We start from the raw sequence: 57,671 nt of genomic DNA, 5'->3' as shown, positions 1-57,671 counted from the left end.
CAAGGTTTTGATTCTAGATGAACCCACCGCAGGACTCGATCCTCAAGGTCGCTTGGAAATGATGACGTTATTTAATCGGCTCCATCAGGAACAGGGCCTCACTATCATCCTGGTGACACACCAGATGGAGGACGTGGCCACCTATGCCGATGAAGTGGCTGTGATGCAGGCTGGCAAGTTGCTGACCTGTGCGACCCCTCAGGAGGTCTTCAGTGACCCCGCCTGGGTTCAGAGCAGTGACATTGCGGTTCCTCGAGCGGCGAAGTTTGCCCAACGTCTCGGTGAACGAGGCGTGAAGTGGGACCAGCTTCCGCTAACCGCCGATCAGTTGGCGGATCAATTGGTTCGACAGTGGCCGGGAACGGGGGCCAAACATGACTAATTTTATCTTTGGGCGTTACTTACCCCTAAATTCCATTGTCCATCGCCTGGATCCCCGATCAAAGCTCCTATTGAGCTTTTGTTATCTCATCGTGGTGTTCTTAGCCAACTCATGGTTGAGCTATGCCATTCTGGTTGGGTTTACCCTAGCGGCCATCTTGTCGTCTAAGATCAGTTTGGGGTTCTTTCTCAAAGGACTCCGGCCCATGCTGTGGCTGATTGCCTTCACCGTAGTGGTGCAGCTACTGTTCAGTCCGGCTGGGGGGCACGTTTATTTTCACTGGACTATTCTTAATATTACGCAAGCCGGTCTAGTGAATTCAGGTGTGATTTTCATTCGTTTCTTATTAATTATCATGATGTCCACGTTGTTGACCCTGTCAACACAGCCCCTGGATATTGCGACGGGGTTGTCCTCATTGATGAAGCCATTGCGTTGGGTTCGTATTCCGGTGGATACATTGGCGATGATGTTGGCAATTGCTTTACGATTTGTCCCCACGTTAATGGATGAAGCCACGAAGATTATGAATGCGCAGCGGGCCCGGGGCGTGGATTTCGGGGAAGGTGGTCTGATCAAACAGGCCAAGTCCTTTATCCCCTTAATGGTGCCCTTATTTATGAGTGCTTTTAATCGCGCAGAAGATTTATCGACAGCCATGGAGGCTCGCGGGTACCGTGACAGTGAGCATCGCAGTCAATATCGTATTTTAACTTGGCAACGGCGGGATACGATGACCTGGCTTGTTTTTCTCATGGTCGTAGCGGCCATGTTAGCAACACGTCGTTGGTAGGAGGAAACATGCCACGTTATAAAATTACTTTGATGTATGATGGAACAAATTTTGCCGGATTTCAACGGCAACCAGATCGACGAACGGTTGAGAGTGTCTTGACTCAGGTCATTAACAAGATGGCCAAGAATCCCGACCCCAAGATCCTCGTCTACGGGTCGGGGAGGACGGATGCTGGCGTCCACGCCTTAGCTCAGGTCGTGCACTTTGACTTTCCCTTTACCATTCCAGAAGAGAGCATGCGTAAGGGCCTCAATAGCATGTTACCAATGGATATGGAAGTTCGACGCGTCGAGATTGTCCCAGCGACTTTTCATGCGCGTTATGATGTGTCCGGTAAACGCTATTTATATCGCATGGACATGGGAGAATTTCGAAACCCCTTTAAACGCAATTATACGGGGCACTGGAAGTTCCCAGTCGATTTAGATAAGATTAATCAGGCCTTGAGTGATCTCGTCGGAGAGCATGATTTTACCAGCTTTGTGGCCTCAGGGGCGCAGACACGAACCTTCGTGCGGACTATCTATGAAGCAACCTGCCACATTGATGAGGCGAACCACGAGCTAGTCTTCGAATTCTATGGGAATGGCTTTATGTATAATCAGGTTCGGATCATGGTGGGGGTATTGGTTGAAATTGGTTCCGGTACTCGGCCGGTTCACGATATCCGTCGTCTTTATCAAGTTAAGGATCGCAAGCAGGCGCGGCGAACCGTACCCGCGGCAGGCCTCTACTTAAAACATGTGTATTATCAAGGAGAAGACCCAAAACATCCGACAAAATTGCCGCAAAGACAGCGTTAATTTTGCTGAGGGCATAAACAATCATTGACTTTAGGGCGAAAACTTTGTATTATGGTTGTTGGTATTGTTTGCCCCACGATAAGCCCCGGAAAGTTTACTTGGTGTCAGACAAACTCAGATTTATGGAGGAATATAACGTGCGTACAACTTATATGGCAAAACCCAACGATATTAACCGCAAATGGTACATCGTTGATGCAACCGACGTTAGTTTAGGACGTCTTGCTTCAGTCGTTGCTTCAGTATTACGTGGTAAGAACAAGCCAACGTTCACCCCTAACGTGGACACTGGTGACAACGTAATCGTTATCAACGCAAGCAAGATTGCTTTGACTGGCCGTAAGGCAGCTGGCAAGATTTACTATCACCACACTGGTTTCCCAGGTGGCTTGAAGTCTCGCACTGCCGGTAACTTCCGGGCTCAAAACCCAGAAAAATTGATCGAAACTTCTGTCCAAGGTATGCTTCCTAAGAACTCCTTAGGTCATCAGATGGCATTGAAGCTTCATGTGTACGCTGGTGAAGACCACAAGCACGAAGCCCAAAAGCCGGAAGTATTAGACATCACTAACCTAATCTAAGGAGGAAACCAACATGGCACAAGTTCAATATCGCGGCACTGGCCGTCGTAAAAACTCCTCTGCTCGGGTGCGTTTAGTACCAGGCTCAGGTAAGATTGTTATGAACAAGAAGGCAATTGAGGATTACATCCCATTTGCTAGCATTCGTGAAGTTGTTTTACAACCATTCAACGTTACGGAAACGCTTGGTAACTATGATGCATTAGTTACTGTTCACGGTGGCGGTTTCTCCGGTCAAGCCGGTGCAACTCGTCATGGGATCGCTCGGGCATTGCTCGAAGTTGACCCAGACTTCCGTGGTCCGCTGAAGCGTGCGGGTCTTTTGACTCGTGACCCACGGATGAAGGAACGGAAGAAGCCAGGTCTCAAGAAGGCCCGGAAAGCTTCCCAATTCTCAAAGCGTTAATATTTCGATATTATCTATTTGGGAAAGCTCTCACCATTATGGTGGGGGCTTTTTTTGTACAACGGCAGACTGTTGCGCATACTAGGTCATAAAAAAACAGGCTGGTCTTCTGATAGAGGACAGCCTGTTACATTGGTCTATGCTTTGTCGATAATCTCGTTGGCGCGCTCAATTAAGGCCACGAACTGTAAGACACTTTCGACTTGTTCGTCGGTCAATCCGCCAAGACTAAAGGGTAAATCATCGGTTCGGCCAAGCAAATAATCTGATGATGTGTCTAAGACATCACAGATCTTGGTCAGTGTTTCAATTGAGGGATAGGACAAGCCTTGTTCATAGGCTGAAATCGTTCCCTTGCTGACCTCAAGCCTTTGAGATAGTTCTAGTTGCGTTAAACGCTTGTGCTTGCGGACGGCTTTTAACCGCTCGCCAAAGAATTGTACAGTCATGAGTTTTCACCCTCCATTTAGGGTAGCAAAAACTTGTAACTAAATTACATGTATTAGGTACATGTAATATTGATTTTTCCGTGATTTATTGATAATATTAAACATATGAAGTATCAGTTTAAGATATATTTTTGGACAGCAAACATTTTGATGAATTAAGGAGTCAAAATGGTCGATCGCTGTTTCCTTTCTTTAAGGGGGTGTGTTCGATTAAGGGGTGAAGTTCTTTGGCGATAAACGTGCTAAGGGTTGGAATTTAGCACGTGGTGAGGGGTCAAGGAAGCCGTTCAACCTAATTCGTGAGTGAGTCCCGAACGCTTGGTGGAACCCAGTTCACAACTACAGAAAGCAAAGTGATAGAGGCATTAACTATTTCGTGACAGGTATCGCTAGTTTTGATTCATTTAACGTAAATGGAGGGTATCACGGATGAAAGCGAAAAAGATGATGATTTCGGCACTCACGGTTCTCAGTGTAACTGCCATGGGGTTCACCACGATAACGACCGGATCGGACACGGCCTTTGCCAAGTCTAAAGCGGCAAAGGTTTTGAAATCAACCACTTATAAATCGAAGAAAAAGGTTCACGTCACTGGGAGTTGGATGTATTCAAACACGAAGTTGACACGGAAGAATCACCACATGACCAAGTACTTATATACGAAGTTCTACGCGACGAAGAAAGTTAAGATTCGTCAGGCCAATGGCAAGAAGGTTACCTACAATTACTTAAAGTCCAAAAATGGCAAGACGAAGGGTTACGTCGCGACAAAGTATGTTTATAATCAGTGGGTTTATGGTAAGTATAGTGTGAAAGCCTACCGGCGAAACGCTGTGAAGGAACTCAATAAATTTCGGGCCGAGAATGGCGTTGCACCGCTGAAGGAAGATGCCAAGCTGGATAAGATTGCCCAGAAGAATGTGGATCGGATGCGCAAAGAAGGCAAGTCCTTTAAGGGCAATGTCGAAAACACGCCCCATGCTGGGTGGATTTACGATGGCTATATTGCGCCTAGATCGGTGCCAATTATTGCCTATGAAAATGGATCGCAGTGGGGGCAAGGAACAATTCTTTCATGGATGCGGATTACCGACAGATGGCGTGACATTGGCGCCATCCCGCATTTGATGAATCCCAAGCAAACCAAGGTTGGTTTTGGTGGGATGCAGCACGGCCAAGAGCTTTATGAATTTGCGATCCTGTCCCATAAAGACTAATTTCAACAATGATGTTAACTAACTGGATGGTGACATCCGAAGCACCGCTAATTCTATAACTGAATTAGCGGTGCTTTTTTGGTATCAACGCTAACCCTAGAATTCTCCGGTAAGGGTGTTGTGTTCCCTCTAGGGATGTTTTAGACTTAAGAATAAGTATAGTTAGACGGGATAAGGGCGTTTATGGACAAAATACAACATTCAAAACTTTATTCGATTTTCTTTGATACGTTATCGAAGAAAATGGTGGCGGGGTTCCTACTGATTATTTTAATTGGAACGGTGCTTCTGAGCTTACCGATCGCGACCCGTAGTGGGCAGGGGACGTCATTTATCGACGTCCTCTTTACGGCGACCTCGGCAACTTGTATCACGGGCCTGACGGTGGTGAATACGGCAGCCAACTGGACCACGTTCGGTCAGGTGGTCATCATGGTTATCGCGGAAATTGGGGCGTTGGGCTACATGACCTTCGCGGTACTGCTGTTTAACGTGATGCGCCGTAACCTGAATCTCTCCACCCAGCTCATGGTTAAGGAATCCTTGAACCTGGAGAACCTTCACGATACGAAGAGTGTGATGCGCTATGTGATCGGATTGTCCGCGTTATTTCAGCTGCTGGGGATGGGGCTCTTTGCTCTCGATCTGGTTCCAAGATTCGGTTGGGGCCGAGGGTTGTACGTTTCTGGTTACCACGCGGTGATGTCCTTTTGTAATGCTGGTTTCGATGTCTTTGGGAACAGTCTCATGAGTTTCCGAAATGATTCTTACTTGCTCCTGGTCACGACGATTTTGATTATCGCTGGGGGACTAGGATTTCTGGTCTGGCGAGACCTCTTACTCTATCACGAACGCCATCGCTTGACACTGAACTCCAAATTGACGTTAACAACGACTATTTCTCTCTTCATCGTGGGTTTCTTGATGCTGTTGGTGACGGAACGTAATCTGCATTGGTTACCGGCAGGAACGTCCTGGGTTAACCGCACCGTGAACACTCTCTTTCTAAGTGTGACGCCCCGAACGGCTGGCCTGATTTCACTGCCAACCGACAGTCTGCATGCCGGGAGTATCTTCCTGATTATGATTTTGATGTTTATTGGGGGGACGCCTGGGTCGACTGCCGGGGGAATTAAGACCACGACTTTTGGGGTTTTGATGATCCAAAGTATCGCGCAACTTCGGGGCAAAAAGGACGCGGAGTTTGCCCACCGGCGTTTCAGTCAATCTAACGTGAGTCGAGCCCTCCTATTGATTTTCATGGCGAGTGTCGTCATTGCCCTAGCGACGTTGATTCTCACGCAAACGGAGAAAATTCCGTCTCGCTACGGTTTGGAGTACATTGTGTTTGAGGTGTTGTCGGCTTTTGGAACTGTGGGCCTTAGTTTAGGGCTGACGCCCCATCTCACGCTCATTGGTAAAGTGGTCATTATGCTACTGATGTTTATTGGTCGAGTCGGGATCTTTACCACCTTGTACTCTCTGTCCAAGCGACAAGTTAAACAGAACCTGATTCGCTATCCGGAAGAAAATATTCTAATTGGTTAAGGAGTCGAAACGATGAAGAAGAGTTTTGCAGTGTTGGGCCTCGGACGATTTGGCCAGAGCGTGGTTGAAACGTTGGCGGAGACTAATCAAGACGTGTTGGCCGTCGATGTTCGCGAGGAACCAGTCAATGAAGTGATGGAGATTGCCACTCAGACGCTGATTGCGGATACCCGTGATGAGGACGTTCTGCGGGGCCTCAACATCGACACCTTTGACTACGTCATCGTGGGAATTGGGAATAATATGGAAGCCAGTATTCTGACCACCATGCTGACCAAGGAACTCGGCGCTAAAAAGGTGATTGCCAAGGCCGAAACCAATGACCACGGCCGCGTCTTAAAGCGAGTTGGGGCCGACCAGGTTGTCTTTCCAGAACGTGACATGGGCCACGGTATTGTCCGTAAGCTCCTGTCAAATCACATTCTGAATTTTATCGATTTGAGTGACAAGTATACGCTGGCCGAGCTGGTGATTACCGATCCAACCTTCGTCGACCAGGATCTGATCAAGCTAAACCTGCGGCAACGTTTTGACTTGACGGTGATTGCCATTCAACACGGGCAAGACATCAATATTTCTCCCCAGCCGACCGATGTTGTGCGACTACACGACGTTCTAACGGTAGTGGGGCCAATCGACAGTGTCGAAGAACTCGACGCCACACTCAAAAAATAAGAAGGTTCACCCGAAGGGGCCTGGCACTGCTGGGCCTCTTTTAATGTGGCCGCGATCGGCTGGTGGCAAATTTCTATTGACATTTGGGCCAAAAAAAATTACACTATTACAATTGGCTTCATCGAAATCTCATCATTTACTCATAAAAGGAGGCTGCGCCCGTGCACCTATTTATCAAGAAACAGGTTCAGACGGATCTGTACAAGAAAACAGGATTAGAGAAGACGCTGACGGCGTTTAGTCTGACAACAATGGGGATTGGCGCCATCGTGGGTTCTGGGATCTTCATTACCCCTGGACTGATTGCCGCCAACTATACGGGACCGGGTGTCATGCTTTCCTACCTAATTGCTGTCATTGTCTGTGCCATGGCCGCCCTGTGTTACTCTGAATTTTCATCAACGATTCCTTTAGCCGGAAGTGCCTACACTTATGTCTACGCCGTTTTTGGCGAGTTTCTGGCCTGGATCCTCGGGTGGGCGTTGATTTCCGAATACCTTTTTGCAGTTTCTTCGGTTGCTGTTAGTTGGTCGTCGTACTTTCAGAATCTTATAGGGGGCTTCGGTCTGACCCTGCCGCCATACTTACAGGCGGCCGCTGGAACTGCCGGTGTGAGGGGTGGCGGCATCGATATTGTGGCCTTGGCGATCACTTTACTAGTGGCTTGGCTTCTCTCGAAGGGGATTCGGGAGTCTGCCCGTATTAATAACATCATGGTCATTGTTAAAATTCTCGTGATTCTGTTATTTATCGGCATTGCGGTCTTCTACGTTAAACCAGCCAACTACCGGCCGTTCTTGCCATTTGGAGTCCATGGGGTCTTCAAAGGAGCTGCGGTGGCATTTTATGCCTACATTGGCTTCGATGCCGTCTCCACAGCCAGTGAAGAAGTGAAGAATCCCAAACGGAACATGCCAATTGGGATTATCTCATCGTTACTGGTGGCTGCGGTGCTCTACATCAGCCTCTCAGCCGTCTTGGTAGGAGTCGTTCACTATAGCAAATTAGGCGTGGCCGATCCCGTAGCCTTAGCCCTCAGCCTCATTCACCAGAATTGGGCGGCCGGCGTTATCTCATTTGGAGCGATCGTGGGGATGACCACGGTGCTCATTGTCATGTCTTACGGGGGAACGCGATTACTCTTTGCGATCAGTCGCGATGGCCTGTTGCCACAATCGTTGCGCAAGCTGAACCCTAAGACGCATGTCCCCGTGACCAATACCTGGATTTTCGGGATTATCGCAAGTGTCTTTGCCGCATTTATCCCAATTGATAAGATCGCCGAACTGGTTAATATCGGGACATTGTCAGCTTTTGCCATGGTTTCACTGGGAATCGTCTTTCTCCGCCATGACGAACGGTTTAAGGGCTTTGACGCGTCGTTTAAGGTGCCTGGTTATCCGGTTCTACCCATTGTGTCATTTCTAGCTTGCGTGTACCTCATGACGCAGCTACAGCCCTTCACGTGGCAGGCATTTGGTATTTGGGTAGCCATCGGGCTCGTCGTCTATGCGGCCTATGGGTATCATCATAGTGAAGTTCGATCGCAATTAGATCAAAATCCACCAGCGTAAATCAAGATTAAACAGCAAGGGACTTACTGCTTAGCCGGTAACCCCTTGCTTTTTGGTAAAGATTGGGGCGTCCTTAGGAAGTGTTAAGCAAAGCTCCTTATAATAGTTAAGTCGATTAATACGAGAACAAATTAACCCCATCTAGTAAATGAGTAGGTGGATGAAAGGTGGTTTAACGAATACCATGCAGAAACGACAACGACCGATGAAAAAACATCATCCCATTCGAAATATCATTTTAACCGTGATCCTCGCGCTCTTAGTGGGAGGAACAGCTTACGGCATGCATCGCTATCGGAGCTTAAAAGAAACTGTTAAGAGTTCCTACAAACCTTCTGGCGTGACTAAACTCCGGAATGTTGATGAACAATTGAAGACTAAGAAACCGATTTCGATTCTTTTGATGGGGACCGATACCGGCGCGCTTGGTCGAACCTTTGCCGGGCGAACCGATAGTATGATGGTCGTCACGATTAATCCGAAGACCGATAAGACAACGATTACCAGTATCCCACGGGATACGGCGGTGACCATTCCTGGCTACGAAAGTTATGGTCTTTCCAAGATTAATTCGGCCTACGCTTACGGAAAGTCTAAGACGGCCATTACCACTGTGCAACAGATGTTGAATGTGCCCATTGATTTCTATGCCATTATCAACATGGGTGGCATGAAAAAGATTATTGATGAAGTTGGCGGGGTGACTCTGACGCCAACGTTGAGCTTTAGTTATGGTGGTTACACCTTTGAGAAGGGTGTGCAGACCCACATGAACGGAAAGAAAGCCTTGGCTTACTCTCGGATGCGTGACGACGATCCGCAAGGGGATTACGGCCGTCAGACGCGGCAACGTAAAGTCATCATGGCTTTACTTCGCAAGTCCGGGTCTATTTCTACCTTGTTGAACCAGAGTTTTGTGAGTTCGTTGACCGAGCAGACCCAGACCGACTTAACCTTTAACGATCTGACGGCGTTGGCCAAGGACTACCTGTCGGCAACGAAGGACATCAAGACCACTCACTTGCAGGGGACTGGTGAAACCTTAGACGGTCAGAGTATGGAAGTGATGACGAAGACCGAACTTCAGCGGGTGACGGACTACATTCGGGCTGGCTTGAGTTTGAGTCATAAGTCAACGGGGACGATTGCCCAGATTGATTCGACGACGGGGACGACCAGTACGGCCACGGAGTCTACCGGTAGTGCGAACACTGGTAGTAGCAATACCGGTGGTTCAGGTAACGGGTACTAGAAACAACGGGTTGGTTTAAATACCGTCAAAGAAGCTGCTACGATAGGCCTCACCATTGGCCTTAACGACATTTACTGAAGCATTTAGCCAGCTGCTTGCCAAGTCGTCAGATGATCCGCTAGTGCTGTGCTTAAGCCGCCAGTTCTATGAGTGACAGAGGGTCTAGAGAACGAACTGAAAAGCGCCTCCTCCACCAATTGGTGAAGGGGGCGCTTATTTTAGTTGCTAATGTTTTTAGTAGCCTTGGGTGGGGTCGGTGACGTTGACGGTTAACTTACCCTCATTCAGCCAGCCTTGCAGGTTCGTCATGAACATGTCGAAGATTGGTTTTTCGTCATCCTTGGCGAATCCGGTTTGATGCGGCGTGATCAAGACGTTGGGGTAGTCCCAGAGACGAGATTCTTTTGGTAGAGGTTCCGTCTCGAAGACGTCTAAGGCGACGTGAAGGACGTTTTGATAAAGCAACGCATTCATTAAGGCCTTTTCATCCACGGACTTACCACGGCCCACGTTGACGAAGATCCGGAGACCGTCGAGTTGCTTGAAGAAGCTTTCGTTGAAGTAGCCCACGGTCTTGGTGGTTGCGGGCATCGCATTGATGATAATATCAGCATCTTTAATGACCGAGCTATCATCAGCTAAGGCGACGGCCGACTGGAATCCTAGTACGTCATGACCAGTCCGGTTAACCCCAATTGGTTGATTGCCAAAGCCATTCAGGAGCTTAGCAATCGCTTGACCGATGCTACCGGTTCCATAAATAACGATGGTTTGACTACCAATCATGGCCAAGTCACTTCGCAGTGGCCGTTGCCAGAAATGGCCTGCTTGGTTCTTAACGGCTTCGTTAAAGCCACGTAAGAAGTAAAGCAGATAACCGAGAGTCGATTCAGCGATGGCCGGTGAAAAGGCCCCGCTGGCATTGGTGACGGCAATGTCATGTGCGCGAATCCAATCAAGTGGTAAATAATCTATCCCAGCGCTGGTAGTTTGAATCCAGCGAACTTGGTTGTTGGGTGCCATCAGTGCGGCAGGGCCCACTTCTGGGTCCCAACCAAAGATAATTGAGATGGGTTCGGCGGACTTCCAGTCGGCGGCGTCAATAATATCGACGTTCGTCTTGGCTAGCCGGTCCCGTTGTTCAGTGGTTAATGGTTGTAAGGCAAGAATTCGTTCTGTCATAGTGAAAAACCTCCTCATACCTTGTACTTACTTTCATTCTAGCACGAGATCCCCTGGTTTTTGAACATAATTTCACGAACCGCTAATAAAAATCTGGCAACGAATAGCACAGATCCTCCAAAGTGTTACGAAAGTTAACGAACAATCCACAGACTTATTTCGAGTATTAGCCATTAACTTTCAGTATATTGATGGTCAATCATTGAAAGTTGACTTATCACTCGATATAATGAAACCAGGATAGCAATTATTTATTCACACCAAAAACGTTTGGGGAGGTTGGAAAAATGCTAAATCTAGGTCTGGATATCCTGGGCCTCGCGCGATTTCAATTTGGAATGACCACTGTCTTTCACTTCTTCTTCGTTCCATTTTCAATCGGGTTGGCCTTTGTCGTCGCGGTCATGGAAACCATGTATGCGATCAAGGGTGACCAGGATTACAAACGCATGGCACAGTTCTGGGGCAAAATGTTCCTGTATAGTTTTGCCGTTGGGGTTGTGACCGGGATTATTCAAGAATTCCAATTCGGGATGAATTGGTCGGAATACTCACGGTTTATGGGGGACATCTTCGGTGCACCACTGGCCATTGAAGCCCTTGCAGCGTTCTTTATCGAATCAACATTCATCGGTGTTTGGATGTTCACCTGGGGTCGCTTTAACAAGTGGATCCACACACTCTTTATTTGGTTAGTCATGTTCGGGTCTTCACTTTCCGCTCTATGGATTCTGGCGGCCAACAGCTTTATGCAAAACCCATTGGGTTACATCATTAACAAGCAGACGGGTCACGTTCAGATGGTCAGCTTTTCAAAGGTGTTAGGTAACCCACAACTGTGGAACGAATTTCCTCACGTGATCTTCGGGGCCTTCGTGACCGCAGCCTTCGTTATTGCCGGCTGTTCAGCATGGCGATTACTCAAGCGTGACCACGTGACCTTCTACCGGAAGTCACTCAATGTTGCCTTGATTATTGGGCTTATCTTCTCCCTGGGTTCCATTGCCAGTGGGGACTTACAGACCCGTTACTTAATTAACAACCATCCTATGACATTCGCTGCTATGGAAGGGTTGTACAAGGATTCCACGAACAAAGGGGAATGGACGGCCGTTGGAGGCTTTGATACTAAGAATCATAAGTCTACCTGGTCAGTCGATGTTCCTTATGTCTTGAACTTATTGAGTTACCACAAGACGACTGGGACCGTCAAAGGCATGAATAAAGTCAATAAAGAATTACATGCCAAGTATGATAAGAAATTTGGTAATGACATGAACTATTACGTGCCAACCAAGACCTTGTTCTGGAGCTTCCGGATCATGGCTGGAGCGGGGGCCTTATTTGCCCTGTTGGCCGTCGTTGGTTTAATTATGAACCGTAAGAAGTCACAAGCCATTATGAAACAACGCTGGTTCCTGTACATCTTGGGGCTGTGTCTGTGGTTACCATTCGTGGTCAACACCGCGGGTTGGTTTGTCACCGAATTTGGTCGTTACCCATGGGTTGTTTATGGGCTGTTAACGATCGCGGATGCCGTCTCACCAAACGTTTCAGTGGCCTCGCTACTGACGTCTAATATTGTTTACTTCCTGATGTTTGCCGGTATGGGACTTGTCATGGTTGTTCTGTGTCACCGAACGTTGAAGGCGGGTCCTGATGCCGCTAATACCGACGGTTATGCAGCAGGTGACAAGGAGATTGACCCATATTCGAAGGGGGCGTTCAACCATGACTAACTTACAATTACTCTGGTTTATCCTCATTGGAGTGCTTTTCAGTGGGTTCTTCTTCCTTGAAGGTTTTGACTTCGGTGTGGGAATGCTGATTAAGAGCTTTGCGCGTAACGATGCTGAAGAGGACGTGGTCATTCGGACCATTGGACCTCACTGGGATGGTAACGAAGTTTGGTTAATTACGGCTGGTGGGGCGATGTTCGCCTCATTCCCAATGTGGTATGCCACATTATTCTCAGGCTACTATTTGATTCTGTTTTTCATCCTAGCCGCTTTGATTTTCCGGGGGGTCTCGTTTGAATTCCGGGCCAACATGGAAACCGCTAAATGGCGGAACTTCTGGGGCTGGGCTGGGACCATCGGGAGTCTCTGTGCGGCTTTCCTCTTCGGGTTACTCTTTACCTCAATGATTGCGGGGATGCCCATCGACAAGAATGGTGACATGACCGCGCACTTCTTGGATTACGTCAACCTATTCTCCGTGGTTGGTGGGGTGGCTGTGACGGTCCTCTGCCTGGTTCACGGGTTAAACTTCATTCGGTTGAAGACAGCTGGCGAGTTACGAGAACGGGCTTTATCTTGGAATAAGATTCTGTATCCTGTTCTATTTGCCGGTGAAGTAGTCTTTGCCATCTTGCTGTTCTTCTCCACGGACTTCTTTGACAAGAAGCCATTGACCACGACGGCGATTGTGGTGGCCTTAGTGGTCTTCACTGTCCTGGCTTACTGGGGCGTGTTAGGAAACCACGAATGGCTATCATTTATCGGCAGTGGGCTGTCATTGATTAGTGTTGTAGTGCTCATCTTCAATGGCTTGTTCCCACGGGTCATGATTGCCAACAACTCGGCCTTCTCATTACTCATTAAGAACTCGTCAAGTTCGCCGTACACGTTAAAATTGATGACGATTTTAGCCTTTAGTATTTTGCCGATTGTCCTGGTTTACTTCATTTGGAGTTACTGGGTCTTCTACAAGCGGTTGGCTTCACCAAAGCAAAGTGCTTAAGGTTATCGGTTAAGTTAAGGAGATGTGATTTCGGTCACATCTCTTTTGTTGTCTCTAGGTGCATCTTGGCGAAACGTGTGTCAGAGGGCAAGTGGCTGAGATAAGCCGTACCACCGAAATGCCTGCTGGCGCACTCTAACTCGATAAATATCGGTGAAAGCTGTATCATGACAGTAAGAGTTATCACTTGTTACGAGGGGGCGTTTGTTTTGATTGATCAACGGGTGTTTAAGTTTCCTGGAGTAAAGCCAGCCGCACTGATTATGGCGGTTTTGACTCTGATTCAGGCAGGGATGATTATCCTGCAGGCCAAGTATTTATCACAAGCCATCGTCAATCTCTGGCAGTTAAAGGGGATTCGAACAATTGTGATGCCGCTGGCCCTTTTTGGTGTCGTTTTTTTAGCCCGACACTTGTTAACGCTATCAAAAAATTGGCTACTGTATCCATTCGTGGAAACGACCACGAAAACTTTACGCCAGCAATTTATGGCAAAACTGTTTGATCTGGGACCGAGTGTCGTCGCAGAGAAGGGAACCGGGAACGTGGTGACCATGGGGTTGGAAGGGATCGACAAGATTCAAACCTATCTCATGATGATTATCGGCAAGGTTCTGGATCTGGGGATTACGCCGTGGTTAATTTTGATTTATATTGCTTTTATCAAGTGGGAAGAAGCACTGTTCCTTTTAGCGATCTATCCCTTAATTATCTTCTTCATGATTATCTTGGGTTTAGCGGCCCAGGCAAAGGCCGACCGGCAGTATGCCGGTTATCAACGGTTATCCAATCACTTTGTGGATACCCTACGCGGCCTGCCAACCCTGAAACAGCTGGGCTTGAATAGGGCTTATGCGGATAACGTCTATCAGGTCAGTGAAGACTATCGGAAGAAAACCATGGCAACGCTGACGATTGCGATGACCTCAACCTTTGCCTTGGATTTCTTTACCACCTTGTCAATTGCCATTATTGCGGTATTTCTAGGATTTGGTTTGATGAATGGGACGATTCAACTGTTGCCAGCCTTAATTATTTTGACCCTTGCGCCAGATTACTTTGCGCCAATTCGCAATTTTGCCAACGACTATCACGCTACCTTAAACGGGAAGAATGCTTTAACGGCAGTTCTGGATATCTTACAACGGGCGACACCTAAGGATCGTGACTTGTTACCACTACGCGACCCGGTTTGGGAAGATCAGGACACCTTAACTTTCGATCACGTGAACGTTAAGTATGGTGATTCGCAACAGGCCACCCTCCAAGATATTAATTTTGAGATTAAGGGATTTCAGAAGGTCGGCATCATTGGGGCATCTGGTTCGGGGAAGTCGACGCTGATTAACACCCTAGGTGGCTTTCTCAGCCCCCAGGACGGCCAAATTACGGTCCGGGGGATTGCGGTACCTCATTTGGACCAACAGGCCTGGCAGCGGAGTTTTGTGTACATTCCGCAGGCGCCTTATTTGTTTCACGCCAGCCTCCGAGAAAACATTACTTTTTATGATCCCGAAGCCAGTGAAGTGGCTGTTCAATCGGCCGTGGCCAAGGCTGGTCTGAGCGATTGGGTTGCGACGCTTCCTGCCGGACTTGAGACGGCGATTGGTGAGGGTTCACGGGGCGTCAGTGGTGGTCAGGCACAACGAATTGCGTTGGCCCGAGCCTTTCTGGACGACTCGCGGCGGGTGTTGTTGCTTGATGAACCCACGGCGCACTTGGATATTGAGACCGAAGTGGGTTTGAAGCAAACAATGATGCCGGTCTTTGACCACCATCTGGTCTTCTTCGCGACCCACCGTCTACATTGGATGAATGAAATGGATTATATTCTGGTCATGGATCACGGCCGGGTTGTTGAACAGGGGACACCCGCGGAATTGCAGGAGAAAAACGGGGCCTATGTCAGATTACGGTCAGAGATGGAAGGGGCGACGGTGAAATGAAAGGCTTCTTTGCAACATTTAAGCACGATCACTGGGTTATGCCGTATCTACGCCGCTATCGTAAGCTATTGGCTTTGGTGCTTTTCTTAGGGTTCATGACGTTCTTCTGTGGTGGGGCGCTGATGTTTAACTCGGGCTATTTGATTAGCCGGGCGGCAACCCATCCCTATAATATTTTGATGATTTACGTTCCGATTGTTTTGGCACGCGCCTTTGGGATCGGGCGGCCAGCCTTCCGTTACGCGGAGCGGTTGACTAGTCATAACTGGGTCTTACGGATCGTTTCAGACTTTCGTAAGCGACTGTACCAGGCCGTGGAAAAGCAAGCGGTCGCCATTCGCCAGACGCATCAAACGGGGGATGTCCTGAGCATTCTGGCCGAAGACATCAATCATATTGAGAATCTCTATCTACGAACCGTCTTTCCATTAGTGATTGGTTGGTTGCTGTACCTGTTTGTCGTTATCGGCATCGGCTACTTCAACTGGGCGTTTGGCCTGCTAATGTTAGTCTTGCTGGGGGTTATTGTTATGGTCATGCCTCTAATGTCGGTCGCAGTAAACGGTCGGCGAGAATTCCAAGCCCGGCAGATTCAACGGGGCTTCTACACGCAATTGACCGACTCCGTTTTAGGATTAGGGGACTGGTTAATTTCCGGTCGACGGCAGGACTTTCTGGATCAACAAGAAGCTCCGATCGACCAGATTGCGGCGTTACGGCGGCATGATCATCACTTTCAATGGTGGCGTAACTTTGCGATTCAGGTGATCTTCGGGACGGCGGTCATCCTCATCGTCTGGTGGGCTGGACTGACATTTACCGGTAGTCAGGCGCAGGCCAACTGGGTCGCTGCCTTTGGGTTAGCCCTCTTTCCAACGGTGGAACCCTTTGCCGATATGAGCCAGGGGGTCAGTGAGTGGCCGGTCTATCGGGATTCCATTCAACGGGTGAATGCGTTGGATGAGTCTGAACCGAAGCAGATTTCTCAGAAGACCATCGCTGGCTTTGAGACGTTAGCCATTGATCACGTTGACTTCCAGTATGCCGAAGCCAAGCGTCAGGTTCTCCGTGATTTGTCACTGACAGTTCACACTGGTGAAAAGTTAGCCTTGCTGGGGCCCAGTGGCACCGGGAAGAGCACGTTGTTGAAATTAATTCTGGGGGATGAAGCCCCAACGCGAGGAACGGTCCAGCTCAATGGGGTCCCAGTGGCGGCCTTACAGCAGCAACGGGCGCAACTCTTTGGCGTTCTGGACCAACAGCCATACCTCTTCAATACGACCGTCATGAACAACGTTCGCTTGGGGAACTTGAATGCAACTGACGAACAGGTCCGAGCGGCCATCAAGGCCGTGGAGTTGGATGACCTGATCTCTCGGTTGCCCATGGGATACGAGACCCAAGTGCAAGAGGCCGGTAGCCGATTCTCCGGTGGGGAGCGACAACGTTTATCACTGGCTCGTATCTTGCTACAAGATGCTCCTATCATCATCTTAGATGAACCGACCGTCAGCCTAGATCCAATCACGGAACAGCATTTATTGGATACGGTTTTCGACGTGCTCAAGGACAAGACAATTATCTGGGTTACCCACCATTTGGCTGGGATTAATCACGTCGATCAGGTTCGCTTCATCGAAGATGGTAAGTTCGATATGCAAGGGACGCCCGCGGAACTTTATCGCGACAACGCCCGTTTCCGGTCCCTCTACGACTTGGACCGGGGCCATCATGATTAAATAAAAAATCCCTCTTGGTTTAACCAGAAATGGTTAGATCAAGAGGGATTTTTAGATTGATCGATGATTTTTAACAAACCTATTTCAGCCTGTTCAAACTTAGATATGACTGGCCGCAATTTGTCGTTTTGATTCAGTAACGGCCGCTCAAAGTCGTAGGTGGCCAACAGGATCTAGCCTGATTACAAAGCAATTTTAATGGTCACGTTGCAACAACAGTGTTGTCAATTTGGCGAGATCATCGCGGGCCGTTCCAACCGGCAACGCCTGAATGGCAGCGAGCGCTTGTTCCGTGAACTGGGTTGCCAAAGCCTTAGCGGCCGTGACGCCACCGTGCTGGGTGACCAGTTGTTGAACTGCGACAATATCTGCTTCGGTCATCTCGTGGCGCTTTTTCAATAGCCGATGAAAATCTTTTGGAGCCTGAGACATCGCTAAGATTAACGGAAGTGAATAAACCCCGGAGCGGAGATCCTCAAGGACCGGCTTACGCGTCTTCTTCGGATCACCGGTGTAATCGAGAATATCATCTAAAATTTGGTAGGCACTGCCAATGGCAAGCCCAATCTCACGGGCGTGTGAACGGACCACTTGAGGCGCGTGGCTTAAGGCGGCCCCCTGGTAACAACTCAGCGCGAAGAGTTCGGCTGTCTTCCCCGCAATCTCTTTCAAATAGCTCGCTTGGCTGATATCTTCGCGGTAGTTCAGATCCATTTGATGAAGTTCCCCTTGCAGGATACGGTGCATCGAATCAACGTGGTCTTGGACCAGCGTTCGGTCGCTAGTGGATTTCAAGACCTGGTTAAAGTAAACCGTGAACATGAAGTCCCCGGCATAAATTGCATTACGTTGACCGTATTTCATTTGAATGGTCCGGACACCACGACGGGTAGGGGATTCGTCGATCACGTCATCGTGAATCAGGGTTCCAACGTGGAGAATCTCGAGGGCTGCTGCGCCGGCTTGAAGCGCGTGCGAATCCACGGGTTGGCCGAAGGCGGCAAATAAGTAAAAATATCCGGGGCGGAGAAGCTTGCCACCGGATGTTAACAGACTGATAATCTTGTGATGAATTGGTTGATTGTCGAGTTGAATGGCAGCCAGTAAGTAGGCCTGCAAGTCATTTAACTGCGGCGCCACTGAAGGGAATCGCCGCCAAAGTTGTTGATCCATACTGCACCTCACTATGTACCCATTAAAATTTATCTTACCGACAAGTGGAAACGTTGTCAAATAAAGGTTATCATCGAATTTAGAAAAGACATTCGGGGGGATTTGTGTGACTGTCAAAAACTTTTTAGAATTAGTCGAGATTAAAGCTAAAATTGCGTCGGTTTGGCCGTTTTTGTTAGGGTTAATCTTCGTCGCTTTTAACTTTAATCACGTTAATTGGGATGTGACCGGGGTTTTCTTTGTGGCGATGTTTCTCTTTAACATGGCTGTTGATATCAATGATAACTACCAGGATTACCGTCATGCCGGGACTCAGGCCGAACGGTGGAAACGTGAGACAAATATCATTGGCGTTCAACACCTGCGAATGGCGCGGGTCTTCGGTCTGATGGCAACCTTTGTCGTCATCGCTGGGGTACTGGGCCTTTGGCTGGTCTGGATCACCGGGTGGCCTCTCCTAGTCATGGGGGTTGGGTGTTTCTTAGTTGGGTATCTTTACGCTGGGGGACCCCGACCATTATCCGGCACGCCAACTGGGGAATTTTTTGCCGGCTTTACCATGGGCTATCTGATCACGCTGATTACGGTCTACCTCAACGTCTATCAGCGTGGGGGACTGTCTTGGTCACTCGCTGGCCGCGTTTTGTTGGCTTCTGGCATTGCGGTGACCGCGATTGCGGCCTTGCTTCTGGCAAACAACATTTGTGATGCGAAAGAAGACCTCGCCTTGAAGCGACGAACCATTGTTTACTATTTGGGTAAGCGTGGGTCACTCATCTTATTTGCGGCCTTTTATGTCGTGGGTTATCTGGCGTTCGTGGGGGCGGTGGCTGTCGGTGATTTACCTAGATGGTCGTTGTTAGCCTTACTGAGTATTCCCTTAGTTTATCGTAATGTTCGCGACTTCTTTGCCGTTCAGGTTAAGAAACAAACCTTTATTCTGGCCGTTCGAAACTTGGCAATTCTGGCGGGATCGACGGTGCTTGCCGAAGTGATTGGATTATTTTTCGGTTAAGCCTGCTAAAATGTGGCGTGCCATCGTTGTTTTTTTAAGGTTCAATCGGGTAGAATGTAAACAAAACAACTGATGGAGGCCGCAAAAAAATGAAAATTCTAGAAGATCGAATTCGACGTGACGGCACGGTGTTGCCAGGTGACGTTCTCAAGGTGGATAATTTCTTAAATCATCAGATTGACCCACAACTCATGAATGAACTGGGGGTGGAGTTTGCCCGTCGGTTCGCCGATGCTGGGATTACCAAAATTCTGACGGTTGAGTCTTCTGGAATTGCGCCGGCAGTGATGGCGGGGCTACACCTCAACGTGCCCGTTATCTTTGCCCGGAAGCATAAGAGTCTCACACTGACGGACCATCTCTACACGGCCAAGGTTTATTCCTATACCAAGCGTGTGAACAACGACATTTCAATCGATCGGCGGTTCTTGAAGGCGACGGATCGGGTCCTCATTATTGATGATTTTTTGGCAAATGGTCAGGCGGTCCAAGGGCTCTTGGATATTGCCGAGACGGCTCAGATTTCGGTGGCCGGTGTCGGTGTCGTGATTGAGAAGCGTTTCCAGAAGGGGCATCAGTTAGTTGTGGATGCTGGCATTCAGTTGGAAGCACTGGCTAGCATCGCTTCATTTGAACATAACGAGGTCCAATTTGCCCAAGATTAATGGTGGGTACTTGTGTAATTGGTAAGCAAACTTTAAACTTATAGTGAAGGACTGAACACGAGACCACACGCTGGTATCGTGATTTAGTCACAGTGATCATTGTTTAGATAATATTAAGTCAGAAAGTAGGGAGCAAATTGGCGAACACGGTCTTATATCCGGGAGATACAATTGGTGTGATTGGAAATAGCGCCAACGCAGCAATGTTGGTGACAACGGCGCGAAAGATGGGGTTACGCGTGGGGGCTTACGGTCCCGATGAAACCAGTGAGGCGCTACAACTGGCCGATTTTAAGGCAGTGGGGACGCGCAAGGATCACGATAAACTCCAGCACTTTGCCGAGAGTTGTGCGGCCATCGTTTATGATTCCGAACAGGTCAGCACCGATGTTGTGAAGTTCTTGGCCCAGTTTACGCGGATTCCTCAGGGAACGGATATGCTGGAAATGATGCAAGACCGGTTGCTTGAACGAGCCTTCTTCGAACAACTCAATGTAAACATCGCGCCATATGCCACGATCATCAACCTGGATGACGTTTACCAATCCGTCAATTCCATTGGGTATCCCTGTGTGTTGAAGCCTATTCAAAAGGAATGGTCACACGGCAGAGAACTTGTGATTAAGACACAAACGGACATTGCAAAAGCCGCCGGTCTCTTGGACTGGGGGACTTACATCCTGGAATCTCAAATCGCCTATGATCGGGAATACTCGATCGTGGTGGCCCGGGATCAAGACGGCAATCAGCAGGACTTTCCAATTACAGAAACGGCCTCTGTGTCCGACCGACCGGTGAAGACTTGGGTACCTGCCCAGGTTGACGACGCAGTTGCGAGTGAAATTCACCGGATTGCCAATGAGGTAGCCAAGCACGTGAGCTACGTCGGGGTCTTTGAGGTCTCCTTTTACCTAACGAGCAGTGGCGCTATTTACGTCAAGAAGATTGTGCCAGCCCCAAGTGAGACGGGCTACATCTTTGACGCGTCCGCTACCGTAAATGAGTTCGAACAGCACCTGCGGGCAATCGCTGGCTTACCACTGGCTACCCCAGAGATTCTGACACCGGCGGTCACGGCGGCCTTTACTAACGATCAGCTTTCGGCTATTCGTACGCAGTGGCAGTTAAAGTCTAACTGGCACTTCACCTTCTATCACCTGAAGAAGCAGGCGTCAGATGAGGCCATGGGTCACATCTCGGTTCAGGGTGAATCCGTCAAAACGATATTAGATCAATTGGATGATACCGGAATCTGGAACACGCCGGCTGAATCTTAATTTAGAACTTCTTTAAGGGTTGTCGAATGACCCGAATAAGAGGGGGGTCGAGGCAGCGGTCTCGACCCTTTTTCATGGGCAAAAACGACCTGGTAAACTAAGGGGGTTCACCTCGCAGAACGTATGTTTTTTTGCTATAATGGTCAAGACTAATTACAGAGAGGATTGTGTTCACGGTGGCAGGAGAAGAATTGTTAACTGGCATGAATGATAAGCAGACGGAGGCCGTTCTCCAGACGGAGGGACCCCTGTTGGTATTGGCGGGTGCCGGTAGTGGCAAGACCCGAGTATTGACGCACCGAGTGGCATATCTCATTGAACACAATAATGTGATGCCTTGGCGGATTCTGGCGATTACCTTTACGAATAAAGCCGCTAAGGAAATGCGTGAACGGGTGGCTAAGCTCCTAGGCCCCGACGGTCGTGACGTGTGGGTCTCCACTTTCCATGCGTTGTGTGTCCGGATCTTGCGCCGCGATGCCGATAAGCTTGGGTATAACCGCGCCTTCACGATCGCCGATCCCGGCGAGCAGCGGACCCTAGTTAAGCGGGTCTTACAAGAGTTGAATTTGGATGTGAAAAAGTTCGATCCCCGCTCTGTCTTAGGGGCGATTTCGAACGCTAAGAATGCGTTACAGACGCCGGCGATGATGCGGGCGGCCGCGGGTAATCCCTTCGAGGAAACCGTCTCGAATGTTTATGAGAACTACCAACGGGAACTAAAGGCCAACCAAGCCATGGACTTCGATGATCTGATCATGTTGACTATCAAGCTGTTTAAGGAAAGTGCTGACGTCTTAGGGTATTACCAAGAAAAGTTCCAGTACATCCACGTCGATGAATACCAAGATACCAACGATGCACAGTACACGCTGGTGAACATGCTGGCTAAGAAGCACGGCAATCTCTGTGTCGTCGGGGATGGGGACCAAAGTATCTATGGTTGGCGGGGAGCCAACATGGAAAATATCCTGAACTTTGAACATGACTACCCCAGCGCCCACGTAACGTTGTTGGAGCAGAACTATCGGTCAACCAAGACCATCTTACAGGCCGCTAACGACGTGATTCAGAAGAACGTTAACCGAAAGAAGAAGGATCTGTGGACCGAGAATCCCGAGGGCGATAAAATCTCCTACTATCGGGGACAAAATGAAAATGACGAAGCACACTATGTGGTCTCTAAGATTCAAGAGGAGCGTAACCAGAATCATCATGATTACGGGGACTTTGCCATCCTGTACCGGACCAACGCGCAATCCCGAGTGATCGAAGAAACACTGGTTAAGGCTAACATTCCTTACACCATGGTCGGGGGCCACAAGTTCTACGACCGTAAGGAAATCAGAGACGTCTTGGCTTACCTAACGTTGGTTGCCAATCCGGCCGACTCCATGAGTCTCGAACGAATCATCAACGAGCCCAAGCGGGGGATCGGGGCAACGAGTCTGACCAAGCTACGAGAGTTCGCCGAGTTCAATGATTGGACGGAGCTCGAAGCCACGCAGAATATCAGTCTCGCCAACAACCTCGGGACACGTATCCGTAATTCAATGGAAAAGTTTGGATTGACCATCAAGGCCATTCAAGCGGCTGCCATTACCAGCAGGGTTTCGGATATTACCAGTCAAATTTTAGACGAGACAGGCTACATGAAGGCCCTGAAGGCCTCCAAGTCTTTGGAAGCCGAAACGCGCATCGAAAACATTGAGGAATTCTTATCCGTCACGCAAAAGTTTGATACGGATTGGGACAACGCCGATCACGACGAGGATGAAGACCGTTTGGTTGAGTTCCTAGCCGATCTGGCGCTGGTCTCCGCGCAAGACGATGTGGAGGAAGAACCCGCCGAAGTCACGTTGATGACCTTACACGCCGCCAAGGGATTGGAATTCCCAGTAATCTTTCTGATGGGACTGGAAGAGGGGATCTTCCCGTTGTCTAGAGCGATGCTCGAAGACGACGAACTTGAAGAAGAACGTCGGCTGGCTTACGTGGGGATCACACGAGCGCAGACGAAACTCTATTTGACGAACGCTTACTCCAGAATGCTATACGGTCGGCGACAGACGAATCCGCAATCTCGCTTTATTACCGAAATCGAACCAGAACTACTCCACCTGGATTACAGCGAAACGAAGTCCGGCTTGACGCCCAGTCGCCGGGACCTGCCGTTTGAACGGCGAACGGCCAGTGCCGTTGCTAATCCCTATCATGGCAAGACCGGTCGGGTCAGTGAATCTGGTGGGACCGGTGCCGGTAAGGTAACCTGGGGTGTCGGTGACAAGGCCAGCCACAAGAAGTGGGGTATCGGAACGGTGGTTAAGGTTAACGGCACCGGTGAAGATGCCGAACTCGATATTGCCTTTCCAGAACAGGGTGTCAAGCGGCTCTTAGCAGCGTTTGCCCCGATCAAACGTGTGGATGACTAGAAGTTAACGTGGGAGGAAAATAATGACTGACAAACCTACTAATACTTTAACGGAAGAACAGGCCGCCACCGAGGCTGCTAAGCTCCGTCCTCAGCTCTTAGCCTGGGGGAAACAATACTATGATGCCGATGCACCCTCGGTGGAGGATGCCACTTATGACCGCGCTTATGCTCGATTAGTGGCGCTGGAAGAAGCCTTTCCCGCCATTGTGACGCCGGAATCACCAACCCAACGTGTCGGGGGAACCACGCGTGGTGACCTACCTAAGGTGGCGCACACCATCCCCATGCTCTCACTGGGAGACGTGTTCTCACTGGCAGAGCTGGGCGAGTTCAATGATCGCTTGCGCGCCAACGTGGACGAGGACTTTGACTATAATTGTGAATTGAAGATTGACGGGTTAGCTATCTCGCTACGCTACGAGAATGGCAAATTTGTTCAGGGGTCTACGCGTGGCAATGGGCAAATTGGGGAAGACATTACGGCCAACCTCAAGACAGTTACATCCATCCCACAGACCCTGAGTCGGCCGCTGACCATCGATGTGCGGGGGGAGTGCTATATGCCTAAGGCAGCCTTTCTCGCGCTGAATGAGCGTCGTGAGGCCGCAGGGAAGGCCCCCTTTGCCAATCCGCGGAATGCCGCGGCTGGGTCCCTGCGCCAACTGGATACTCAGGTGACGGCGGATCGCCAATTAGCCACCTTTATGTACAATATCGCTGATTACGAACCGCTGAATACGCGGACGCAGAGTGGGTTACTCGATGAACTAGCAGAGCTGGGATTCACGACCAACCCAACTTATCAAGTCGCTCACAACATGGAAGAAGTAGGGGCCTATATCGACACTTACCAGGCCCAACGTTCTGATCTGCCTTATGGTATTGATGGGATCGTCATTAAGGCCAACTCCTTGCCGCTCCAACGGGCTATCGGGGCGACGGTCAAGGTACCTCGCTGGGCGATTGCGTATAAATTTCCACCCGAAGAGGTCCAAACGGTTGTCAAAGATATTGAATGGACGGTTGGCCGAACCGGGATTGTGACACCCACCGCGGTGATGGATCCTGTGGTGTTAGCCGGAAGTACGGTGGCTAGAGCCTCCTTGCACAACCCAGATTATTTACAAGCTAAGGATATTCGACTGGGAGATACCGTGTTGCTGCATAAAGCCGGCGATATTATTCCAGAGATCTCACAGGTCGTGGCTGATAAACGACCAGCTACTGCCGAGGTCTATCCGATTCCGACGCACTGTCCCTCCTGTGGCGCCGAGTTGGTCCACTTAGACGAGGAAGTTGCTTTACGTTGTATCAATCCAAATTGTCCGGCGCAACTGGCCGAAGGTATGAATCACTTTGCCTCTCGGAATGCCATGAATATCGCGGGCTTAGGTCCTCAGATCGTGGCCCAGTTATTTGATCGTCAACTTGTAACCAACGTCGCCAGTCTTTATCGGCTAACGGCGGACCAATTATTAACTTTAGATAAATTTGGGGAGAAGTCGGCCCAAAACCTCTTGACAGCCATTGATAATAGTCGCAATAATTCATTAGAACGTTTGCTATTTGGGTTAGGGATTCGGCACGTGGGGGCCAAGGCGGCGCGGTCATTAGCCGCAGACTTTGGCGACCTCGCGAGCCTAATGGCCGCCGATAGCGAAACGATCGCTGCGATTGACACGATTGGCGGTATCATCGCCGATAGTGTTGTGACCTATTTCAGTAGTGAGCCAGTTCAAGATCTCATGCGTGAGCTTGCGGCGGTGGGGGTTAATCTCACTTACACCAGTGGCCCGAATGAACCAGTCGATCCAACGGGCACCTTCGCTAACCAACGGGTCGTTCTGACGGGTAAGCTCAATGAGCTGACGCGGCCGGAAGCCACGGCCTGGTTGGAACAGCACGGCGCGACCGTGACCGGCAGTGTCTCCAAGAAGACTGACCTGCTGATTGCGGGTGAAGCCGCCGGGAGCAAGCTCACGAAGGCACAGAGTCTGGAAATTCCCATTTGGGATGAGGCCCAGTTGTTAGCAGCGATGAATGAAAACAAATGAAGACCTTTAGGAGGAAACAAGTCGTGAAACGGTTACGAATCTTGATCGCGTTAGCCACGGTACCGTTATTTTTGGCCGCGTGTGGTAATTTAAGTAGTTCCAGCATGTCTTCTGGTTCGGGTTCCAACAAGACGGGGAGTACCCAACTGACGGGCCAGTCGACGGATGGCGATTACGAAGGGGTTATTAAGAGTGGCCACTACCAGACCAGTAAGTCTCGAGGGGTCACGAACAGCCAAGACGCCGGCAATACCTATAACTTAAAGAGCTTCGAAACGGGGATGTTGAATGTCTCCAAGAAGGTTTTCTCAACCAAGAAGTACGTCTTCCAGGAAGGCCAATACCTGAGTTCATCGACGGTTCAGAATTGGTTGGACCGTAAGTCCAAGTCAAACGACACGGGTTTGAACCCGGAAGATAACGGGTCGAAGGCCCCTAATAAGCGGAACCCAGTCTATATTCAGGCTCTTGAAGAGCAGGATTACATGACGCAAAAGGACAATAAACTGTCACTCAGTGGGGTTACCGTGGGGATTGCCGTGAATTCCGTGGACTACTACAAGAAGGAACAATACGGGGCAACCTTTGAGACCAAGATCAGTAAGGCAGCCGGCTTGGCCTATGCCAAGAAGGCCGCTAATACGGTACTGCAACGGATGCGTCAGAAGTCGGCCTTGAAGAATGTGCCGATCGTCATTGCCATTTACCGGCAGGCCTCTAACGATAGTCTGGTCGGGGGAACCTTCATGGCCTACTCCCAGAATAAGGCCGGGGCAACGACGGTTAAAGATTGGACGGCTTTAGGCCAGAAGAACGTGGTCTTCCCAGTTGAAAGTGGGGAGAGCGCACCTAACAGTAACGATGCCAGCTCCTTTACTAACTTCAAGTCGCAGGTCGAGAACTTCTTCCCGAACTTGAGTGGGGTGACCGCTCAGGCTCAGTACAACGGAGATACGTTACAAGGGATGCACGTTAACATCAACACGCAGTTCTACAGTCAAACGGAAATCATTAGTTTTACCCAGTATCTCCAGACGGCGGCCCAGAAGTATCTGCCAACGGGGGTTCCGATCGACATCAAGGTTTCCTCAACTGATGGCGTTCAGAGTTACCTGTCACGGGCAAGTGGCGAAAAGAAATTCACGAGTCACGTCTTTAATAGTTATTAAACAGATTGCGAGTCGGTGGCCGTCAGTTGAACGGTTACCGATTTTTTGTCATTATCCTTTGTCTGACGTGGATATATGGTAAAATGGCAATGTATGTTTATCTTTGGATTTTAGAAGGTAAATGGTGAATGCGGATAAATTAGAAAGAGGGATAATTGATGGCTAATCGAATTACTCGAGAACAAGTTCAACACGTTGCCGGATTGGCAAAACTTGAATTTACGGATGCCCAGTTGGACGCGTTTACGCCCCAACTCGACGACATTATTGGCCTGTTTGAGACACTGAGTGAAGTCGATACGACCGGTGTCGAAGCAACCAGTAGTGTTTCTGACCAATTAAATGTGATGCGTGAAGATGTCGCCGATAACTGGGGACAAAGTGAGGCGCTGTTAAAGAACGCGCCGGACGCTGCCCGCGGCTTCATCAAGGTACCAGCCATCATCGATGAAAGCGAGGATAATGAATAGATGAACTACTTTAACCAAGATCTCGCTAGCCTCCACGCCGACCTGGTTGCCAAAAAGGTCAGTGCTAAGGAATTAACCCAAGCGACACTCGACAATATCAAGGACACGGATACCAAGATTGACGCCTTCTTAAACCTCAATGAAGACGCCGCCTTGGCTCAGGCCGCTAAGATTGATGAGGCCGGTATCAGTGATGACCAGCCATTGGCCGGAATTCCCGTGGCTTTAAAAGATAATATTGTTACCAAGGGATTAACGACGACCGCTGCCTCCAAGATGTTGGGAGACTTCAACCCCGTCTACGATGCTACGGTGACTGAAAAATTAGCCGCTGCACAAATGATTACGGTCGGGAAGACCAACCTGGATGAGTTTGCCATGGGTGGCTCGACTGAAAACTCAGCTTTCAAGCCAACCAAGAACGCCTGGGATCAAACCAAGGTTCCCGGTGGATCTTCCGGTGGCTCGGCGGCTGCCGTTGCTTCTGGTCAAGTGCCAGTCGCATTGGGTTCCGATACCGGTGGTTCGATTCGGCAACCCGCTTCATTTAACGGCATCGTTGGTATCAAGCCAACGTATGGTCGGGTGTCTCGTTGGGGCCTGATTGCCTTTGGGTCAAGTTTGGACCAAATTGGCCCCTTGACTCATGGGGTTAAAGACAATGCTACGGTATTGAGTGCCATTGCCGGCCATGATGACCACGATCTAACCAGTTCAACGCAAGCTGTTCCTGATTTTGCCGCCGATTTAAACGATGCGACTAGTGTCAACGGCTTGCGGATTGGCTTGCCTAAGGAATACTTGGCCGATGGGGTCAGTGATGACGTCAAGACGGCTATTCTGGCTGCCGCTGACACCTACCGCAAGTTAGGGGCCACGGTTGACGAAGTTTCCTTACCACACAATAAGTACGGGGTTGCAGCCTACTACATCATTGCGTCCTCTGAAGCCTCTTCTAACCTGCAACGGTTCGATGGGATTCGTTATGGGTACCGCGCACAGGATGTTCAGAACTTGGAAGATGTTTACGTGAAGTCTCGTTCCGAAGGGTTTGGCGACGAAGTTAAGCGCCGGATTATGTTGGGGACGTTCTCACTGTCCGCTGGGTTCTACGATGCCTACTTCTTGAAGGCCGCCAAGGTTCGGACGGTGATCATGAATGACTTCAAGGCTATCTTGAAGGATCATGACTTCATTATGGGTCCCGTTGCCCCAACACCAGCCTTTGGTTTGGGTGACGAAATCAAGGATCCAATCACCATGTACATGAATGACGTCTTGACGATTCCCGTTAACTTAGCCGGATTGCCAGGACTTTCCTTGCCAGCCGGATTCAGCAATGGCTTACCTGTCGGGATGCAATTGATCGGCCGGCCATTTGACGAAAGCACGCTTTACCGGGCCGGATACGCGTTCGAACAGAGCACGGACTTCCACACCCAATTGCCAACGTTAGGAGGTCAAAACTAATGAACTTTGAAACGACTATTGGACTTGAAGTCCACATTGAGTTAAAGACTCATTCAAAGATCTTTAGCCCATCACCAGTTGCCTACGGGGCCGATCCTAACGCCAACACCAACGTCATCGATTGGGGATACCCTGGGGTATTACCAACGACTAACAAGGGTGTTGTTGCCGATGGGATTATCGCCGCTTTGGCGCTCCATGCGACCGTGGAACAGCACACTCACTTCGACCGGAAGAATTACTTTTATCCGGATAACCCGAAGGCCTACCAAATTACGCAATCCGACAAGCCCATCGGTCACGATGGCTGGGTTGAAGTTGACGTGGACGGAGTGAAGAAAAAGATCGGGATCTCCGAGATGCATATCGAAGAAGATGCCGGGAAGAACACCCACGAACGCGATCATTCTTATGTCGATTTGAACCGGCAGGGGACGCCTTTGATTGAAATTGTTTCCAAGCCGGACATTGCTTCACCAGCTGAAGCCTATGCCTACCTGGAAGCTTTGCGTCAACGGATCCAATTTACCGGGATTTCCGACGTGAAGATGGAAGAAGGGTCCATGCGGGTTGACGTTAACATTTCCGTCCGTCCCGTGGGCCAAGAAAAGTTTGGGACCAAGACCGAACTAAAGAACTTGAACTCCTTCAACTATGTCCAACGGGGGCTGGAGTACGAAGAAAAGCGGCAGCAGCAGGTCTTGATGGCCGGTGGTGCTGTACAACAGGAAACTCGGCGGTTCGACGAAAAGACCGGTGAGACGATCCTGATGCGGGTCAAGGCCGGTGCCGATGATTACCGGTACTTCCCAGAACCCGATCTGCCAGCACTGAACATCAGTGATGACTGGATCAAGGAACTCGGGGATGCCATGCCAGAAATGCCAACCAAGCGGCGGGAACGTTACGTTAACGAACTTGGCTTGACGGATTATGACGCCATGGTTATCACCCAAACCAAGGAAATGTCAGACTTCTTCGACGCAACTGTGGCGCTGAAGGCTGACCCTAAGATGGCCGCTAACTATCTGCAAGGGGACGTTAACGCCTTCCTGAACGACAATCACGTTGACTTACAAGCCACGAAGCTGACCCCAGCTAACCTGGCTGGCATGATCAATCTGATTTCAGATGGGACCATTTCCAGCAAGATGGCCAAGAAGGTCTTCAAGGCCATTACGGCCGGTGAAGAACCTAAGGCTTACGTCGAAGCCCACGGTCTGGTTCAATTGTCTGATCCAGCTAAGTTACAACCGATTATTGATGACGTCTTGGACGCTAACCCACAATCGATTGAAGACTTTAACAACGGGAAGAAACGGGCCGTTGGCTACCTGGTCGGTCAAATCATGAAACAAACCCACGGACAAGCTAACCCGCAGGTTGTTAATCAGTTACTGATGACAGCCTTAAAGCAATAAGAACAATGGAGGCACAGCATGCGTAAACGGGCAAGGGTGATCTACAATCCAACCTCAGGACGTGAGGCATTAAAAAAAGATCTGATTGATATTCTGGCGGTGTTTGAACAGGCCGGTTATGAGACCAGTGCATACGCAACAACTGCCGCCCCGGATTCGGCACAGAGTGAGGCAACGCGCGCCGCTAAGGCCGGGTTTGAACTCATTGTGGCCGCCGGTGGTGATGGGACCATCAACCAGGTTGTGAACGGGATTGCTGGGTTACCCCATCGTCCGAAGATGGCCATCATTCCGGCCGGAACCACCAATGACTACGCCCGAGCCCTACACATTCCACGTGAGGACCCGTTGGCCGCAGCCAAGGTCGTTTTGAAGAACCAAACCATCAAGATGGACATCGGTCAAGCGGGCGAAACCTACTTTATTAACATCGCAGGTGGGGGTCTATTGACCGAGCTAACCTACGACGTGCCGTCCAACCTCAAGTCGATCTTCGGCTACCTGGCCTATCTGTTGAAGGGGGCCGAGTTGTTGCCCCGGATCAAGCCGATTGATATGGACTTGACCTATGACGATGGTCACTTCCGGGGGAAGGCGTCGATGTTTCTTTTGGCGCTGACCAACTCCATCGGAGGCTTCGAGCAGATTGTGCCCGACGCCGCCTTGGATGATGGTAAATTCACGATGATTATCGTGAAGACGGCCAGCATGCCGGAAATTCTGCGGTTGATGGGTCTCGTCTTAAACGGCGGGAAGCACATCAACGATCCCCACATTATTTATAAGAAGACCAGCAAGGTCATCGCGCGGCCGGTAGAAGACCGCATGATGATTAACCTGGACGGTGAATATGGTGGCGATGCTCCCATGAAGTTCACTAACCTGGCCCAACACATCGAAATGTACGCCAATCTCGACGATATTCCGGATGCAGCGGTTACCAGTGAATCACCGGAGGTCCTTGAGGCCGAAGAAAAATTTGTCAAGCAAGTGGAAAGCTTGCCTGACGGATCAACGACACCAACGGAAGATTAAGATACTGAAGGGATTTTGCACGGCATTTTCAGGGCAAGATCCCTTTCTCATTAAGGAGAACGAATGAAAACTAAAGCACCCGTAACAAAGAACGAACGCCTCGACGTCACCATTGCTGATTTAACTTATCAGGGGATGGGTGTCGCCAAGGTTGATGATTTCCCTCTGTTTATCGAAAACGCCTTACCAGGTGAAGAACTCACGATTCAAGTAACGAAGGTTCAGAGCCACTATGGTTTTGCCCGCGCCGTGACTTGGAAGACGGAATCTCCTGACCGGGTGAAGGATGTCGACAAGACGTACCGCCAGACTGGGATTGCGCCATTGCAACACCTGGCTTACCCCGCCCAACTGACGTTCAAGCAACACCAGATTGCGGAACTCTTCAGCAAGGCCCACGTTGAGGTGGAAGTTGCCCCAACGCTGGGGATGGCTAACCCAACCCAATACCGGAACAAGGCTCAAGTGCCGGTTCGCAAGGTTAAGGGACAATTGGAGACCGGCTTCTACCGGCAACACAGCCATGACCTCATTCCATTGACGGACTTCTACATTCAAGACCCAGCCATCGACGCGGCCATCGTCAAGGTCCGCGACTTGCTTCGTCAGTTTGAGATTCCCGCTTACGATGAAATCAGTGACAAGGGTGTCTTACGAACGATCATGGTTCGTCGAGGTTACTACAGTCACGAAATGATGATTGTGCTGGTTAGCCGGACACAGAAGATTCCAAGTCAGGCCCAATTGGTCGATCAGATTCACAAGGCTTTGCCAGAAGTGACTAGCATCGTCCTGAACGTTAATGCCAAGAAGACGAATGTCATCATGGGTAACGTGACGCGGACGCTGTACGGCAAGCCAACCATTGAGGACAGCCTGTTAGGATTGACCTTCGCCATTTCAGCGCGGTCATTCTATCAAGTCAATCCCCAACAGACTGAAAAGCTGTACCAAATGGCCATCGACAAGGCCGGTTTGACGGGTGAAGAAACCGTAATCGATGCCTATTGTGGAATCGGGACGATTTCATTAGCACTGGCTAAGCACGCCAAGCAAGTCTACGGAGTTGATGTGGTGCCAGAAGCCATTGAAGATGCCAAGGTTAACGCTCAGAAGAACCACCTGAGCAATGTGACCTTCGAAGTTGCTAAGGCCGAGTCACAAATGGCGAAGTGGCAAGAAGACGGCATCAAGCCCGACGTTGTGGTGGTTGATCCTCCACGTAAGGGTCTGGCCGAAAGCCTGATCGATTCCACCGCTAAGATGGGTCCTAAGAAGGTTGTCTATGTCAGCTGTAACCCTGCTACGTTGGTTCGTGACGTGGTCCGGTTCCAAGAACTCGGCTATGATATCGACGGGGCAATCCAGCCAGTCGACCAATTCCCACAAACGCCACACGTGGAAAGTGTCACGGTTTTAGTTAAGAAGTAAGTTTTAAAGTTATCACCGGGTGTCTGGACGTGGGTTCAGACACCTTTTTGGTATCTGATTTAATGGTTAGTGTGATTTACAAAAATTTAATGAATAAAAGGGAACAATATCAGTGACAGCGCCGCCATTTTTGTTTACACTTTAGTAAACCAAGTCTAAGGTCAGGGGATGTTACCGCCATGTTAGAAAATCTATTAGCGGTTATTCGTGAAGAAAATTTAGCAGAACAGTTGTATCACAGTTTAATCGGTGTGGAAGTTGAAGAACAACGAATCGATCCGCATGGTCGGCTGAGTCGTCGTCCCCATCCCAGTGCCTTAGGTTCTCGGACCTTCCACCCTTATTTTCAAACGGACTTTACTGAAAGCCAACTCGAAATCATTACGGACCCTAATCCCAATATTGGAGGGACGCTAGACCAGTTAGATACCTTGCAAACGGTGGCTTACCGCTCCTTAGAAGGGGACGATCGCATCTGGCCGTTTAGTACGCCCCCCAAGATGGATGAGACTGACTGGCAGTTTCTAGCCGATCATTTTGATCGACCGGCTATTCGGCCGTACCGGTCCTATCTCGTGAAGAAGTATGGCCTACAACATGGGAGTCTGACTGGCGTGCATGTGAATTACAGCCTGCCAGATCCAGTTTTGCATCGGTTATTCAGCCACTACACCCAGGAATTTACGTCTATTGTGGCTTTTAAGAATGCCCTGTACTTCCGGTTAGCGCAGAACTTTGTGCGCTACCAGTGGTTATTGACCTACTTATTTGGGGCCAGTCCCGTGGCTGAACAGGGGTTCTTTGACCCCATGCCAGCAGAATTAGCCCAACCGGTGCGGAGTATTCGCAACAGTCGTTTCGGTTTTGTGAACCGCCCAGATGAGCAGGTGACGTATACGTCCTTAGAAGCGCATCTAAACCAGCTTCAGCGCTTGATAGACAATGGTACCTATTTCTCTGCGCACGAGTTCTACGGGCCTGTACGGCTCAGAGGACAGGCAAATCAGCGAGACTACCTCGCCGGTGGTATTCGTTACCTGGAATTACGGGACTTTGATAACACGCCGTTTACCCCCAATGGGGTTAGTCGGCATGCCCTGTACTTCTTAAAGGTCTTCATGATTTATCTCTTAACGCAACCGTTGCCAACGCAAGATCTGGAGCAGCAACTTAGCGAGGCCTTGACGCGAAATCAGCGGGTGGCTTTGGAAAATCCGTTGGCACCGACGCAATACCAGACCGATGGGGAACGTGTCTTCCAGGAATTGCGAGAGATGACCGATCAACTCCAGATTCATGCAGAACAGTCATCGGTCATTGACGATCTCGAAGAAGTGTTGACTCATCCCGAGTTAACGCCGGCTGCCAAGATGGTCGCTCACCTACAAGATGGGAGTCTCATGGCTTATGGCCGGCAGATTGCGGCCGATTGGCACCGTCAACGGATTGCGGCCAAGCCACTATTGCCTCGTTTGAAGCAGGTCAGTGATCAGACCCAGCGATTTGTCATGACGGCTTTGCAACTCGGTGTGAAGTTCTTTCAAGTTCGCGATGAGGAGGGTGACGATTTACTAATGTTTACATTTAATGGCGTCACCCAGGTTCTTCAGGAACGAGACACTCAGGATGCTAATCCAGAGATCAAGTTACGGCATCTATTCCCTGATCTACCGGCGTTGCCAGCACCTTTACACTATTAAAATAGTATTAGAATGATTAGAACGCGCATCCCAGGGATGCGCGTTTTTTTTTGAAAAACTTATGAATTTTTATTGAAAGCGCTTTTCTTTTGTGGTATCTTAGGTCTTGTAGAAATAATGTAAACGGTTTTACGAACGGTTTCTCGATTCATGCCGCGTGATGTAGTGGCGTAGGTAAAACCATTTACCTTATGTAGAATCTGCAAGTGTTCTGAAAGGTGGATAAGGCAGGAATGAAGAAGACAACAGTTATTAATTCTGATTTGTCACGGGTCATCTCCCAAATGGGACACTTCGACACGTTGGCTATCGGTGATGCCGGAATGCCAGTTCCGAAGGGAACCGAAAAGATTGATTTAGCAGTGACTAAGCAACTTCCAAGTTTCTTAGACGTACTAAAGAATGTCTTAGCTGAGTTACAGGTACAACGCATTTATTTGGCAGAAGAGATGAAGACCGAAAATCCGGACCAATTATCAGCGGTTCAGCAATTATTACCGGATGTCGATGTTAAGTTCATCCCACATGATCAAATGAAGCAGGACTTGAGTAAGTGCCACGCATTCGTCCGTACAGGCGAAATGACACCGTTCTCAAACATTATATTGGAAAGCGGCGTAACGTTTTAAGCTGCGACTTGCAAAAGGAGGTTTGGCGTAAATGCAAATTGATATGCAGCATATCTCAAAATCATTCGGTTCTAACGAAGTTTTAAAAGATGTCAATTTCTCCGTGAAGGGCGGCGAGGTTCACGCGCTCATGGGCGAAAATGGTGCTGGTAAGTCGACGATGATGAACATTCTTACCGGGTTGCTGGAACCAAATAGCGGGACTATTTTGGTTGATGGCAAGGAAACCCACTTCGACAACGCGTTGGAAGCTGAACATCACGGAATCGCATTCATTCACCAAGAAATGAACAACTTTGGTGAAATGCCAGTTCTGGATAACATGTTCTTGAACAAGGAAATCAAAAAAGGTTTTGGCTTGATTGATAATGCCAAAATGAAAACGATTGCACAAAAGGCCTTGGATCAATTGGACATGAAGGTTGACTTCTCACAGCCGATTGGTGAATTGTCAGTTGGGCAACAACAAATGATTGAAATCGCCAAGTCATTGATGACCGATGCCAAAATCATCATCATGGACGAACCAACGGCGGCTTTGACGCAAGATGAAATTCAAAAGTTATTCGTTGTTATCCGTAAGCTTCGTGACCAAGGTGTTGGTTTGATTTACATCTCTCACCGAATGGAAGAATTGTTTGAAATTGCCGACCGCGTTACCGTAATGCGTGATGGTTTAACCATTAACACGTACAACACGGCCGATACCAACGTTAAGCAAATCGTCCATGACATGGTTGGTCGGGACATGGGAGACTTCTATCCAGAACGTCATCCTAAGTTTGGTAAGACCATGTTGGAAGTTTCTGGTTTGACGAATGACAAGTTTAAAGATGTCAGTTTCTCAGTTCGTTCCGGTGAAGTTCTGGCCTTCTCAGGCTTGATGGGTGCCGGCCGTACTGAAATTATGCGGGCCATCTTCGGGATTGACAAGTTGGATGCCGGGACCATCAAGGTTGACGGTAAGGAACTGACCATTAAGAATCCTAACGATGCTATCAGTCATAACGTTGGGTTCTTAACTGAAGACCGGAAGACGGAAGGTTTAATCCTCGATGCAACGCTAGCTGACAACATTGACTTGCCAAGTATCGATGGGTTCTCCAAGCACGGTTTAATCGACGAAAAGGCCGACAAAGACTTCGTTGACATGTTACTGAAACGCCTGAATGTTAAGGCTAACGGTCGTGATGATGAAGCAGGTAGCCTCTCTGGTGGTAACCAACAGAAGGTTGTCTTGGCTAAGTGGGTTGGATCTGGTTCGCAAGTCCTGATTTTGGATGAACCAACTCGTGGTGTCGACGTTGGTGCCAAGCGTGAAATCTATGACCTCATGAACGAATTAACCGATCGTGGAACAGCTATTATTATGGTTTCGAGTGACTTGGATGAAGTGCTTGGTTTCTCTGACAAGATTGCGGTGGTCTACGAAGGTCACCTGATGGATGTCGTCGATACTAAGGATGCTACGCAAGAAAGTATTATGACGTTAGCAACAGGAGGGAAAAACGAATGAGTAATCAAACAGAAGTAGAGGCAAAGAAAAAATTTAGTTTTGGCGACTTCTATAAAAAACTAGGACCAATGGTCGCCTTAATCGTATTGATTGTTTTAGTTTCGGTACTTAACTTCTCGTTCTTGGATCCGTTAAACTTACTGAACTTATTACGTCAAGTTTCAGTTAACGCTTTAATTGCCTTCGGGATGGAATTTGTTATCTTAACCGGTGGGATTGATTTATCCGTTGGGGCCATCGTTGCCTTGAGTGGTGCCTTCACCGCTCAACTGGTATTAGCCGGTGTACCAACGATCTTGTCTCTCTTAATCGGGATGTTAACTGGTGCCATCTTCGGTGCCATTAACGGTGTTATCATCGCTTATGGGAAAGCCGCACCATTCATCGCCACTTTGGCAACGCAAACCATTTTGCGGGGTGCTACTTACGTCTTCACTAAAGGTAACCCAATCACTGGGACTAAGATGAGTAACAACTTCGGTTTCCAATTCTTTGGTCAAGGTTACTTATTCGGAATTCCATTCCCAGTTTACATTATGGCTATCTTCTACATCTGTGCTTTCATTCTGTTGCACCGGACCACGTTTGGTCGTAAGACTTATGCTTTAGGTGGTAACCCTAAGGCTGCCTTCGTTGCTGGTGTTAAGAACAACAAGATGATTATCTTAATTTACACGATCGCTGGTTTCTTATCAGCCGTTGCCGGTGCTATCTTGACTTCACGTTTAGCTTCCGCACAACCTGATGCCGGGAATGCTTACGAAATGGATGCCATCGCCGCCGTTGTTTTAGGTGGGACTAGTCTTGCCGGTGGGAAAGGTCGTATGTTTGGGACTTTAATTGGTGCTTTGATTATTGGTGTCTTGAACAACGGGATGAACTTACTGGGTATCTCCAGTTTCTACCAACAAATCGTAAAAGGTATCGTGATCTTAGTTGCCGTCTTACTCGATAGAAAACAAGCTAAAGCTTAGGGGGAAGGTTCCTTATGAAAGGGAAAAAATATTTAGTCGTACTACTGACCGTATTTGCTGGCTTCTCAATGTTCCTTGCCGGATGTAAAGCCGTCTCCTTGACGCCACCATCCTTCGGGACGAACAAGACTGTCAAGAAGAGTGAAAAGAACTTAAAGATTGGGGTTTCATTGTCAACCTTAAGTAACCCATTCTTCGTTTCCGTACGTGACGGGATTACGAAGGTTGCTAAGGAAAACGGGAGCTCAACTCAAATTTTCGATGCTCAAAATGACAGTGCCAAGCAATCTAACGACGTTGAAGATTTAATTCAAAAGAAGGTTGACGTTATTATCATCAACCCTGTTGACTCTGACGCCATTGCTACTGCTGTTAAGGATGCTAACAACGCTGGTATTCCAGTTATCGCCTGTGACCGTGGGTCTAACGGTGGGAAGTTGTTAACGACTGTTGCTTCTGATAACGTCTTGGCCGGGAAGATGGCTGGTAAGTTTATGATGAGCCAGTTAAGCAAGAACGACCAGATCGCTGAACTTGAAGGTACGCCAGGTGCCGATGCCGCTATCCAACGTGGGAAAGGTTTCAACAGCACTGTTAAGGGTACTTTAGACATCGTTACGAAGCAAACTGCCAACTTTGACCGTGCGCAAGGGATGTCTACTACTGAAAACATCTTACAAGCTCACCCTAAGATTAAGGGTGTCTTCGCTCAAAACGATGAAATGGCTTTAGGTGCTATCAAGGCTATCAATGACCCAGATATGGTTGTTGTCTCCATCGATGGTGGGGAACAAGGACTCAAGGCCGTTAAGTCTGGTAAGATTACCGGTATCATTGCCCAATCACCAAAGGTTGAAGGGGAATTAGCTGTTAAGGCTGCTTACAAGCACTTTAAGGGCGAAAAGGTTGAAAAGGCCACGCCTTCACCAATTCACTTGGTTACTAAGAAGAACGTTGCTAAGTTTGAATAGTCTCTAGTGAACGATAAAAAAATCTCCGGATAACGTATCCGGAGATTTTTTTTGCGTTTATTGTCGATGTCTTTGGTGCCAGAAGTAGACTGGCAGACCGATAAGTGTTAGCCCTAGTCCAGTGACTGCCAATCCGGTTTCGGTAATTAAGGTCGTTACCAAAATGAAGATGCCGCCAATCAAGGCTACGATGGGAATGATTGGGAACCAAGGGACCCGGTACGGTCGGTTGAGTTCAGGCTCTGTTCGTCGTAGCCGAAATACGGCTAGGAAGATCAGACAGTTGAAGACCCACATGACGAAGACTAGCATGTCCGTTAGGATGTCGAAGCTACCCATGAACATCATGAGAAGCGCAATTAAGAATTGAATCGTTCCGGCAAAGTAAGGGACGTAGGTCTTACGTGAGAGCTGACGGAAACGCTTCGAGAAGGGTAGGCTGTCTTCCTCGGCCATGGCGAAGGGCACACGCATCCCAGTTAAGGTATAGCCGTTAATGGCGCCATAGACTGAGATGAGGATACCGATGGTGACCAATTTGCCCCCAAACTGACCGAATAGCCGCATAGAGGCATCAGCCGCGGCGTTTTGATTACCGGCAATCAGGTCAATTGGCAAAGTCTTGAGAAAGACTAGGTTGACCAGGGTGTAGATGATGGTGATGAGTGCCAACCCTAACACGATTGCTCGAGGCAGATCTCGTTCAGGGTGTTTCATCTCCCCCGCAATATTACCGATGCTAATCCAGCCGTCATAGGCAAACATTGTTGCTAGTAGGCTAGAAGCAAAGGCTTTACCCCAGTTTAAGTGATCGCCGGTGGTGATCGGCCAGAATTGCAGGACCGTATGAGCCGGGTCCATCAGACCAAAGACAACGATGACAGCGATAGGGATGAGCTTAAAGACTAGGGCAATCGATTGAACAGATCCTCCAACGCGGGCCCCGAGAAAGTTCAATAGTGTGATACTGAGACCACATAGGATGGCCACCGGTAGCTGCCAGTGACTCTCTAGGTGAAAGAGTGCGGCGAACTGAACGCCGAAGATAATCGATAGCGCGGCGATGTTTGCCGGGTAGTAGACGAGCATCTGGGCCCACCCCATGAGGAAGCCCACGGGCTTACCATAGGCGTATTCCAGGTAGCGCATGGCCCCACCGGTTCGAGGGATGGCCGCTGCCAGTTCTGCACTGGTTAACCCGGCACAAATGGTCAGAAGTCCTCCCAGAATCCAAGCGACCAGCGTCATATTTGCGGAATGGTTGGCGGCCACAACACTGGCCGTCTTGAAGAATACCCCACCACCGATCACGGTTCCCATGACGGTGGCTAGAGCAGTGAATGTGCCGATTTCACGGCGTAACTCCTTTGCCAATATCAAAACTCCTTTACACTCTCGAATGACTGATTTTTCCATTATAGCACGTTGCTCTTTTGTTGATGGTTAGAAATGTCTGAGAGGAGAGCAGAAGACAATAAAAAACACCGCCGAGACTAGTCTCAGCGGTGCTTTCATTAAGATTAAGTTTAGTGGAAAGCCATGTTCAGAAGCAGAACAATTGCTAACCCGACGATGGCGATCACGGTTTCCAAGACGGTCCAAATACTCAAAGTTTGCTTAACAGTCAAATCGAAGTATTCACGGAACATCCAGAACCCGGCATCGTTCACGTGAGAAGCAGCTAAGGAACCAGCACCGATGGCCAGAACCATCAGGGCAGGGTCAACACCGGCTTGGGCCATCAATGGGGCCACAATTCCGGCGGCAGTCAAGGAAGCCACGGTAGCGGATCCTAAGGCAACACGCAGAACCACAGCGACTAACCAACCTAAGACCAGTGGGGACATGTTGGAATCGATAAAGATCTTGGCAACTTCTTTACCAACACCACCATCGATGAGGACTTGTTTGAAGGCCCCACCACCACCGATAACTAACAGTAACATGGCAATTGACTTAACGGCATTTTCCAACGTTGCCATGATGTCGGCAGTCTTACGCTTCCGACCCCAGCCCATCGTGAACATTGCCACGATCAGGGAGATTAACATCGCAATCGCAGGGTCACCAATCAAGGCCACGATTTGGTCCAACATGCTGGCGTTCTTGGTTGGTGTTGCACCACCGTCAATAGTCATCTTGTAGATAGTCGTGATGGCCATCAAGATAACTGGGAAGAGGGAAGTCAGAACGGATAAACCAAAGCTAGGAGCTTCTGAAGGCTTGAACGTCTTAACTTCACCCAATGAAGAAAGGTTACCCTTCTGTTCAAAGGCTGTCGGCGCGTAACGCTGGGCGAGCTTGGTGAACAGAGGACCGGCGATGATTGCGGCAGGAATTGCGACAACCAAACCGAAGAGTAAGACTTTCCCATCATTGGCACCTAACACTGCAGAAATAGCAACTGGTGCTGGGTGAGGTGGCAGGAATCCGTGGGTAACTGATAAGGCAGCAGCCATGGAAATCCCTAAGTAGAGAATTGGTACATCGGCTTCAACCGCAATGGCGAAGACGATAGGAATTAAGAGGACCATCCCAACTTCGAAGAAGAGGGCAATCCCTAAAATAAATGAAGCAAGCATGATAGCAAGTTGCAGGCGTTTCTTACCGAAACGATCAATTAAGGTCGTGGCAATCATGTAAGCACCACCGGCATCGGCAACTAACCGACCCAGCATAGCTCCGAAACCGAAGACTAAGGAAAGTTCACCAAGTTGGCTCCCAATCCCGGATTCGATGGTTGCGGCGATTTTGGTTAAGTCCATCCCCAGTAACATGGCTGTCAGGACGGAGGTCAGAATCAGGGAAACGAACGTATTGATCTTGAAACGAATAATGAGGACCAATAGAAAGATAACCCCGATGACTAAAGCTAAAAGTTCCATTTGGAAGTAAGCCCTTTCATCTAATAAATTTTGAAAGGCCGCTGTGAAAACACCGACCAATCAATATAGTAAACACATTTTACCCGATAGAATCCTTTTTGTATAGGATAAATTTTATCGACTGATAAAATTCCCACCCAATTCTAACGGTGTTTCAGAAAAGATAAGTGGGTAACTTATTTCTTCTTGAGATCTGTCACATGAGTCCGTTGGTATTCCGCAATATTCTTGTATTCGGATTGCAACTGACGGCTCAAGCGGATGTAGATTGGAACCAAGGCCCGGTAAGCATCGTAGGTTTCTGGGTTAGGGTGGTGAACATTCGTGACACCCACGAAGTTCTTAACGGCTGAAAGGTCGTCAATCATCCCTAAAGCATACATTCCTAGCGTTGCGGCACCTAAGGCCGTTCCTTCTGGACTTTCTGGAATCGTGACGTCTTGTTCAAAGATGTCAGCTAACATTTGACGCCAGAGAGCAGAGCGGGCGAAACCACCGGTAGCTTGGATGCTGGATGGTTTGCCAACGACTTCTTCCAGGGCCAACATGACCGTGTAGAGGTTGTAAACAATCCCTTCCAGAGCGGCACGAACCATGTGCGCCCGTGAGTGTGTCCGCGTCAAACCGAAGAAAGATCCACGAGCGTTGGCGTCCCAGATTGGGGCCCGTTCGCCACCTAAGAATGGGTGGAAGATCAGACCATCGGAACCGGCTGGAATCTTAGAAGCAATTTCCGTCAAGAGGTCGTAAGAATCGACATGCATCTGTTCGGCAGTCAACTTTTCTGGGGCGAAGAGTTGATCACGAACCCAACGGAAGACAATCCCACCGTTGTTGACGGGACCACCAACGACCCAATGATCCTTGGATAAGTAGTAACAGAATACACGGCCCTTAGGGTCAATCTTTGGCTTGTCGGTGACCACCCGTACGGCACCGGAAGTTCCGATGGTCACGGCAACGACACCCGGGTTAATGGCGTTAACACCCAAGTTAGCCAGGGGACCATCTGAGGCACCCATGATGAATGGCGTTTGTGGGTCGATACCGATAACACCGGCGTAGTCGGCCTTCATGCCAGTCACTTGATCCGTAGTATCGACTAGCTTTGGTAATTGATCACGCGTGATACCTGCAACCTCTAAGGCTTGGTCGTCCCAGTCCATCTTAAAGATGTTGAAGAGACCTGTTGCGTTAGCGATTGAGTAGTCTTCTTGCATGACACCGAAGAGTTTGTAGAGCACATACTCTTTAATGCCGACGAACCAACGCGCCTTTTTGAAGAGGTCTGGTTGTTCGTTACGAATCCAGATCAACTTGCTCAATGGGGTCATTGGGTGAATAGGTGTCCCGGTCTTTTCGTACAGTTGCTTGCCAACGCCGTTTTCACGGAGTTCGTCAGCGTATTTAACGGCCCGGTTATCCGCCCAGGTGATGGCACGGGTCAAAGGTTTGTGATCGCTGTCTAACAGAATTAGGCTGTGCATGGCGGCGGAGAAAGAAACGCCGTGAAGCTGGCCGTTCTTAAGGTCTGCTTTTCGCAGAACCGTCGTTAACCCATCAATGATCGCGGAGAAGATTTCTTCTGGATCTTCTTCGGCCATGTCAGGCACATCCTGATAGAGGGGATAGAGGTTGTTAGAATAGCCCTGCATCTTACCCGTTGTATCATACAATACGGTCTTGACACTGGTCGTTCCAATATCGACCCCAATCATGTAGTCCATAGTGCTCGTCCTTTCGTGGTGCGATTATCGTGAAAAAAAGAAGGTCATCACCCTGAACCATAACGTATCGTTTGAAAAAACGCAATGAATACGTCGTGGATAAGGTAGCGGTTACACAAACCGCGACTATCAAATGAGTTCTAATTTTCTCTACTCAACACATTATATGAAAAGAAGTTTCACATTTCAAGTGAAATGCTGTAAAATGTTTACAAAAGTAAAATTTGATTTTCCAGAAAGGGGGCTGCGATTATCGCACGCTCAACGATTGGCAAGATTCGCGGGACTTATGATCAATTGTCCCGGACTGAAAAAAAAGTGGCACAATTAGCCCTAGATAATCCTGCAGTGGTTAGTGAAATGACAATTAAGGAGTTGGCGGCGGCATCCAATGTTTCTACGGCGACTATTTCTCGTTTCGTCAAACGGATGGACTACGCCAACTATCGTGAATTTACGATGGCCTTGGCCCACACCGCAGCGGCTATGACACCACAACAGAGCTCCTTCCCGGAATTAGCCGAAGGAGATTCCCTGGCCACTATCGCCAACAAGACATTCCGTTTCTCCGTGAATTCGCTGCGGGCGACCAATGATGCCTTAAATGAAGACGACTTAGCTCGGGCTGTTTTGAAGATTATCAATGCCAAGACCCTGGCCTTCTTTGGGTTAGGGGGATCTTCGATTGCCGCTCTAGATGGGTATCACAAGTTTCTCAGAACCTCACTGAATGTGGTCTACCATCCCGACTACGACATCCAGTTGATGCAGGCGGCAAAGATGACCGCTGATGACTGTGCTATTGTGATTTCACACTCTGGTCGAAACCACGAAACCTTACAGATTGTACGGGAGCTCACGCGTAATGGGGTCGCTATCATCGTGATCACCAGTTACAGTGGCTCCGAGTTGGCGCAGGCCGCCGCCGTAACTTTCCTCTCCTTAACGGATGAAGTGAAGTATCGGTCTGAAGGGATGTACTCCTTAATTTCACAATTGACGATTCTCGACAGTCTTTTTATGATGACGGTCTTGCGCATTTCTTCACGGACCCAACCGGTCTTGACCCGTGTCCGCGATGTGATTGAACACACACGAGATGAATCCTAACCAACATGGTATAATAGTAGTTAAATTCTAGTTGGTGAGGAAGAGTGGTGATTGACGGTGAAACGAAAAGACTATCAACCTATTTATGACAACACTTTTCGTCACCCTCATCGACGTCGGCGACGCTGGTTAATCGGTTTATTAATTCTGGTGATCCTTGTAGCCGGGGGCTTTGGCTGGGATCAGTGGCAGCGTCATCAACGGGAGCAGCTGGCCACGTATCCGATTCGCGGCGTTACCGTAAATCAGGACAGTGGCTACGTGGATTTTCAGCAATTGTCGCAGAAGTCGGCATTTGTCTACCTGCAGGCGACTTCGGGGGCGACGTATACCGACGATGACTTCAGTGATAACTATTCACGGTGCCAGGGCGCTGACATTCAGGTAGGGGTAGCACACACCTTCAGTTTTACCTCGACGGCAGCCAAACAGTATGCGCACTTCAAGGATACCGTGGGTCAGGACACGGGGACGTTGCCGATTCGGGTGTCGGTTGCCTATTATGATCAATATAACAATAACAATTCCGGGATGGCGAACCAGGGTCAGAAGTTAAAGAAATTGGTGAGCCTGCTCAGTAGTAGTTACCAGCAGGGGGTTATTATCTTTGCCAATCACACGGTGATGACCCAGTTCGTGGATCCGGTTCTACCTAACCAGGCAAAATGGTCTGCGGGCGGCAAGCTCAAGAGTCACGGCCATGAGGTTAAGTTCATCGAGTACAATGCCGATGGGTCGCTGTCACAGAGTAATCAGAGCCAGCCAGTCTCACGTTCCGTGTTTAACGGGAGTAAGCAGGATTGGGAAAGTTTTGGTAAATAGAAAAAACGTCGTTAGTTCAGCGGGCGTCAGGGCCTGACTGATTAACGGCGTTTTTATTGTCTAATCTGCTATTCTGTTGGTTTTTGCAATGGTTGCATCGCATAAGTACAGTCGTCGGCTTCATCGAAAAATGAAATGGGTTGGCGTTCGTTGGCGTGGATGGTCAGATGGTAACCAAATTTATCCTGGAAGGTGAGCTGATGTTCATCCAGGTCCTTGACCCGAACCTTAAGGGGATGATTATCGATCTGCACGTCAAGATTAGGACTGATTTCCAACCGGTGGTGGCGATGATTATGGGGATCAACAAACTGCCACGTTCCGACGTAAAATAATGGCGATTCACTCGGTTGGTTCTTGTTCTTACGATGTAGTGAAAATCCACCGGTCAAACCAGCCACAAGTGAAACGCCGAATAGTGCGATATCCCGACCCTTCACCAGTAATCCCTCCCTTGAATAAGTAATTAACTTCAATATAACATTTTTAACTAGAAAACTCGTCATAATTCCCTTGGATTTTAAGAAAATTAATGATGGCGCTATGCTTGCCTCGCTGTGACTGTTAAAATGAAGCTAATTAGAACTTATCTTGGGAGGTAACGACATGATTCGATTAGGAACGGTTGGAACGAACTGGATTACGCAGCAGTTGGTTGAAGCGGCTGCGGCGAGTCAACAATACGAGTTAGCCGGGATTTATTCACGCGAGGCAGCAACAGCTAAGGCCTTCGGTGAACGAAACCACGCACAGGTTAACTACACGGACTATCCTCAAATGTTGGCGCAGGCTGATTTGGATGTCGTGTACATCGCCTCACCAAACAGTTTGCACTTTGCGCAAGCCTTGGAGGCCATTAAGCGAGACATCTCTATCATTGTGGAGAAGCCCGCCTTCAGTAACCGTCGGGAAATGACGGCGATTCAGGCTGCCTTGGCGCAACACCCTAAGGTGAAATTTTTCGAAGCTGCCCGCCACGTCCACACCCCTAATTTCCATCAGATCGAACGCGCAATGGCTGGTTTGCCAACCGTTCAAGGGGCGAACTTGACCTACATGAAGTATTCCTCACGTTACGACCAAGTCCTCGCTGGTGGTCGGCCTAATGTCTTTACACCGGAATTTTCCGGTGGGGCATTACAGGATCTCGGGGTGTACCCTGTCTATTTGGCGGTCGCCCTGTTTGGCCAACCGGAGACCGTCGCTTACTTCCCAACTCTGATTGAGACGGGAGCGGACGGCAAGGGGCTCGCCGTGTTACGTTACGCAGACTTTGATGTTGCCATTAACTTCGGAAAGACCAGTAATTCTACCGCGGAGTCCGAAATTTATGGTCTGAAGGACACCATTGCCTTGGACAGTGCCGGAGAGCTGACTCATGTGTTTTTCCGTGACGCCACCGGACAAGAACAGAATCTCAGCCAACCCGCGTTAGATAACCCGATGACTCCTGAAATGGTAGACTTCGCGCGGGTCTTACAGGATCCAGATGCCCCACAGAATGTGGCCGACTATCGGCGTTGGCTCGACTGGAGTTTAACCGTGAACCAAGTATTATTTGATCTCCGAGTAGCGGGGAATCTCCGCTTTCCGGCCGACCAAAACTAAGAAAAAGAGGATACGATATGTTAAAACAATTTGAGGCCCATTTTAAGGACCTAGGCTACACCGAATCAACCGCGATTCAAACGGCGGTCTATGACCCCATGGTTGGCGACCATAACGTCCTAGGTCTGGCACCAACGGGGTCTGGGAAGACCGTGGCCTTTACCTTACCAGCCTTGGCCAACCTCCTTCCAGGTGACGGGATTCAATTAATCGTGCTGGAACCGTCACAGGAACTTGCCATCCAGACGAGTCGGGTCATGCGTGATTGGGCAAAGTTACTGGATCTGAAGGTGGTTGCTCTGACCGGGGGCGCCAACGTGAAGCGTCAGACAGAACGCCTGAAGAAGCGTCCTGAAGTTATCGTCGGGACACCGGGCCGGGTGCTCAATCTGGTCAGTGACCGCAAGCTCAAGTTACATTTAGTGAGTCTGATGATTGTCGACGAGGCCGATGACCTGTTGACGGGGGACACCTTGGATACGGTTAGAGCCATTGCACAAGCTGCACCGGCTGATGTCCAACTCGGATTCTTCTCCGCTACCGACACGCCAATTCTCCATGAACTGGATCAGTGGTTTGGTCAGACCGTCGAACGGATTGACGTTCGGGCAGAAGATCAGACGCAAGGAACCGTACGGCACGGCCTCTTACAGGTTGGGATGGGCAAGCGCGATCAGATGTTAAAACGCCTGTTGTCAATGCCAAACTTTCGGGCCTTAGTGTTCTTTAAGCAAACCAATGCCTTACAACACACAGCCTCACGGTTCTATCACGACCACGTCTCGGCTACGAGTCTGACTAGTGACCTACGTCAAGTGCAGCGGGAGAAGGCCTTACAGGACTTCCGGCTGGGACGGACGCGTCTGCTCTTGACGACCGATGTTGCAGCTCGTGGGTTAGACATCCCTAAGTTGCCCGCTGTCATTAACTATGATTTACCACAATCAGTTAATGAATACGTGCATCGGGCCGGTCGAACCGGTCGAATGGGTGAACCCGGTCAGGTGATCAGTCTGGGTGATGACCATGATCTGCGAGACTTAAAGAAGCTCCTCAAGGAGACCGATTACGAGTTGGTTCCCATCTATTTTGGGAATCGGCGACTGACCACGGAACGGCCAATGGCGCCTAAGGCCGCAGTGAGTGCGACTGCTTCGACAAAGCAGGGGTCGACGCCCCAGGTTAAGGTTCCGGGGAGTGTTGCTGCTAAGGCAGTGACCACCACCAAGCAGGCGTCAAAACCCGTAACCAAGTCTTCCGCGGCTCCGGCTCAAAAGAAGAAAAAGCACAAGAATCGGCATACTAAGAACAAAGGGATGCGGAAGAAATGGCGTGACCGCGACGCCGAACAGAAATAGTCAGACTTTACAATTAAAAAGATCCGTGTAAAAATAAATCATGGATCTGTTTTATGGCCCCATAGCACAACTGGATAGGGCACTCGCCTCCTAAGCGAATGATCCCGGTTCGAGCCCGGGTGGGGTCAGTCATTGTGTCACTAACCGATGCCAATCTGGTGTCGGTTTTTTGTTGCGGAAAAATTGCGGTTTTCACACGAAAATTTCGCGTCTGGAACCGTTTTCCATTATAATGAAAGTATGTTAAGCCAAGAGGAGGCAGTTTCGATGGAAAATACAGAGTCAATGAACCCCAAAAAGTTCACACGCATTCTAGTCGGGGTGGATGACTCCCCGGATGCACAGTTGGCCTTTCGTTACGCCATGAACCGGGCTAAATTTGACGGGGCAGAGCTGGTAATCTGTTCCGTGTTGGAATCCGATAATATGAATATCTATCAAGCTTTGAGTAAGGACTATGTTCACGGTCAGCGGGCTGAATTGCAAGCACATTTACAAAAGTATCAGGATCTCGCCCAACGCTTTGGTATCAGTGAAGTACGCTATGTCATTGGTGAAGGTGATCCCGGTGAGACCATTGTGAAAAATATCATTCCTGACGTTAAACCGGATTTACTGGTTGTCGGGTCACTTTCGCAGAAGGGTGTCCGCAAGTACTTCGGGAGTCAGGCCGCCTACATGGCAAAATATTCTCCCGTCTCGGTAATGATCGTTCGTTAGCGAATTAACACCGTTTAGCGGCTCTCAAATGAAAATAAGATACACGTAAGCCCTTGCAAACCGTAACTTTTTTTCATACAATGTACTCTATGCATAATAGGATCGGACTACGGCAGGTTCGGTCCTCAGAATTCGGCATAGAAAAGAGAGAGAATAATGCAGTTCGTCATTTTGTTTTTGGGGATTCTCCTATTACTCTTCCTGATTATTCGAGTAAAGTTGAATACCTTTGTTTCGCTGATCGCAACGTCAATCCTCGTTGCGTTGGGGCTGGGGATGAACCCAGCCAACATCGCTGACTCCATCAAGAACGGTATCGGAAGCTCCATGGGCGAGCTGATCATCGTTTTTGGTTTTGGAGCCATGATTGGTCGGTTGGTCTCGGACTCCGGTGGTTCTTACCGGATTGCGCGGACCCTGATCAACGTTTTTGGGAAAAAACGGTTGCAGGTGGCCATCGTGGTGGCTTCCTTCTTAATCGGGATTTCCTTACTGTTTGAGGTGGGGTTAGTCCTGGTGACACCAATCGTGTTCGCCGTGGCCTTAGAGGCTGAGGTGCCCTTCCTGTACTTAGGGATTTCGATGGCGGCGGCCTTATCTGCTACGCAAGGGTTCCTACCACCACAACCCTCACCAACAGCGGTTGCCACGGCTTTAGGAGCCAACGTGGGTGAGATGCTCTTGGTTGGGATTATCGTGGCAATTCCCTGTGTGATTGTGGCCGGTCCGATCTGGACGCGGGTCATTCGCCGGTTTAATCCAGACCTATTCGTGATCAAGAAATCTTTGCCCGCCTTTGGTGAAGTTAAGGAGTTTGATCTCGACGAAACGCCTAGCTTTGGGTTAGCCGTTTTGACGTCACTTTTCCCAGTAGTTTTCATGGCCTTAGCAACGATCTATCAAATGACGGTCGATGGGGGCGCGGCACCTAAGAACCCACAAGGGTTGGATGCAGTCGTTTCCATGTTAGGGAACCCCGTCATTGCGATGGTCATTGCCTTACTCTTTGCGATCTGGTCGATGGGTTTCCATCGCGGTCGGACCATGAAGGAAATCAGTGCCACGTTAGAGGATGCGATCAAGTCGATTGCCATGCTTCTGATGGTTATCGCCGGGGGATCTGCCTTTAAGCAAGTCCTAATCGACGGTGGGGTTGGGAAGGCTGTGCAGGAATTAATGATGCATTCCAAGTTCTCTCCAATCCTATTGGCCTGGTTAATTACGGTTATCCTGCGGGTCTCATTGGGCTCTGCGACGGTCTCCGGGATGACGGCAGCCGGGCTGGTTACACCACTGATGCATACGCTTAACGCGGATCCAGTCATGATTGCCTTGGCTATTGGTGCCGGGTCATTGGCAGCTTCTCACGTGAACGATGCGGGTTTCTGGATGTTCTCAGAATACTTCGACCTGAGTGTTAAACAAACCTTCCAGGTCTGGACTACACTCGAAACGGTTATTTCAGTTGTCGGCCTGTTAATGGTTCTCTTAATGAATACAATTATGAACTAACAAAAAAAAGGAGATCAGGACAAGTGTCCTGATCTCCTTTACGTTTGAGAGCGATATTGTCGAAACAGACTAATCGTCTATCTTTACGCCCGTGCTTCTTGGCTTACTTTTCTTCTCGAATGATATACATCGGGCGGTGCTTCGTTTCTAGGTAAATCTTGCTGATGTACTGTCCTAAGATGCCTAGACAGAACAACTGAATCCCACCGATGGCGAGTAGAATCACCACGAGGGAAGGCCAGCCGGCCACCGATCCCCCAACGGTCAAGGCCCGGATAATCACGAAGATTAAGCCGAGAATTGAGAGTAAAAAGGAGAGGCTACCGACCCAAGTGGCGAGACGCAACGGAGCATTGGAGAAATCAATGATGCCTTCGATAGAGTAGGCAAACAGTTGACGTAGACTCCAATGGGTGGTCCCGGCCGCTCGGGGCTGGCTTTCGTAGGTCAGATACGTGGTCTTATAGCCGACCCAACTGAAGATCCCCTTAGAGAACCGGTTGAATTCAGGCAATGATACCACGGTATCAACAAATTGGCGGGTCATCAATCGGTAATCACGAGCATTCGGTTCGATCCGAACGTCTGATAGCCAGTTAATGACACGGTAGAAGCTGCTGGAGAGGAACGCGCGTAGCTTGCTTTGACCACGCCGTTCCTTCTGAATGGTTCCCACGCAATCATATCCCCGATTTTCAATGAGGTCGACCATTTCCGGCAAGAGCTCCGGTGGATCTTGTAAATCAACGTCCATAACGGCAACCATGTCGCCTGTCGTGGCTTGGAGGCCCGCGGCCAACGCTGATTCCTTACCGAAGTTTCTGGAGAATGACCGAAAGTGGACAGTCTCTGGATGTTCTTCATGTAAGGCTTTCATTTCATCTAAGGTGTGGTCGCTTGACCCATCATCCACAAAAATATACTCCGGCGTTACCGTTGGAGTAGGGGTATTCATAGATGTGATCACCTTGCTAACGGTTCGGTAAAATAATGGTATAGACTCCTCCTCGTTATAGCAAGGAACGACCAGACTCAATTTCTTCATCACAGACATTCCTTTCACACAACGCTATCATCTTACCTCAAATATAGGAGGCTTACCATTAAAATTTGTTTACGAGTCTGCCAATTTTCGGTGACTATCCTTACTTTTCGCCGATGAATGCGGATTCAGTGAGAAAAGATTTTGCCGGCGACGAATAATTTGAGAATAAAAACGGAGTTTATAACATGGGACCGTGGCTTCTGCTATAATTGACGATAATACACGTGACTTTGGAGGTATTGCAGTGACGAAACCAATTAAAGTAATGACAGTGTTTGGAACCCGACCGGAGGCCATCAAGATGGCCCCGATTATCTTGGCCATGCAACAGCGGCCGGACGCGTTCACCCCAATCACGGTGGTAACCGCCCAGCACCGGGAGATGCTTGACCAGGTGTTGGCCATCTTCAAGATTACCCCGGACTATGACTTAAACATTATGCGCCCCCAACAGACGTTGAGTGGCATTACGACACGTGTCTTGAACCAACTCGATGACGTGTTGACGGAAGCCCAACCGGACATTGTGCTGGTTCATGGGGATACCACCACCACCTTCGCTGCGAGCGTGAGTGCCTTCTATCACCAGACGATGTTGGGTCACGTGGAGGCAGGACTCCGGACTTGGAACAAGTATTCACCTTATCCGGAAGAAATGAATCGTCAGCTGACCGATATTCTTAGTGATCTGTACTTTGCGCCAACCACGCTTTCCAAGGCTAACCTGTTGAAGCAGGCGCATCCGGCAGAACAGATTTATATTACCGGGAATACGGCGATCGATGCCCTGAAGCAGACCGTTGATCCAGATTACCATCACGCGGTCTTAGACCAAGTGGCTGCGGATCACCGCATGATTCTTCTGACCATGCACCGACGTGAGAACCAGGGAGCACCCATGCACGCCGTCTTTAAAGCCGTGCGTCGTGAGGTTGAAGCCCATCCTGACGTTGAGGTGGTCTATCCGGTTCATCTGAGTCCAGTCGTCCAGCAGGCGGCTCATGAGGAGCTAGACGGGATGGATCGCATTCACCTGATCGATCCACTAGATGTGGTGGACTTCCACAACCTGGCAGCACGGAGTTTCTTCATCATGACTGATTCCGGTGGGGTTCAAGAAGAAGCGCCATCGCTGAACAAGCCAGTTCTGGTTCTCCGGGATACCACGGAACGGCCAGAAGGGGTTGAAAACGGGACCCTTAAATTAGTGGGGACCGATCCGCAACGTGTGACGGAAGCAATGGAACAATTATTAACAGACGAACAGGCCTACCAACGGATGGCAACTGCCAAGAACCCTTATGGGGACGGGCATGCGTCCGAACGAATTTTGAAAGCAATTGAAACCAAAATCAATGGAGGCAATTTAAATGGCTGAGACGGCATATGACCGAGCCGAGATTAAAACGACTGAACAGTTATCAGAAATTATGCGCGACCTGCATCAAAAGGCCCTGAAGCATAATGAACGATTTGATTATAAGATTCTGCGTAACGTTCACTTTGCCAACAAGGTGAAGAATCCGGTGACGCAGGAGATGAACGACGGGGATTCCTGGCGAGTGATGCAAATTGACAACTTGCTAGTGACTTCCTTTGGCGTGATCAACGTGGAAAGTAAGTATTGGCGGGGGATGATTTTTCATGACCTGTCCGAAGAAATCTTCTCCACGAGCCTCGATGACTTTTCTGCGGTGAACTTGACTGGTAAGGAAAAGAAGACCCCTAAGGCACTGATGAATCGACTCGATCGGTTCTTCCTGCCGAACCTGTCGGAAGAAAATGAATCTCTCACACAGGGTTATACCATGAGCCTTGAACAGGAGGGACGGGGACAACGGTCGATTACATTGCACACGGGGATCAGTAATCCCGCGACGCAGGCCGAACTTTCTTCCAAGTTGTTGGTGCGCTATATCAATAGTGAAATCACCATGCACCGGCAATTAGAGAACAAGAATGACCGGATCATCGATTTTGTCAAGCCCATGGTCTATTACAACTACTATGATCGCTATGACCGAATTAACTCGATGGTTGTGGGCAACAAAACCAAATTAAATCCCAATGACGCCTATAACTGTACCGCAGTGGCAAATTATGATGATCTGGCCACCTTCATCGAGGCTTTCCGGCAGGCCAAGTGCGTGCGCTTTAGCCGCAAGACGTTGGAAAAGATGATTGGTACCCTGAAGTTTGCGGAGGATTATGGGTCATTCTAACTGACAACGAAAGGAGACGTGGCACCTGTGGCTAAACAGTGGCGCGCTCGGCTGGCACCTGTCGGCCGCTTCATTCAAACCATTGGCAAACGATACCAGATGGCAAACGTCTCCGATTCCGCGGTGGTGTTGGCTTATTATACGCTGTTGTCACTCTTCCCAGCGCTACTGGTCGTTGCCAGTATTCTCCCGTATTTGCACATCGAAACCACGACCGTGATGGAGAGCATTGAGCCAATGGTTCCTGAGAATATCTATACCATGTTGGAACCGATCATTCACTCCTTCCTAAACAATCGGAGTGGGAGCGTGCTGTCGATCGGGGTGATTGTTTCAATCTGGTCATCGTCGCGGGCCGTTGCGGCTTTTCAACGAACGGTTAATGGAGCCTATGGGGTGGCCAAGAAGCAGAATGCCATCGTCAATCGCGTGGGGGCTTTCTTCTGGATGGTGGCGCTGATCGCACTACTTTTCATCCTGATGCTCTTCTTTAGTTTTGGCCAGGTGGCCGTGGAACAGCTCACACCGCTGTTACATTTGCCGACTCAGGTCTTAACCTATGTAAATGCGGCGAAGTGGCCGTTAACCTTCGGCGTGACGTTCTTCGTGTTGATGATCCTCTTTTACTTTGTGCCGAGTGTTAAGCTGAAATGGCGTTACGTTTGGCCGGGGGCACTCATTGCGACGGTGGGTTGGCTGTTACTATCGCAAGCCTTCTCACTCTATGTGAAGTACTTTGTTCACAACATCGATAGTTATAAGACCATCGGAACATTTATTGTTCTGATGTTTTGGCTCGACTTTACCGGGATGATTCTGATGTTCGGGGCGGTTTTAAATGCCTCAATTCAGGAACTCTTGGTCGGCGATTTTGAGGAGCAAGCCGTGCTGCCCAATATCTTGAGGTATCGAATTAAGAAAAAATAAAAGACACCAGAGGTCCGAGAGCAATTAGCCCGGGCCTTTGATGTCTAATGACTGAATCGGATTAAGCTGAGGGTTGTGCGGTGGCAACGAGTTGCGCGGCAAAGGCATCGAGCCGGTCAATATCAGCCTGATCGGGTTCCAGATCGATCTTGACGCTGGGAGCACCCTGACGCGCACCACTCTGTTTGAAGGCTGCCGCAAACCGATCTACGGCAATATTAAAGTCGTCGCCGTAGAAGGTGTCGCCGGAGCCGGCCACCCCGAATACTTGGTGGCTGAGGTCGACTTGTGGCAGGTCTTCGAAAAAGTCGAGGCCTTCCTCGGGGAGGGCACCGCCGTCATAGGTATAGGCGCAGACGACGCAGATGTCGGCGTCTGTGAATTCAGCGGCATCAGTCTGGGAGATTTCGGTTTCTTGAACCCGGCAACCTTGGGCCTCTAAGCCTTCGGTGACGATATCGGCGACGTCTTGATTGTTCCCGGTGATGGTGGCGTAAACAACGTGAGCGGTTAACATAGTGGCACTCCTTTCGGTAAAACTTAATTGTCGTTAATTATAGCAGGCTAGAGGCCAAGCGACCACATTCATTTCGCTAGGGAATCATGTGTGGGGCGAAAAGCTGACTGACTAACTAATCCACCACTATGCGAACCCCATTGAATTTGAAACTGGTAAAATGGTTATGAATAAAAGAGAAGGAAGTGATCGAAATGGCCGAAATTACCATGATTGAAGCTCAGAAACGCTCAGGACGCTATAATATTTACGTCGATGGCCATTACGCCTTCCCGGTTAGTGAAAGCGTCCTAGTGGATTTCCGTCTGTACAAGGGCATGGAGATCGATAAGGAACTCGAGGAACAATTGACGTCGGCCGACGATGTTGCCAAGGCCTATAACCGGGCCCTGGATTATCTATCGCATCAGTTGCGGACTGAAAAGGAAGTCCGAGATAAGCTAGTAGATTTGGAAATACCACCAGAAACGATTGACCAGACAATCCAGAAGTTACGAGAATTTGCGCTGGTTGACGATGCTCATTATGCGGCCAGTTATGTCCGCACTATCATGAACACCAGTGATAAGGGACCACGGGTGATTCGACAGCATTTACGCCAGAAGGGTGTAGATGAACAGCCAATCGATGAGGCTCTGAAGCAGTATCCGGTGGCAGAGCAGATGACCGTGGGGACGGCCGTCGCTGCCAAACTTGCCAAGCGCTACCAGCACCAATCGACGCGTAATCAGCTCCAAAAAGTTCGCCAAGGACTGATGAGTCGCGGTTTCGGTGGGGATGAGATTAATGGCATGTTAGATAGCCTGGATCTCACGCCGGATGAGGATGAACAGCGTGCACTCCTGGCGAAGCAGGGTGAGAAGCTATGGCACCGTTATCGGGCGCTGAGTCACTCAGAACGGCAGTATAAGACGAAACAAGCCTTGTATCGTAAAGGGTTTAAGCTTGATGAGATTAGCGCTTGGCTGGCAGATTTAGGGGAATCGGCAGACTAGTCATCACGTTTTCAAAGAGTAAGGGGGAGCAACTATGAAAGCAAAGGTATGGGGGACAATTTTAGCTTTGGCGGCCGTCTTGGGTCTCGGGGGTGGTCTAGCCTGGTGGTTTAATGGGCAGACCCAACAGACCAAGGCAGAGCCAAAGGTATCAAGTAGTTCGGTTGTTCGGAAGGTCAAGCCCAAGAGAAAAGTGCCTGCGAAGAAGCGGAAGCTGGCACCGGCAGCGACAACACGGCAGATCGATGCCGTTTTGCAGGCCAATCGTTTCGTGGGGACAGCCTTAGTGGTTCACCACAATCAGACCATTTATCAGCAAGGTTGGGGCTACGCCGATGCGGCGAACCGCCAGAAAAATCACGTGAATAGTGTTTACCAGTTAGCATCGATTCAGAAATCCTTTACGGCAGGGCTATTGATGAAGTTGGTCGGGGAAAATAAAGTGGCCCTCAGTGATCCCTTGTCCAAGTACTATCCACAGATCGCCGGAAGCAATCAGATTACTTTGCGCGAGATGTTGGACATGAAGAGTGGACTGGTGTTAACAGCCTTTCCTAATTCGATCAGAACCGAACAACAGATGATTAAGTTCATCTTGAATAATGTTGTCAGCCAGCCCGCCAAGATCGGGCGGTGGCACTATTCACCCGTGAACTTCATGTTGTTAGCCGGGATTATTCAGAAGGTTTCTGGTGAGAGTTAACAGGACTACTTCACGCAAAATATTATTGATGCTGGCAACTTACAGCATTCGGGGTTCGTCTTCAACATGGCGAACCGGTCGGACTATTCTCAAGGGTATACGAACTCCAAGACCGGGAGTGTGTTACCAACCTATGATACCGAGTACGGGGAGTCGCGGCTTTCGATGCTCTACCAGTTCGGGACAGGGCAGGTTTACATGTCGGTCAACGATCTTTTCCAAGCGGAACGTAACATGTTGCTGGGGAAGGTTTATCCACAAAAGGATGTCAACGTGCTGCTGGTTCCCGGATCGGCGTCGATGTATGGTGGGGGACTCTACGTTTACCCAACCTACATCAGAGGCCATGGGTTAGCCTACGGGTATGAAGCGACCTTCCTGTTGAGCAAGGATGGTCAGGACGGGGTAGTCTTACTCAGTAACTACTACCGTGCTAACCAACTGTCACAGACGGCTGCCATTCAGCTTTGGAACCTCTTGGAGGGTGGCAATCTGGGGAAATAGTGCGAGATGCAAAGAAGAGGCTGTGACATAACTGACCTCTATAGAACAAGAATAAGGCACGAAACCGAATTTTGGTTTCGTGCCTTATTTCTATGCTCTTGATTCTTAATCCATTTTTCTCTAGTAGAGACTAACTTGAGGATGTTCAATGCCAGAACGAGGATTCCAGTTTCTTTTTTGACCTTTTCTAGGCCGCGTACCGAATAGCGATGGAAATGCAAATAAGCCTTCGTCTTGCCAAAAATTGGCTCTACATCAATCTTTCGACGCCCATAGATAGCCTTGTTTTCTGGTTTTGAAAGCTGTGTGCGTTCCTTAG

Annotated in this window: 52 protein-coding genes and 1 tRNA gene (1 of these 53 running past the window's edge); 43 read left to right on the top strand and 10 right to left on the bottom strand. The window is 49.3% G+C overall.

The annotated features are described in order from the left end of the window. From EKM70_RS02315 to rpsI, 5 genes are all read left to right on the top strand, one after another. Window positions 1-382 carry the end of an energy-coupling factor ABC transporter ATP-binding protein gene (locus EKM70_RS02315; protein ID WP_125544897.1) on the top strand. It extends 491 nt beyond the left edge of the window, so 382 of the gene's 873 nt are visible here — the last part of the coding sequence; its start codon lies beyond the left edge, outside the window; its stop codon occupies window positions 380-382. After that, the gene (locus EKM70_RS02310) at window positions 375-1,175 is read left to right on the top strand and encodes an energy-coupling factor transporter transmembrane component T family protein (protein WP_125544890.1); all 801 of its coding nucleotides are present in this window, start codon (window positions 375-377) and stop codon (window positions 1,173-1,175) included. Before EKM70_RS02315 ends, EKM70_RS02310 begins: the two co-directional genes overlap by 8 nt. An 8-nt stretch (window positions 1,176-1,183) precedes the next feature. After that, window positions 1,184-1,981 (top strand): tRNA pseudouridine(38-40) synthase TruA, encoded by a 798-nt coding sequence (gene truA / locus EKM70_RS02305; RefSeq protein ID WP_125544888.1) that lies wholly within the window; start codon window positions 1,184-1,186, stop codon window positions 1,979-1,981. A gap of 137 nt (window positions 1,982-2,118) precedes the next feature. Next, window positions 2,119-2,562 carry a 50S ribosomal protein L13 gene (gene rplM / locus EKM70_RS02300; RefSeq protein WP_125544886.1) on the top strand — a complete coding sequence of 148 codons (444 nt, stop codon included), beginning with the start codon at window positions 2,119-2,121 and terminating at the stop codon, window positions 2,560-2,562. 13 nt (window positions 2,563-2,575) lie between these two features. After that, on the top strand, window positions 2,576-2,968 hold the full coding sequence (rpsI, locus tag EKM70_RS02295) for a 30S ribosomal protein S9 (RefSeq protein WP_057879236.1): 393 nt from the start codon (window positions 2,576-2,578) through the stop codon (window positions 2,966-2,968). A 137-nt stretch (window positions 2,969-3,105) separates the two neighbouring features. On the opposite strand, the gene EKM70_RS02290 is transcribed toward rpsI, so the two are convergent. Continuing rightward, the gene (locus EKM70_RS02290; RefSeq protein WP_125544884.1) at window positions 3,106-3,417 is read right to left on the bottom strand and encodes a helix-turn-helix domain-containing protein; all 312 of its coding nucleotides are present in this window, start codon (window positions 3,415-3,417) and stop codon (window positions 3,106-3,108) included. Between the two features lie 429 nt (window positions 3,418-3,846). Between EKM70_RS02290 and EKM70_RS02285 the strand changes: the two genes are divergently transcribed. The 5 genes from EKM70_RS02285 (at window position 3,847) to EKM70_RS02265 (ending at window position 9,684) form a co-directional block, all read left to right on the top strand. Next, window positions 3,847-4,635 carry a CAP domain-containing protein gene (locus EKM70_RS02285; RefSeq protein ID WP_125544882.1) on the top strand — a complete coding sequence of 263 codons (789 nt, stop codon included), beginning with the start codon at window positions 3,847-3,849 and terminating at the stop codon, window positions 4,633-4,635. A gap of 183 nt (window positions 4,636-4,818) precedes the next feature. Beyond that, window positions 4,819-6,183, top strand: coding sequence for a TrkH family potassium uptake protein (locus tag EKM70_RS02280; RefSeq protein WP_125544880.1), 1,365 nt, complete (start codon window positions 4,819-4,821; stop codon window positions 6,181-6,183). A gap of 12 nt (window positions 6,184-6,195) precedes the next feature. After that, window positions 6,196-6,858: a potassium channel family protein gene (locus tag EKM70_RS02275; protein WP_125544878.1), complete on the top strand. Its 663-nt coding sequence runs from the start codon at window positions 6,196-6,198 to the stop codon at window positions 6,856-6,858. Window positions 6,859-7,019: 161 nt separating this feature from the next. Next, window positions 7,020-8,432: an APC family permease gene (locus EKM70_RS02270; RefSeq protein ID WP_125544876.1), complete on the top strand. Its 1,413-nt coding sequence runs from the start codon at window positions 7,020-7,022 to the stop codon at window positions 8,430-8,432. A gap of 184 nt (window positions 8,433-8,616) precedes the next feature. After that, the gene (locus EKM70_RS02265) at window positions 8,617-9,684 is read left to right on the top strand and encodes an LCP family protein (RefSeq protein WP_125544874.1); all 1,068 of its coding nucleotides are present in this window, start codon (window positions 8,617-8,619) and stop codon (window positions 9,682-9,684) included. 234 nt (window positions 9,685-9,918) lie between these two features. Here EKM70_RS02265 and EKM70_RS02260 read toward each other — a convergent pair whose 3' ends face one another. Continuing rightward, the gene (locus EKM70_RS02260) at window positions 9,919-10,866 is read right to left on the bottom strand and encodes an NAD(P)-dependent oxidoreductase (RefSeq protein WP_125544872.1); all 948 of its coding nucleotides are present in this window, start codon (window positions 10,864-10,866) and stop codon (window positions 9,919-9,921) included. 287 nt (window positions 10,867-11,153) lie between these two features. Here EKM70_RS02260 and EKM70_RS02255 point away from each other — a divergent pair, with 287 nt between their 5' ends. From EKM70_RS02255 to cydC, 4 genes are all read left to right on the top strand, one after another. Then, complete coding sequence (locus tag EKM70_RS02255) at window positions 11,154-12,605, top strand: cytochrome ubiquinol oxidase subunit I (RefSeq protein ID WP_125544870.1); 1,452 nt, start codon at window positions 11,154-11,156, stop codon at window positions 12,603-12,605. Further along, window positions 12,598-13,608: a cytochrome d ubiquinol oxidase subunit II gene (gene cydB, locus EKM70_RS02250; protein WP_125544868.1), complete on the top strand. Its 1,011-nt coding sequence runs from the start codon at window positions 12,598-12,600 to the stop codon at window positions 13,606-13,608. The genes EKM70_RS02255 and cydB overlap by 8 nt, the downstream gene beginning before the upstream one ends. Before the next feature lie 209 nt (window positions 13,609-13,817). Beyond that, window positions 13,818-15,554: a thiol reductant ABC exporter subunit CydD gene (gene cydD, locus EKM70_RS02245; RefSeq protein ID WP_125544866.1), complete on the top strand. Its 1,737-nt coding sequence runs from the start codon at window positions 13,818-13,820 to the stop codon at window positions 15,552-15,554. Continuing rightward, complete coding sequence (cydC, locus tag EKM70_RS02240; protein ID WP_125544864.1) at window positions 15,551-17,293, top strand: thiol reductant ABC exporter subunit CydC; 1,743 nt, start codon at window positions 15,551-15,553, stop codon at window positions 17,291-17,293. Before cydD ends, cydC begins: the two co-directional genes overlap by 4 nt. 195 nt (window positions 17,294-17,488) lie before the next feature. Here the strand turns inward: cydC and EKM70_RS02235 are convergent, their stop codons facing one another. Then, a complete protein-coding gene (locus EKM70_RS02235) occupies window positions 17,489-18,466 on the bottom strand; it encodes a polyprenyl synthetase family protein (RefSeq protein WP_125544862.1) in 978 nt (325 codons plus the stop codon). Window positions 18,467-18,572: 106 nt separating this feature from the next. On the opposite strand from EKM70_RS02235, the gene EKM70_RS02230 reads away from it, so the two are divergent. The 16 genes from EKM70_RS02230 (at window position 18,573) to EKM70_RS02155 (ending at window position 38,697) form a co-directional block, all read left to right on the top strand. After that, the gene (locus tag EKM70_RS02230; protein WP_125544860.1) at window positions 18,573-19,481 is read left to right on the top strand and encodes a 1,4-dihydroxy-2-naphthoate polyprenyltransferase; all 909 of its coding nucleotides are present in this window, start codon (window positions 18,573-18,575) and stop codon (window positions 19,479-19,481) included. An 89-nt stretch (window positions 19,482-19,570) separates the two neighbouring features. Beyond that, window positions 19,571-20,146, top strand: a complete 576-nt coding sequence (locus tag EKM70_RS02225; protein WP_125544858.1) for a xanthine phosphoribosyltransferase — start codon at window positions 19,571-19,573, stop codon at window positions 20,144-20,146. A gap of 137 nt (window positions 20,147-20,283) precedes the next feature. After that, the gene (locus EKM70_RS02220) at window positions 20,284-21,423 is read left to right on the top strand and encodes an ATP-grasp domain-containing protein (RefSeq protein ID WP_125544856.1); all 1,140 of its coding nucleotides are present in this window, start codon (window positions 20,284-20,286) and stop codon (window positions 21,421-21,423) included. Window positions 21,424-21,626: 203 nt separating this feature from the next. Next, window positions 21,627-23,855, top strand: a complete 2,229-nt coding sequence (gene pcrA, locus EKM70_RS02215; RefSeq protein WP_404819855.1) for a DNA helicase PcrA — start codon at window positions 21,627-21,629, stop codon at window positions 23,853-23,855. A 22-nt stretch (window positions 23,856-23,877) separates the two neighbouring features. Next, window positions 23,878-25,911 carry an NAD-dependent DNA ligase LigA gene (gene ligA, locus EKM70_RS02210; protein WP_125544852.1) on the top strand — a complete coding sequence of 678 codons (2,034 nt, stop codon included), beginning with the start codon at window positions 23,878-23,880 and terminating at the stop codon, window positions 25,909-25,911. After that, window positions 25,908-27,080 carry a CamS family sex pheromone protein gene (locus EKM70_RS02205; protein ID WP_164506304.1) on the top strand — a complete coding sequence of 391 codons (1,173 nt, stop codon included), beginning with the start codon at window positions 25,908-25,910 and terminating at the stop codon, window positions 27,078-27,080. The genes ligA and EKM70_RS02205 overlap by 4 nt, the downstream gene beginning before the upstream one ends. Before the next feature lie 158 nt (window positions 27,081-27,238). Further along, window positions 27,239-27,550, top strand: a complete 312-nt coding sequence (gene gatC / locus EKM70_RS02200; protein WP_057879216.1) for an Asp-tRNA(Asn)/Glu-tRNA(Gln) amidotransferase subunit GatC — start codon at window positions 27,239-27,241, stop codon at window positions 27,548-27,550. Further along, a complete protein-coding gene (gene gatA, locus EKM70_RS02195; RefSeq protein ID WP_125544848.1) occupies window positions 27,551-29,020 on the top strand; it encodes an Asp-tRNA(Asn)/Glu-tRNA(Gln) amidotransferase subunit GatA in 1,470 nt (489 codons plus the stop codon). Continuing rightward, window positions 29,020-30,441: an Asp-tRNA(Asn)/Glu-tRNA(Gln) amidotransferase subunit GatB gene (gatB, locus tag EKM70_RS02190; RefSeq protein WP_125544846.1), complete on the top strand. Its 1,422-nt coding sequence runs from the start codon at window positions 29,020-29,022 to the stop codon at window positions 30,439-30,441. Before gatA ends, gatB begins: the two co-directional genes overlap by 1 nt. A gap of 18 nt (window positions 30,442-30,459) precedes the next feature. Beyond that, window positions 30,460-31,476, top strand: coding sequence for a diacylglycerol kinase (locus tag EKM70_RS02185; RefSeq protein WP_125544844.1), 1,017 nt, complete (start codon window positions 30,460-30,462; stop codon window positions 31,474-31,476). Window positions 31,477-31,539: 63 nt separating this feature from the next. Next, window positions 31,540-32,907: a 23S rRNA (uracil(1939)-C(5))-methyltransferase RlmD gene (gene rlmD / locus EKM70_RS02180; RefSeq protein ID WP_125544842.1), complete on the top strand. Its 1,368-nt coding sequence runs from the start codon at window positions 31,540-31,542 to the stop codon at window positions 32,905-32,907. Window positions 32,908-33,086: 179 nt separating this feature from the next. Next, a complete protein-coding gene (locus EKM70_RS02175) occupies window positions 33,087-34,607 on the top strand; it encodes a gamma-glutamylcysteine synthetase (RefSeq protein WP_125544840.1) in 1,521 nt (506 codons plus the stop codon). A gap of 233 nt (window positions 34,608-34,840) precedes the next feature. Beyond that, window positions 34,841-35,236 carry a D-ribose pyranase gene (gene rbsD / locus EKM70_RS02170; protein WP_057879210.1) on the top strand — a complete coding sequence of 132 codons (396 nt, stop codon included), beginning with the start codon at window positions 34,841-34,843 and terminating at the stop codon, window positions 35,234-35,236. Window positions 35,237-35,267: 31 nt separating this feature from the next. Continuing rightward, on the top strand, window positions 35,268-36,752 hold the full coding sequence (locus EKM70_RS02165) for a sugar ABC transporter ATP-binding protein (RefSeq protein WP_125544838.1): 1,485 nt from the start codon (window positions 35,268-35,270) through the stop codon (window positions 36,750-36,752). After that, window positions 36,749-37,726 (top strand): ABC transporter permease subunit, encoded by a 978-nt coding sequence (locus EKM70_RS02160; RefSeq protein WP_125544837.1) that lies wholly within the window; start codon window positions 36,749-36,751, stop codon window positions 37,724-37,726. The genes EKM70_RS02165 and EKM70_RS02160 overlap by 4 nt, the downstream gene beginning before the upstream one ends. A gap of 14 nt (window positions 37,727-37,740) precedes the next feature. Then, a complete protein-coding gene (locus tag EKM70_RS02155; RefSeq protein WP_125544835.1) occupies window positions 37,741-38,697 on the top strand; it encodes a substrate-binding domain-containing protein in 957 nt (318 codons plus the stop codon). A gap of 57 nt (window positions 38,698-38,754) precedes the next feature. Here the strand turns inward: EKM70_RS02155 and EKM70_RS02150 are convergent, their stop codons facing one another. The 3 genes from EKM70_RS02150 to gntK form a co-directional block, all read right to left on the bottom strand. Beyond that, a complete protein-coding gene (locus EKM70_RS02150) occupies window positions 38,755-40,074 on the bottom strand; it encodes an APC family permease (RefSeq protein WP_191985875.1) in 1,320 nt (439 codons plus the stop codon). Between the two features lie 149 nt (window positions 40,075-40,223). Then, window positions 40,224-41,582: a gluconate:H+ symporter gene (locus EKM70_RS02145; RefSeq protein ID WP_125544830.1), complete on the bottom strand. Its 1,359-nt coding sequence runs from the start codon at window positions 41,580-41,582 to the stop codon at window positions 40,224-40,226. 176 nt (window positions 41,583-41,758) lie between these two features. Beyond that, window positions 41,759-43,309: a gluconokinase gene (gntK, locus tag EKM70_RS02140; protein WP_125544828.1), complete on the bottom strand. Its 1,551-nt coding sequence runs from the start codon at window positions 43,307-43,309 to the stop codon at window positions 41,759-41,761. A 252-nt stretch (window positions 43,310-43,561) separates the two neighbouring features. Between gntK and EKM70_RS02135 the strand changes: the two genes are divergently transcribed. Together EKM70_RS02135 and EKM70_RS02130 are read left to right on the top strand one after the other, a co-directional pair. Then, window positions 43,562-44,419 (top strand): MurR/RpiR family transcriptional regulator, encoded by an 858-nt coding sequence (locus EKM70_RS02135; RefSeq protein WP_125544826.1) that lies wholly within the window; start codon window positions 43,562-43,564, stop codon window positions 44,417-44,419. 57 nt (window positions 44,420-44,476) lie between these two features. After that, window positions 44,477-45,241, top strand: coding sequence for a GH25 family lysozyme (locus EKM70_RS02130; RefSeq protein WP_125544824.1), 765 nt, complete (start codon window positions 44,477-44,479; stop codon window positions 45,239-45,241). A gap of 68 nt (window positions 45,242-45,309) precedes the next feature. Here the strand turns inward: EKM70_RS02130 and EKM70_RS02125 are convergent, their stop codons facing one another. Continuing rightward, a complete protein-coding gene (locus tag EKM70_RS02125; RefSeq protein ID WP_125544822.1) occupies window positions 45,310-45,681 on the bottom strand; it encodes a DUF4828 domain-containing protein in 372 nt (123 codons plus the stop codon). 166 nt (window positions 45,682-45,847) lie between these two features. Here EKM70_RS02125 and EKM70_RS02120 point away from each other — a divergent pair, with 166 nt between their 5' ends. The 5 genes from EKM70_RS02120 (at window position 45,848) to EKM70_RS02100 (ending at window position 50,439) form a co-directional block, all read left to right on the top strand. Next, window positions 45,848-46,849, top strand: coding sequence for a Gfo/Idh/MocA family protein (locus tag EKM70_RS02120; protein ID WP_125544820.1), 1,002 nt, complete (start codon window positions 45,848-45,850; stop codon window positions 46,847-46,849). Between the two features lie 17 nt (window positions 46,850-46,866). Then, window positions 46,867-48,207, top strand: a complete 1,341-nt coding sequence (locus EKM70_RS02115) for a DEAD/DEAH box helicase (RefSeq protein WP_125544818.1) — start codon at window positions 46,867-46,869, stop codon at window positions 48,205-48,207. Window positions 48,208-48,262: 55 nt separating this feature from the next. Continuing rightward, window positions 48,263-48,335 (top strand) — tRNA-Arg (locus EKM70_RS02110). A gap of 139 nt (window positions 48,336-48,474) precedes the next feature. Continuing rightward, window positions 48,475-48,927: a universal stress protein gene (locus EKM70_RS02105; RefSeq protein WP_125544816.1), complete on the top strand. Its 453-nt coding sequence runs from the start codon at window positions 48,475-48,477 to the stop codon at window positions 48,925-48,927. Window positions 48,928-49,083: 156 nt separating this feature from the next. After that, window positions 49,084-50,439 carry a gluconate:H+ symporter gene (locus EKM70_RS02100; protein ID WP_125544814.1) on the top strand — a complete coding sequence of 452 codons (1,356 nt, stop codon included), beginning with the start codon at window positions 49,084-49,086 and terminating at the stop codon, window positions 50,437-50,439. A 103-nt stretch (window positions 50,440-50,542) separates the two neighbouring features. On the opposite strand, the gene EKM70_RS02095 is transcribed toward EKM70_RS02100, so the two are convergent. Further along, a complete protein-coding gene (locus EKM70_RS02095; RefSeq protein ID WP_125544812.1) occupies window positions 50,543-51,484 on the bottom strand; it encodes a glycosyltransferase family 2 protein in 942 nt (313 codons plus the stop codon). 244 nt (window positions 51,485-51,728) lie between these two features. Here EKM70_RS02095 and wecB point away from each other — a divergent pair, with 244 nt between their 5' ends. From wecB to EKM70_RS02080, 3 genes are read left to right on the top strand one after another with little or no spacing between them, the layout of a single operon-like run. Beyond that, window positions 51,729-52,862, top strand: a complete 1,134-nt coding sequence (wecB, locus tag EKM70_RS02090; RefSeq protein WP_125544810.1) for a non-hydrolyzing UDP-N-acetylglucosamine 2-epimerase — start codon at window positions 51,729-51,731, stop codon at window positions 52,860-52,862. Beyond that, entirely contained in the window at window positions 52,855-53,706 is an 852-nt protein-coding gene (locus EKM70_RS02085) for a nuclease-related domain-containing protein (RefSeq protein ID WP_125544808.1), read from the top strand. Before wecB ends, EKM70_RS02085 begins: the two co-directional genes overlap by 8 nt. Before the next feature lie 27 nt (window positions 53,707-53,733). Beyond that, the gene (locus tag EKM70_RS02080; protein ID WP_125544806.1) at window positions 53,734-54,633 is read left to right on the top strand and encodes a YihY/virulence factor BrkB family protein; all 900 of its coding nucleotides are present in this window, start codon (window positions 53,734-53,736) and stop codon (window positions 54,631-54,633) included. Window positions 54,634-54,694: 61 nt separating this feature from the next. Here EKM70_RS02080 and EKM70_RS02075 read toward each other — a convergent pair whose 3' ends face one another. Beyond that, window positions 54,695-55,150, bottom strand: coding sequence for a flavodoxin (locus tag EKM70_RS02075; RefSeq protein ID WP_125544804.1), 456 nt, complete (start codon window positions 55,148-55,150; stop codon window positions 54,695-54,697). A 194-nt stretch (window positions 55,151-55,344) separates the two neighbouring features. Between EKM70_RS02075 and recX the strand changes: the two genes are divergently transcribed. The 3 genes from recX to EKM70_RS11470 all read left to right on the top strand — a co-directional run bounded on the left by recX (window position 55,345) and on the right by EKM70_RS11470 (window position 57,352). After that, window positions 55,345-56,145 (top strand): recombination regulator RecX, encoded by an 801-nt coding sequence (gene recX, locus EKM70_RS02070; RefSeq protein WP_125544802.1) that lies wholly within the window; start codon window positions 55,345-55,347, stop codon window positions 56,143-56,145. A gap of 34 nt (window positions 56,146-56,179) precedes the next feature. Next, the gene (locus EKM70_RS11475; protein WP_225416358.1) at window positions 56,180-56,848 is read left to right on the top strand and encodes a serine hydrolase domain-containing protein; all 669 of its coding nucleotides are present in this window, start codon (window positions 56,180-56,182) and stop codon (window positions 56,846-56,848) included. 66 nt (window positions 56,849-56,914) lie between these two features. Next, a complete protein-coding gene (locus EKM70_RS11470; RefSeq protein ID WP_225416357.1) occupies window positions 56,915-57,352 on the top strand; it encodes a serine hydrolase domain-containing protein in 438 nt (145 codons plus the stop codon). Between the two features lie 38 nt (window positions 57,353-57,390). Here the strand turns inward: EKM70_RS11470 and EKM70_RS02060 are convergent. Next, a partial coding sequence (locus EKM70_RS02060) for a transposase (RefSeq protein WP_164506303.1) occupies window positions 57,391-57,671 on the bottom strand: 281 nt, incomplete at its 5' end.

Source organism: Levilactobacillus lindianensis, from assembly GCF_003946095.1.
GTDB lineage: Bacteria > Bacillota > Bacilli > Lactobacillales > Lactobacillaceae > Levilactobacillus > Levilactobacillus lindianensis.
The sequence above is the reverse complement of the archived record's forward strand: the minus strand, read 5'-3'. Positions and strand labels throughout refer to the sequence as shown.

Bases quoted from the DNA above. Each gene is read 5' to 3' on its own strand.
- EKM70_RS02075 (WP_125544804.1), bottom strand. From the start codon at position 55,150: ATGTTAACCGCTCACGTTGTTTACGCCACCATCACCGGGAACAATCAA.
- gatA (WP_125544848.1), top strand. From the start codon at position 27,551: ATGAACTACTTTAACCAAGATCTCGCTAGCCTCCACGCCGACCTGGTT.
- pcrA (WP_404819855.1), top strand. From the start codon at position 21,627: ATGAATGATAAGCAGACGGAGGCCGTTCTCCAGACGGAGGGACCCCTG.
- EKM70_RS02205 (WP_164506304.1), top strand. From the start codon at position 25,908: ATGAAGACCTTTAGGAGGAAACAAGTCGTGAAACGGTTACGAATCTTG.
- EKM70_RS02285 (WP_125544882.1), top strand. From the start codon at position 3,847: ATGAAAGCGAAAAAGATGATGATTTCGGCACTCACGGTTCTCAGTGTA.
- EKM70_RS02175 (WP_125544840.1), top strand. From the start codon at position 33,087: ATGTTAGAAAATCTATTAGCGGTTATTCGTGAAGAAAATTTAGCAGAA.
- EKM70_RS02145 (WP_125544830.1), bottom strand. From the start codon at position 41,582: ATGGAACTTTTAGCTTTAGTCATCGGGGTTATCTTTCTATTGGTCCTC.
- EKM70_RS02275 (WP_125544878.1), top strand. From the start codon at position 6,196: ATGAAGAAGAGTTTTGCAGTGTTGGGCCTCGGACGATTTGGCCAGAGC.
- EKM70_RS02105 (WP_125544816.1), top strand. From the start codon at position 48,475: ATGGAAAATACAGAGTCAATGAACCCCAAAAAGTTCACACGCATTCTA.
- EKM70_RS11475 (WP_225416358.1), top strand. From the start codon at position 56,180: ATGAAAGCAAAGGTATGGGGGACAATTTTAGCTTTGGCGGCCGTCTTG.
- EKM70_RS02115 (WP_125544818.1), top strand. From the start codon at position 46,867: ATGTTAAAACAATTTGAGGCCCATTTTAAGGACCTAGGCTACACCGAA.
- gatB (WP_125544846.1), top strand. From the start codon at position 29,020: ATGAACTTTGAAACGACTATTGGACTTGAAGTCCACATTGAGTTAAAG.
- EKM70_RS02265 (WP_125544874.1), top strand. From the start codon at position 8,617: ATGCAGAAACGACAACGACCGATGAAAAAACATCATCCCATTCGAAAT.
- EKM70_RS02120 (WP_125544820.1), top strand. From the start codon at position 45,848: ATGATTCGATTAGGAACGGTTGGAACGAACTGGATTACGCAGCAGTTG.
- rlmD (WP_125544842.1), top strand. From the start codon at position 31,540: ATGAAAACTAAAGCACCCGTAACAAAGAACGAACGCCTCGACGTCACC.
- ligA (WP_125544852.1), top strand. From the start codon at position 23,878: ATGACTGACAAACCTACTAATACTTTAACGGAAGAACAGGCCGCCACC.
- EKM70_RS02155 (WP_125544835.1), top strand. From the start codon at position 37,741: ATGAAAGGGAAAAAATATTTAGTCGTACTACTGACCGTATTTGCTGGC.
- gatC (WP_057879216.1), top strand. From the start codon at position 27,239: ATGGCTAATCGAATTACTCGAGAACAAGTTCAACACGTTGCCGGATTG.
- truA (WP_125544888.1), top strand. From the start codon at position 1,184: ATGCCACGTTATAAAATTACTTTGATGTATGATGGAACAAATTTTGCC.
- EKM70_RS02290 (WP_125544884.1), bottom strand. From the start codon at position 3,417: ATGACTGTACAATTCTTTGGCGAGCGGTTAAAAGCCGTCCGCAAGCAC.
- cydC (WP_125544864.1), top strand. From the start codon at position 15,551: ATGAAAGGCTTCTTTGCAACATTTAAGCACGATCACTGGGTTATGCCG.
- EKM70_RS02255 (WP_125544870.1), top strand. From the start codon at position 11,154: ATGCTAAATCTAGGTCTGGATATCCTGGGCCTCGCGCGATTTCAATTT.
- EKM70_RS02085 (WP_125544808.1), top strand. From the start codon at position 52,855: ATGGCTGAGACGGCATATGACCGAGCCGAGATTAAAACGACTGAACAG.
- EKM70_RS02260 (WP_125544872.1), bottom strand. From the start codon at position 10,866: ATGACAGAACGAATTCTTGCCTTACAACCATTAACCACTGAACAACGG.
- EKM70_RS02225 (WP_125544858.1), top strand. From the start codon at position 19,571: ATGAAAATTCTAGAAGATCGAATTCGACGTGACGGCACGGTGTTGCCA.
- rpsI (WP_057879236.1), top strand. From the start codon at position 2,576: ATGGCACAAGTTCAATATCGCGGCACTGGCCGTCGTAAAAACTCCTCT.
- cydB (WP_125544868.1), top strand. From the start codon at position 12,598: ATGACTAACTTACAATTACTCTGGTTTATCCTCATTGGAGTGCTTTTC.
- EKM70_RS02280 (WP_125544880.1), top strand. From the start codon at position 4,819: ATGGACAAAATACAACATTCAAAACTTTATTCGATTTTCTTTGATACG.
- EKM70_RS02165 (WP_125544838.1), top strand. From the start codon at position 35,268: ATGCAAATTGATATGCAGCATATCTCAAAATCATTCGGTTCTAACGAA.
- EKM70_RS02100 (WP_125544814.1), top strand. From the start codon at position 49,084: ATGCAGTTCGTCATTTTGTTTTTGGGGATTCTCCTATTACTCTTCCTG.
- recX (WP_125544802.1), top strand. From the start codon at position 55,345: ATGGCCGAAATTACCATGATTGAAGCTCAGAAACGCTCAGGACGCTAT.
- EKM70_RS02235 (WP_125544862.1), bottom strand. From the start codon at position 18,466: ATGGATCAACAACTTTGGCGGCGATTCCCTTCAGTGGCGCCGCAGTTA.
- EKM70_RS02185 (WP_125544844.1), top strand. From the start codon at position 30,460: ATGCGTAAACGGGCAAGGGTGATCTACAATCCAACCTCAGGACGTGAG.
- EKM70_RS02095 (WP_125544812.1), bottom strand. From the start codon at position 51,484: ATGAAGAAATTGAGTCTGGTCGTTCCTTGCTATAACGAGGAGGAGTCT.
- rbsD (WP_057879210.1), top strand. From the start codon at position 34,841: ATGAAGAAGACAACAGTTATTAATTCTGATTTGTCACGGGTCATCTCC.
- EKM70_RS02160 (WP_125544837.1), top strand. From the start codon at position 36,749: ATGAGTAATCAAACAGAAGTAGAGGCAAAGAAAAAATTTAGTTTTGGC.
- gntK (WP_125544828.1), bottom strand. From the start codon at position 43,309: ATGGACTACATGATTGGGGTCGATATTGGAACGACCAGTGTCAAGACC.
- EKM70_RS02310 (WP_125544890.1), top strand. From the start codon at position 375: ATGACTAATTTTATCTTTGGGCGTTACTTACCCCTAAATTCCATTGTC.
- EKM70_RS11470 (WP_225416357.1), top strand. From the start codon at position 56,915: ATGGCGAACCGGTCGGACTATTCTCAAGGGTATACGAACTCCAAGACC.